The sequence below is a fragment of the Rhodococcus sp. 4CII genome (assembly GCF_014256275.1).
GTDB classification, from domain to species: Bacteria; Actinomycetota; Actinomycetes; order Mycobacteriales; family Mycobacteriaceae; genus Rhodococcus_F; species Rhodococcus_F wratislaviensis_A.
Window position 1 is genome coordinate 115,344 of sequence record NZ_JACCFE010000005.1, and the last position, 50,788, is coordinate 166,131.

A 50,788-nucleotide genomic window follows, 5' to 3' on the forward strand; every position below is an offset into this window, starting at 1 on the left:
AACCGGGCGGGCGCGAGGAATACTGGAACCTCAACCGCAGGTTCCACGAACAGGTCAAACGCGCGGCGCGGCAGTCCACGCTCACCAGGTTCGTCGACAGCCTGCTCTACCCGCTCGTCATGCAGCAGTACCGCGACGCGGACCGCGAGAAGCCGCGGACCGACTCCGTCAGGGAACACGAGGCCATCCTCGCCGCGATCGTCACCCACAACCCGGAGGCCGCCGCGGCGGCGATGCGACACCATCTGTCGTCGGCCCGCGGGCACTTCTGCTGAAGTTCACCCCGCTCACCGAGTGAAATTCCTCGGCCCGCCACTACCTGGACTGCCAACAACCCTCCGCGACCACAACCGAGACTACCGACGGTCGCCACGCTCCGTCGTGGACTCTTGGGTTTAGGTCGGGCGGAGTGCGAGTTCCCGGTCCGCTTTGTGTGATTTCCTCCAGTCGCCGGCACCGTGCCGTTGCGGAGGCGTCGTGTAACACCGGCAGTTCGGTGTGCGTCACGCCTCACCGGTCGCGTCAGTCTTGTTTCGCGCCGGTAAGGCTCGAGCGTGACGGTCGGGCACTCCAGGAGTCGACGATTGGCATGGTGTCGGCGCTGGCAGTAGCTCTCCGATGGCCCTCACGGTGTCTCGCTTGAAGAACGCCGGGCCCAGGTCTGGTCGTTGAGCCGGGCCGCCCGGGCATTTTCCTGGGCGACTATGGCTTCCTGCCATTCCTGGTCGGTCACCGCGGCATGGTCGGGTCCGGTGGGGGTGGGACGCCGAGCTGCGCGGCGATTTGAGCCCAAGACATGTCCGCCACGAGGGCCTCGGCCACAGCCCGGGTGAGGAGATCGTCGGCCTGATCGCCACCGGAGGCGGAGTCAGGGCTGTCGGAGTCCACCACAGGTCTGCCCGACCAGGCCCGTCCGCTGGGCGCGGATTGATTCCATCATCCACCCGACTGTATCGGCCGCACCCAAAATGGAGCACACGCCACCTTCCCCAGCCGCGCATCGACGTACCTTCCTCGTGGGCCGTGCACTCTTTGGAGGTGCTCCAGGGGTGTGAGCTGGTGGTGCGTGAAACACCGTTGTTGCGCTCTCTATGACTCTCTAGTGACCACGGGGTGCGCCCAACTTAGAATCCGCGGCGGTGGGCGTGGCGCCGGGACCTCTGCCGTCGACGTGGCTAGGGTCGGGCTGGTGAGCGGCAGCGAGCGGGTGGTGATGTTCGACATCGACGGCGGGCTGGCGGACCTGTCGGCATTCGCCCACCTCCTGACCGGGCGCGCGCTGCTGTGCCGCATCGGTCAGCCGGGCAAATTCTGCCATGGGGGCCGCGTAAGCGCCGGGTAGCTCACGTGGTCGTGGGAATGGTGATCTGCTCTCTGCCGTCGATGCCAGAGAGGAGATAGTGCGGGCAGGTGAGCACCTGTCGTGGCACGGGAATCGCCTGCCGGTCGGTGTCGAGGTAGAGGCGGTAGGTGAGCTGCCCGTCTCGGTGGCCGCCGGTGTCCGGGTCGACGGCGCCGAGGAAGTATCCGTGCGAGGCGTTCGCGGTCGAGAAGATCGCGCGCGCCCACTCGGCGGGCTCGGCGGGCGGGGAGATACCGTGGCCGACCAGTCTCGGCGTCGAGGGTGTGCACGAGGACCGTGACCACGTACCCGGCCACGGCCGGAAACCACTCCTCAGCCGCGAGATCGAACGTCGCGATGGAGGTGTGGATCCGCAGCTCGATGTCCGTTCCGGTGCGCGCCGCCACTGTGATGAGGTGCGGATCTGCTGAGATGTCGACGGTGGCCAGAGACGGCAGCGTTTGGTCGGCGCTGGGGTTTTCGGTGCTTGCGGACATGAGGGCACGGGTACGGGGCCGCGGCGCCCCGGCCGACAGGGCGACAGGAGTACGCACCGCCCACGTCCGGACCGGCTGGATATTCCGCTGAACAGCAGAAACGACTTGTCCCCCTGAAGGAAGTAGTGGCACGCGTGCCGCACCGCCAGCCTTCGTCTCGACGTCACCGGGCGGCACAGTCCGGAGCACCGCACACCCCAGGGCAGGATGAGACCGTGAGCAACCGAACCGCAGCAGACCTCGAGCGTGTACTCGCCATGCTCACCTACGTACGCGACCGCCTCCGGGCGTCGGAGGGCAACGACTTCCGCATCCCGACCATGGCCGTCGACCAGGTTCTCGATGAGCGCAACAGCCTCGAACGGTCGCCGTGGGATCGGAACTGATTTCTATCCGTGCAGAGTCCGGGCATCGGGCACGGATGTTTCGGGTGGCTCGTAACGGGGGCCGAGCTGCTGCCGCCCGCGACGGAGTTATCGACGGCGTGGCATGAATTCGCTTCCGGTGACAGCCGGTCTGCGCCACACCCCTTGACGAAGGAAAGGACTCGGCCCCGCCTCGGTCGCCGGCACACACCATGACTTCATCGACTCGCGGAGCGAACAGCCCGACCGACACGACGACGACGGTGGAGGTGACCGGCGCCCGGCAGGGAACGGCCGAGCTGTTCGCCTTTCAGCTCGGGGTTGATGTGAAGGTGCGGACGGATGCCGATTTGGTGTTCTCGACAACCCCACCGCTGCCATAACGCAGGTTCATAACCCGTAATGGGATCGTAGATCCGTTGGGAAAGTATGGTAAATAGGTGTTGCTTCCGCTTGGGCTCCTCGCGGCCGTGATGGCGGCTCGAACACTTTCCCACCGTTATTCTGTGCCGGGCTGCGTTTCCCGTCATGGGAAGTCCCGAGACTTCGGTGCATGCCCGAACGCTCCGCCGCGTTGACCGCTAATCGACGGACCGATTGCAGCGCAACCATATTCGAACTTGTTATTCACGCGATGAATCAGGAAATGCCAGGCCTGGTTGGCCACCATAGTCCTGCAGTCCTCGGCACCGTCGACAGACGGTGCTCTGTGTTTGTCCTGCCGGGCGAAAGCGTGACGGCGCAGGTCCTCGGAAATCAGTGCGGCCCGCGTGTGATTGGTCGCCGTTTCGATCCGCTGGCGGTGAGAGGGCCGAAAGGCCGCTACTGTGTGCGTTCGACGATTGCCCGGACGAATAAGCAGAACAATGACCAATAAGGAGAACAGTATGGCGGTATCACCGAGGGGTTCCGAAGAATCGGCGAAGAAGACGACCAAGGAGATTCGTGAGTGGGCGATCGGGGCGGGCTTTAAGGTGTCCTCCCGCGGCCGGATTTCGGCCGAGATCGAGCAAGCCTTTCATGACGCTCAGGCGAAGAAGGCTCAGGTCAAACCGGCGGCGGCAAAGAAGACGGCTGTGAAGAGAACAATCGCGGAGACGACGGCTGCGAAGAAGCGGCCCGCAAAAAAGGTAGTCGAGGAAAAGGCCCCCGCGAAGAGAGCGGCGAGCAAGGCCCCAGCGCAGAAAACGACCAAGGAGATTCGCGAGTGGGCGATCGGGGAGGGCTTGGAAGTGTCCTCCCGCGGGCGGATCCCGGCCGAGATCGAGCAAGCCTTCGACGACGCTCAGATGCAGAAGGCTCAGGTCAAACCGGCGCCGGTAAAGAAGACGGCAGCGAAGAAGCCAGCCGCCAAGAGGACCGCCGCGGCAGCTCCGGTCAAGAGGGCAGCGGCGAGCAAAGCTCCGGCGGAGAAAAAGATAGGCGCGACGAAGGCGGCTGCGGAGAAGCCGGCCGGGAAGAAGGCGGCCGTGAAGAAGCCGGTCGCGGCGAAGGTGCCGGTGAAGAGGGGAGTGGAGGGTAGGGCTCCGATAAAGACGACGAACAAGGAGATTCGTGCGTGGGCGATCGCGGATGGCCGCGAGGTGTCGTCCCGCGGCCGGATTTCGGCCGAGATCGAGCAAGCCTTCCACGACGCTCAGGCGAAGAGGGCGCAGGTCAAACCGGCGCCGGTAAAGAAGACGGCCGCAAAGACGACAGCTGCCAAGAAGACGGCCGCAAAGAAGACGGCTGCGGTGGCGGCTCCGGTCAAGAGGGTAGCGGCGGGCAAGGCTCCGGCGGAGAAGACGGCCGAGAAGACGGCCGCAACAAAGACGGCCGCGACGACGAAGGCCGGGAAGGAAGCAGTCGCGTCAAAGGTAACTTCGGAGAAGACGGCCGTGAAGAAGTTGGTCGCGGCGGAGGCGCCGGTGAAGAGGGAAGTGGTGAGTAGGGCTCCGGCGAAGAAGTCTTCGAGGGAGATTCGTGAGTGGGCGATCGGGGCGGGTCATGAGGTGTCCTCCCGCGGCCGGATTTCGGTCGAGATCGAGCGAGCATTCCATGATGCTCAGGCCGCGATGCCGGTCGCGTGACTTGCAACATGGCCCTGATGTACAGCGTGGCCATTCTGCCGCGAAGGCTACGAGCCTGTGGGGACCGTGACCTGGGCGGTCGGAGGTTGTCCGCCGTCGCGGCATTGCAGGGGATGGGTGCGAGGTATCTCGGTGGACCTGACGTGACGATTCCCGCGCGGCTTTGTGGATCGGGAAGGCCGCATATGTGCGTTGGGGAACCGCCGGTGGCCGCGGTTGCCGGTCTCTGAGCACCTTTCGGTGACACGATGGGCGGGTGGGGAGACAGAGCGGGATCTTCGCCGGTTGTGGTTTGGTCGTCGGGGTGGTGGCGGTGGTGGTGTTCGCCGCGTTTACGTCGCGGCCGTACATGGTGGCGACGTCGTTGCAGCCGGGGTTGACTGATCCATCGGTTGTGGCGGTGGTCGTCCTCGTCGGCGCCGCGATGGCCGGGGCCGGTTGCGGGATGGTGCTGTGGCTGTCCGGGTGGCGGGTGGTGCGGGACGCGGCGAGTGCGGACGAACGCCGCCGTCGGCGCACCTTTTTGCTCGGCCGGACCGTCGCCGCGGCCCTGGCTGGTATCACCGTGGGGTTGTCGCCGATGCTGGTGTTGCTATATGCCGTGTTCACGGCCACCGTGGGCATCGCCGTGGAGTGGGCTGTGGTGTTGGTGCTCTACGCCGGCAGCGCGGTGCTGGCGTACGGGTGCGCACTGCTGGGTGTGTGGTGGGTGTTGGCCGGGTCGGGTGATGATCGGCGCGCGGGAACGGTGCGGATGCTGGCGGTGTTGCTTCCGGTCGGTGCGCTGGCGGCGACGGCCGCCGGTGTGGGCGCCGCTGGGCTGTTCGGGTATTCCACTGTGCCTGCGACGTTCGTGTGCGTCATCACGGTGGTGGCCGCCGTCTTGACGGCAACGGTGGCCCTGGCTCGGATGCTGACCCGGGACCGGGCTCCGGCCGCAGGTACCGGCACTGGGTGACCGCGCCTGTCTCATCGCGTCCTCGACCGCCCGCGACGTCGTCTCCGCGGCGGCCGAGGAACGGCGAGCATCCTCGGAGTGACGGACCAGAGCGTGCCTGGCTCCCCTCGAGAGTTATTCGGTGAAGGTTGCGGTTCGGTCAGGAACGGCCGTACCTCGAGCCATTCGTGGATGGGTTTCCCGCCGGCCCCGGGGGGCGACCGGGTTGTCATCGAGATCTGCACCCAGGGGCACGACTTCGCGCGGACGCGGGGCGACGTCCGCGACCTCGCGCCGCGCGCGGTCGCGGAACTCACCGAACTCGCCGACCTGCGTGTGCGATCGTGGCGGCGCCGCCGGTGCCGACGGTTAGGGTGCGGCGGCGCGTTGGCAGTTGGGGCAGTGGGTTTCGTCGGTGTGGGTCACGGCGATGTGGCGGGGAACGAGTGCGGCGAGGAGCCGCGGGTGGATGCGGGGGTGTGTCAGGGGGAGGTCCAATAGTTGTCCGGTGCGGTCGCGTGCGGTGGTGATGGCGTTGTCGCAGTCCCAGAGGGCGAGGGCGTGGTCGTCGTTGTAGGCGGTGCGGTAGCGGATGCCGTCGACTTTCGTTGCGGCGGGTTGGTCTTCGTAGATCGCCCTCGCCCATTGTTGGGTGAGGCCGCGGTGTTCGTTGCCGGCGGCGAGGGCGGGGAGCGCTCCGATCGCCAGTGCTGCTCCGGGGGTGGTGAGGTCGTAGGTGACGATGTCGCGGACCGGCTGGGCCTGGGTGATCCGCCAGTGCGGGCACAGGGCGGCGACCCCGGCCTCACCGAAGACTTCGCAGGCGCTGGTGGCGAGGTCGACGGCCAGGTACAACACCGCACGCCCCGCCGGGTCCATCGCCGGTGGGGTGGGGGTGTGGTGGTCGAAGCGGGCGAGTGGCCCGAATCGACGGAAGGTGATCCCGTTCGGGGTGAACCGATCCTGGTGGTAGATCCGGAACCACGACGACGTGGTGGTGGGGGCGGTGGGTGTCCAGGTCCAGCGATGATCCGCCGAGGGCAAGGGTCGTACCGGGGCGGGGAGGGGCTTTACCATCCGGCGGCGGTCAGGCCGGTCGCGACGGTGATGACGTGGGCGCTGTCGCGGGCCATCTCTTGAGCGGGGGTGCGGCCGGCGAAGGTGGTGTTGGGGCGGCTCATCCACCGCGAGAGGCTGACTTCACCGCCGGGGAACGCGCGGGTGAGGCGGTCGAGGTCGGGCAGGACCGGGTCGGCCCGGTCCGGGGTGAACTGCCAGGTCGGGAACCGCCACTCCCGCCCGTCCTTGAGCCCGATGAGCCGCCCGTCGGCGGCCATGTCGGACACCGTCTGCCTAGAGACGCCGAGAATGTCCGCGACCTGGGTGCGGGTGAACGAGGCGGCGAGTTGCTCGCGCCGCTGATCGACCTGCAACTGCAGGTTCTCCTCCTCCAGTGTCGCGGTCTGCGCCGGGGTCGGTGCCGGACCCCAGTCGTCGTCGGGGACGCTTGCGAGGTGACGGCCGGGGGCGGGCACCGGCAAGGAACCGGTGGGGGTGTTCGGGGCGGACTGCTCTTCCCGCAGGATCTGCGCGGCGATCTCGAGTGCCTCCACCTTGGTCTGAACGATCCGTGCCGGTGTTCGCGGTGTCGGGGTGGTGATGGTGAGTTCGGTGACCCGCGACCACGCGAGGGCGCCGCCGTCCTCGGCGACGGTCACCTTCCAGCCGCCGGCGCGGTGGCGGCGACCGGCGAGATGTCGCGGTGCCCGCACATACGGGGTGGTGTGCGGTGTGTGTCGACGTGTCCCGGGCATGGTGTACCTCCTCGCCCCATTGTACGGCTAATGCGGGATACGCGGGAAGCGCGGCCTTGGGTACAGGGTGCGGTAACGCTAGGGCCTGGATGCCGATATGTGACGTGAGTCACACATTTGGAGTTTGATTATGTCGTCACCGCAGCCGTACCCGGGCCCTCCCCAGTCCTACGTTGTCTCACCTCCGGTAAGCGGCATCTCTGGTCACCTGGCGGCTCTGGTTGCGGCGGCCGCCTCGAGTGTGGGCATCGTCATCGGCAGTTTCGGGCCGTGGGCGAGTTTCCTCGGTTTCGGGACCAGCGGGATCGATGGGGACGGCATCTTCACCCTGATTCTCGGGTTGGTCGGGGCCGCGGCGATCTTCACGTTGTGGGGGTGGGGCCGGTCCCGGTACGGACTCCGGTGGGTCGCGCCGGTCGTCGGCGTGCTCTGTCTCGTGGTGGCGATCGTGGACATCTTCGCCGTGACCTCGATGCGCGGTGAGCTGTTCGGTGAGCCGATCGGTGCCCGGGTCGGATGGGGCTTGTGGATGGTGACCCTCGGGTCGCTGGCGCTCTGCGTCACCGCGGCAATCGCGGCGGTTCAGATCGGGCAGCGCACCGTTCGGGGGCCACAGCCGTCCCCGCAGCCGGCAATCCCGAGCCCCGGTGGCCCACCGGGGTGGATGTGGGTGTTGGTCGGCGTCTTGGCGATCGCGGTGCTGGGTCTGATCGGGTACATCGCGATTGGTCCTCGACTCGTGGAGGCCGATCGCGCTGAACGCTCGGCTAGTTCGACGGAAACCGCCCCGACCTCACTGCGGGTCACCCTGAATCCAGGGTTGCCAGAAGTGGAACCGGTCGAGGCGCTGCCGTCCAGTGCCCGGCCGTGCCCGCCGCTGTTCACCGCCGCCGAATTCACGTCCTCGGCTGTCGGTACCGCCGTCACCTCGTGTGGATTCGCCGAAGAGGTTCGGCGCCAGTACCTGAATCAACCGCAGCGTGGACGACCCGTGACGATCGAGGCCGATAGCCCGGTCACCGGACAGCGGTACCCGATGGGCTGCGGCGGAGTCCGGGTGGTGACCTGCAGCGGAGGCAACAACGCGGTCGTCTATGTGTATTGACGTTGGGTGTATTGGTGTCGGCCGACGATGTTGCCTGCGGGTGTGCCCACCTGCAGGTCCCCGAGTGCGGGAACCACGCGTCGCCGGGTCCACTCGACCCAAAACGGTTGCCCGGCATCGGCGGAACTTTCTCATGCACGGCTGAGCAGGCTGAGCTTGTTCCCACGGTGGTCCGGGGTCCGCGATCAGCCGGTGAACGTTCTGCTGGTCAATTGCACTCGGGGCCGGTGATATACCCCTGTTCGCACCCGTACTGCAGCTGGATCTCCCCACTGGTCGGGTCTTCCCCACAAGCGAGACCGCATCGTTCGTACCCGTTGACGACCCCATCACCATTGCGGTCCTGGGAGGGATCGTAGGGATAGCCGGACGCACCGCTACCCGGATCCACCGTGCTGGCACATGCCGGATCCGTCGTCGAGGAGGATCCGTCGGCGTAGACCGCCACGCCCCCGTAATCGCAGTACTGCAGGACCGGCTCGGCCGGAGGAACGTAGGTGTCACATTCCGCTTCGTAGCCCACGGTTCCGTCCGAGTACAGGGCGGTGCCGGATTGGTAGACGGAGAGGCCACCGCACTCGAAGGTGACCGGTGGCGGTGGCGGCACCGCCACCGGTTCACTCGCCGGCGAGGGCGGCGGTGGGGCCGGTGACGAGGCAAGAGACGACGGCGCCGGCTCAGGTGTCTGGGGTGCGGTGTCCTCGGTGCCGCACGCCGTCAGGGCAAGAGCGCTGATCGACACGGTCGCGAAAAAGAAGTGCCTGAGATTCATCGGTGTTCTCGTTCAGTTGATCATCGCACAATATGGGGGAGCCGCTGGCGCCCTGATACCGCTCTCGTCCTGTCTATCGCCCCTATCCCCGGCGACGTTGCAGGTTCGCTCCAACGGAGTACCCCCACCGGGCGCAGCACCACACGGGCCGAAAAGCCGAGAAGCGATGGCGACCGCCCGCCGGGGATGGTTCAGCAGGAGGCGCCCGAGGTCACCGTGGAGACGCGGGTGCCGATCCATTGAGCGATCTGGGTGAGCATCGCTGCCGCATCGTTGAAGGATCCCGAGGGCGCTTCCGCCGCGATGGCCACGGCGAGTTGCCCGCTGCCGGTGGAGATGATGCCGAACTGACGGACGAGGTAGCGGCCTTGTTCGTCGGGTCCCCAACCGCCTTTGAAGGAAGTGGTGGGCAGGGTGCCCAGACCCCACCGCTGGTCGGCTTCGACGTCGTCCATGTACCCGAGGACTTGTGCGGCTTCGGTGTGGCACGGCAGAAATGAGGCGAATTGTGTTTGCGCGGCCAGTGACCATCCTGTCTGCCCGAAGGCGCTGTACTCGGGACGGGTTTTGCGTGATTCGACGACGGTGGCCGGGTCCCCGAACTGCTGCAGCACCGCTTGCACCTGGGTGGCGGCGACCGGGGGATCGCCGAGCGAGTCCCAGAGCTGTTCGGCGGCGGCGTTGTCGGATGCGGTGATGGCCTGGGCCACGGAGGTGAGTTGTCCGCTTCCCCCGGGTGCGGTCAGTGCTGCGATGGCTAGTGGGACTTTGATCGTCGACCACGCGGGCCCGGATTGAAGGGTGCCGGCCACGATCGATTGGCCGCCTCCGACGGGGGCAAGGGCGATTCCGGAGTCGCCGCCGAGCTGGGCGGCGAGGGTGTCGAATCCGGCCAGTGGACCCTGGCCGGCCGCGGCTGGGGGCGCCGCCGGGACGAGGGGCGTGGTGCTCTCCGGCGGGACGACCACGATCTGGGTGATCGTCTTGCCGGGACCCGTTCCCGCGTCACCGGAGCGTGGTGGAATGGTGCACGCCGACAGCGCTGCGGCGGCGACCGCCGCCGCAGCCAGCGCAGACAAAACCCGGCTAGAACACATAGACCACCGCGTTGTTCCCGCCGGTGCAGGTCACCACCTTCGACCCTGAGCAGCTCATCGTGTAGGTCTGGCCGGTGACCGGGCTGGTCGCGTTGACCGTGACGGTGCCGCCGCGCTGCGGTTGACTGACGTACTCGAACCGAACCTCTTCGGAGAACTCGCAGGAGGTGACGTTGCTGCCGACCGCCGAACTCGGGAACTCCGTGCTGGGGAAGACGCTCGCGCAGCGGGTGGAGTACGACGGGACGACTTCACTGCCGCCGCCCTGTGCCGGTGCCGGACCGGGGACCTGCGGTGCGGGGGAGGTGATGACCACGGTGTGGGTTCCGTCGCCGGCCTGGTTCGCGGCGTCGTTGACGATCATCGGCCACACCCAGATGTAGCCGATGATCCCCAGCAGTCCGAGGGTGAGAGCAACCAGTAGCACCCACATCCACGCCAACGATCGGGGTGGCTGCGGCGGCGGGGGCAGGTACATCGGATGCGGAGTCACGTAGGTCGGCGGGGGAGGAACGTTGGGCGCCGGCGGCGCAGGGTGCTCGGGCTCGTACCCAGGCTGCGAGTAGATCGGCTGGGTGTGCTGCGGATCGGTATCCCACGGTCGCGGCGGCTGAGGGGAGCTCATCAGGTAATTCCTTGGGGTGCTGGGTGCCGTGAACGCGTAGGGCAGTCGTGGGCAGGGGTGGTACAAAACAGGCGAGGGAATACAGCTGGCGTCGACTGACGCCTACTTCTCCAGCGATTTGAACGGGCAATTCGTTACAGATTCGGCGACCACAGATGGTTCCGGGTCGCCGCTCCGCGAACGAGAACCCGGGGAAACTATTGCGGCTCTTGTCGTCTCATCACCGATGGTTCATATCACGATTGACCGGAATGCTCTGTCGGTCATTCGACTGTATCTTCGGGGTGCAGATATCTGGCATGCGGTCTCACGGTCGAATCGACTTCTGCGCAGCATTCGGTACGAGACCTCGTCATGCGGTGACGTCGACTCGTCGTCCTCTCCGACATCACGGCGGGTCCGGCGCTGGTCGGTGCAAGCGGCACGACCGTTTCGCTTCGGTACGCATACCTCGTAGTATCGGACCGGGCGGTATCAGCGATCTCTCAGCGAACCCTCGGGGTCACTACTTCCAGCAAAGGATTCGCACGTCATGACGCAGCCTCCGCCTCCTGGACCGCCTCAGCAGCCGTACGGCCAGCAACCGTATCCGCAGCAGCCGGGACAGCCGTACCCGAACCAGTACGGGTACCCGCCCGCTCAGCCGCCGAAGAAGCGGACGAAGTGGCCGTGGATCCTCCTCGCGATCGTGGTCGTGTTCATCGCCGGAGTCGCCGGATGCACCGCACTGGTCGGTGGGGCGATCAACAGCGTGGACGAGGAGTCGAAGAAAGAGGTCGCTGTCACGTACGAAGTGACCGGCGAGGGCCAGGGCGCGATCGTCACCTACACGTCGGCCGACATGAACATGGCGCAGGAATCCGGCATTGCGCTGCCGTGGACGAAGGAAGTAACCGTCACGGGAATCATCAAGACAGCCAGCCTGACCGCGTCAAACGGCTTTGAGGACAGTGGCACGATCACCTGCCGGATCCTGGTTGACGGTGCCGTCGTCACAGAGAACACCTCTTCCGGTGTGGGGGCGACAGCGTCGTGCATCCAGGGGGACCTCGGCGGCAACTAGCCGCCCGCCAGTTCTTCTGTGCAACCGCGTAATCCGGTCGACCTCACCCATTTTCAGGAACTGCAGCCGAACACCCCCAGCTCCAATTCTGACGCGTGGGCGTCGAAACACCTCCGGCGCAGTAAGCGGTCGAGTCGATGCTCGCCAGCCGGGTTCGCGCTAGGTCGGGCTCGGGAGGAATAGAACTCGCTCACCGCGGTCGCGCACGCGGCAAGTCCCGCGTTCCCAAGCGTGGCGCCATCACCGATGGCGTCACGCTTCGGCAAGGGAGCAAGCCTCGACCCACGCGCCGGCCGTGGACGATCGCGCATACTTGGTCGCTGGATCACCAACAATACGAATGCTCTGGCGTCGTCGCCGGCGGTGCGCAAAGGGGGAGTACGGCATGGTCGACAGATCGCGGGCCGGCGAGAGGTTCGGCCCCTACCAACTACAGGCGTTGATCGCCAGAGGTGGTATGGGCGAGGTCTATCGGGCATACGACACGATCAAGGGCCGCACCGTGGCCCTGAAGCTCCTGCCTGGGGAGTTCGCGAAGAATCCCGGCTATCCGGCACGTTCCCGCCGGGAAGCGCACGCGGCTGCACGGCTGCAGGAACCGCACGTCATCCCGATTCATGATTGGGGTGAGATCGACGGTCTGCTGTACATCGACATGCGGCTCGTCGAAGGATCCGATCTGCGTACCCTGCTGAGCAGGGGCGGTCCGCTGCCGCCGGCACGGGCGGTGCGGATCGTCCTACAGATCGGCGCGGCACTCGACGCCGCGCACGGCGCCGGACTGGTCCACCGCGACGTCAAACCGGAAAACATCCTGATCACCGGCGACCAGGACAACGAGTTCGCCTACCTGGTCGACTTCGGTATCGCCAGCGACGCCTTGGCCACCCAATTGACCACCGCCGGCAGCATCATCGGCACCTACGCCTACATGGCGCCCGAACGGTTCGACGACGCGCCGGTGACCGGCAAATCCGATATCTACTCGCTGGCGTGCGTGCTGTACGAGTCATTGACCGGCGCCAAACCCTACCAAGCCAGCACGATCAGCGGTCTGATCAAGGCTCACCTCACATCCCCCGCACCGCGCGTCAGCACCACCATGCGGACCATCCCGGTGGGGTTCGACGCAGTAATCGCGCGCGGCATGGCCAAGGATCCCGCGGACCGCTACGACTCCGCCGGACAGTTCGCGAGCGCCGCACAATCCGCACTCACCCACCACGACCGCCACACCGCCCACACGATCGCGGAGACCACGCTACGACCGGCCACCGCACCACCGATCATCGAGCCAACCACCTTCGGCCCGGCACCGCCGGACCGCGAACACGCGGTACCACAACACCCGTGGCCCCCGCACCAACCGAAACCCTCGCATCTCGTGCCGATACTGCTGACGCTGCTCATCGTCGGTCTGCTCGCCGTGGGCGGTGTCGTCGCCTGGCTGGCCGTGAACCAAGGCACCTCCAGCGAGGCATCGCCGGCCCCCGGCGCCAGCACCACAACCGCCGCCCTACCGGCGCCGGCACTCCCACCCGTCGAGAGCCGTCCAGCACCCACCGCTCCAAGCGCCGAAACCCCGGTACCCGCGCCCACCCCACCGTCACCGGTGGCGGCGCGCCCCGGCGACCTCGGCCTGTCGATCCCCATCGCCCAACCGCGCTGCGACGGCACCGGCATCGTCGTAGTGGGGTCGGCGATTACACCGGGCCAATACGCCGAGGACGTCCAACGGTTCCTCGTCGCACACCCGGGCTCCTCCTACCTACGCACAGATCAAGCGTGTCCCTCCCTGCGGCAAGCGACGGACGAGGGCAATCCGATCTACGCGGTGTACAAAGCAGCAGGAAAATCAACAGAGGCGGTGTGCACCCTTGTGCGAACGCTAGGTGAGGATGCGTACGGCAAGTGGCTCGACCTCAATACCGATCCCACTTTCATAATCCCGTGCCCGTAAGAGGAATGATTAATGATGCTGTACGGCAACAATAATGGGCGTATAGAGCTCATTACGAAGGCAACCCATCACGTGACTCGTTGACGTTGTCCGTCGCCCGGCGAGTGGGTTTCACCTCAGAACCGGGCGCCGCGCTCGAAGCCCGGCAGAGTCTTGTGGCCGACCGGGTGCGGTCCGATGCGCGGTCCGGCGAGCGAAGGCACGGTCATGTGGCTGGTGTCGAAACTCCGGAATCTATGTTGTTACACAACAATTTCGGACTACCGCAAAGGTCGAGAGATCGATCGGAGACTGACCGCTGCGGTTAGGTGAACGGTAACGGTTCAGGACGCGGCGGCGACATACCTGACATGCCACTCACCCTCCGCCTGGCGGGGGTCGCGTTCCTCTGCGCTGCGCTCGCCGGCTGCGCCCCCAACGAGGTCTCCGACTCACCGCAGCCGACCAGCCCGAACACCAGTACCGTCGCCAGCGCAACGACCGTCGAACCCCCGCCTCCGTTACCACTACAAGCGACACTCGCGCCCACACCCGCCCTCGAGACGGAATCGGTCGAAGCGCCAGTTGTCGAGGAGCCCTACATCCTCGACTGTCAGATCGGGCTCGGCCCCATCGAGACCTACTGGTCGGACGGCACTGTCACCGGATACTCCGACTACTGCCAATCCGTCCACGACGAAGTTCTGCAGAACGAAGTCGACGCGAATACGCCGGTGTGTGACGGGACTGTCTGCCGATACCCGTCCGGTGCCACCATTCCCGACCCGAACGCGGTACCCGACGATCGATGCACAAACCAGATCAACTATGCGGGCGATCCTCGTTCGAACGCAGAGATCAACTCGATCGGCGCGCAGACCGGGCAGTGCCCTGCGCCGATCTCCTGAGATCCCGCAGTGAGACGGGTCCAATCCTGCGAGGAGCCTGCGTAGCGCACTGGCCTGATCGTCCAAGAGCCATTCGGACGGACTTCCCACCGCAACGCGTGTCGGCTCGAGGACCTCTCCTGGCTGGGCGTGGATAACGTCGAGTATCGAGGTGGAGTTGAGCAGGGGGCGCTTTGCGACCGAGAAGCCCGTGCGGAGCCGCGGTCGCACAAACCACGACCGCCCACCGCCGCCACGAAGTTGCCGTCCCCCGCACCGTCCCGCGCCATGACAAGGACGGGTCGACTGTGATCGGAGAGTTCACGTACTCCTGACCCGCACACGCCCGTCCGGTAGGCGCATCCCGGAGGAAACTAGGTCCCGCCACCGATTTAACGGTGACAGGACCTAGTGTCCCGCGTCAGAAATTCGGGAGATATATTTGGCGAGGGAATCGAGGATCTCCCCGGCGGTCTTGTGCCAGACGAACGGCTTCGGGTCGTCGTTCCAGGTCTTGATCCAGTTGCGAACGTCTTTCTCCAGTGCTGCAACGCTTTTGTGTACACCACGGCGGAGCAGCTGATCGGTCAGGAATGCGAACCATCGCTCGACCTGATTGATCCAGGAGGACCCGGTTGGGGTGAAGTGGACGTGAAAACGTGGGTGCTTGGCCAACCAGTCGCCCACTGCCGGCGTCTTGTGGGTGGCCAGGTTGTCGCAGACGAGATGCACGTCCAACTCGTCGGGGACGGCCTTGTCGATCGCGGTGAGGAACTTCTTGAACTCCACGGCCCGGTGACGTCGATGAATCTCGGAGATCACTGTGCCGTCGGCGATGTTGAATGCCGCGACTCCCCCAAGGACTACGTCCAGGGAGGTACCCCCAGGCTGGTGACGCCGCTGCGGGCGTAGTCATGACTGCGCCGTTCCGGCATGCCGGGCATCATCGGCAGCACCGGCTGGGAACGGTTTAATGCCTGCATCTGGCTCTTCTCGTCCACACAGAGGATAACGGCATGCTCGGGCGGATTATGGTAAAGGCCAACAACATCGACGACCTTGTCCACGAACTGCGGATCCGTGGAAAGCTTGAAACCGTCGGTCAGATGCGGTTTGAGTTCGAACTTGCGCCAGATCCGGCCGATCGTCGACGGTGACAGGCCGGTGCGCTTGGCCATCGAGGTACGCGACCAGTGCGTCGCATTGGCCGGGGTGGTTTCCAGTGTCGCGGTGACCACGTCTTCGACCCGGTCCAGCAAGATTGAGGGCGGACGACCCGGTCGAGGTTCGTCGACCAAGCCGTCGAGGCGTCGGTCGACGAAGCGCCCGCGCCATTTGTTGACCGTGTTAGCGGATATCCCCAGGTCTGCCGCGACTTGCTTGTTGGTCATCCCCGGCTCCGCGCAGGCCAACACGATCCGCGACCTCAGTGCCAACGATTGTGGGGTTTTCGCTCGCCGCGACCATCGAACGACTTGTTCGCGTTCGTTATCGGTCAACATCAACTCAGCCTTCGGGCGTCCGGTTCGAGGCATGCCTCAGGATATCAAGTTAAAGCACGAATTTATGGCGTACGACACTAGCGCAGCGCACGCGCGGTCTGCTCGGGTGGACGTCAGTCCCTGCCGAACAGGGCCTCGCGGAATCGCTGCCAACGCGTGCGCGGCGCCATTGCTGCGGCGATCACGGCGGCTTCCCTCTCAGTCGCTTCGGCCTTCGCCACCGCTGCAGCCTGAGCGTCGCGACGGTGCTGAGCGATCGCCTCGGTTCGGTCGTTCACGCTCCCGCGGGTGTTCTTCACCACCTTCTCGGCGAGGTCGATCAAGTCCGGGCTGGTCCAGAACGTCTGCGCGATGCGATTGGTCATCACCAGCGGTGACTCCTCGTCCCAGTCCCCGGTATCCGGATCTCGTATCAGCACCCCATTGAACAGGACATCTTCGGTGGCGAAACTGAAGGCCCAGCGCTCGACATCCGTGGGTTGCTCATCCTGGTACGTGAGGCGGTGAAACCGATCGGCTTCGCGGTCCCCATCGAGCGAGCGCCTCGTGTGCTCGACGAGCCGCCACTCCGGGTGCTCCGGCGTGACTTCGCCAAGCGATCCTCCGAACTCCTCGATCGTCTCTCGAACCTCTGCCAGTGATCCGAAGTACCCACCGACCAGTGGGTGCATCACTTCGTTGTAGTAGATGTCTGCCATTTGCAGCTCCCCTCTTCCCCTGACCACTGTGCCACGAAACACCTGATTCACGAACGAAGCGAAAAGCGGCGTGGCAGAGAAGAAACAGGGATCGGCAGCCTCTGGGTTGCTGCGGCTTCGTCGGCGACCGAGAGTCGTCACCGCCGATCACGCCACTTGATCCGGGCCGGCCGTATAGATCACCTGACTGTATCTGCAGGTACCGCAAAGCGACGGAATGTGCTGTGGGGTAGACGCTTCGGCTTGGAAGGTGCCCCGCGCACCGGGCGGGCACCATTCTCATCCGGTGCAGGGGTTTCAGTATCCGACGCCGGCGCACAGTTTCGGGTCGGTGATGTAGCCGGCTTCGCAGCCGTTGCGGGTTTGGATCTCGCCTGAGGTGGGTTCTTCGCCGCATCGGGTGCCGCATCGGTCGGCGCCGATGACTGGGCTTCCGTCGGGCCAGTAGCACCCGCTGTCGTAGCAGGAGTATCCGCGATCAGAGGTCGTACCCACGGGTGCGCGGTCGACGGCGTTGGGGTCGGGGTAGGAGCCGCCGGTGTGGGGGTTGCGGCAGATCACGCCGTCGCATTCGAAGGTGTTGGCTTCGCGTTCTTGGCGGAGGTGTTCCTCGCCGCCGAGCTGGTCGAAGCACCATTGCGAGAAGGTGAGGGTGCCGTCGCGGAACCATGCCGGTCCGGGTGTGCCTTCGAGGCATTCGACGACGTACGGCTGATCGTTGACCGGCTCGACGGGTACGTCGGTGGTGACTGGCGCGGCGGCTGGGGTCTCCGGAGGCGGGGGCGGTGCATCGACTGTGGTGGAGGCCGGGGCCGCGGTGGTCGTGGCCGGCGGTGTCGTGGTGGAGGACGACCCCGTCTGAGTCTGGCTTGTCTGGTCGCCGCTTCCGCATCCGGTCAGCATCAGGGCGCCGGCGAACACCCAGACCGCGAGGTGTCGTGTCATGGGGGTTCCTTCCGATGGTGAGGGCATCTCGTGGTTCGTCCGGGTGCGATGGTCTCTCGGTTTCAGGCGGTCACATCGTCCGTGCGGGCCTGTGAGCGGCGGGGCGCTCGGTGCGGGCTATCGGCTCTGCACGTGTTCGGTCCAGTGGTGGCCGTCGTGCCAGCGGATCAACCGTGCATCAGCGGTGTCGGGGTACCAGCCCGGCGGGATCGGGTGAGCGGTCGCCGCTGTGCTGCGGGGCTTGACCATCCGCACGATAAGTACGATGACGCCGATGATGATCGCCAGCATCACGGCGAACGCGGCGCACACGATCAGCCAGTGCCACGGACTCATTGCTCCATAGGCGTGAGTATGGGCCCCGGAGCCGGTGACGGAACTCGACACGACAGAGGTGGACGGAAGTTCATTCACGCGAACGACAACGGCAGCGTCGCCCGGGCGGTGACACCAGAGCACTGTCGTACGCGGTCGGCGCCGGTGAACCCACCCGATGAACGAAAGAGCCAGGGCGGGCCTTGGGTGATTCGGTGGCAGAACGGAAGCGGCGGCGGGCATCGCGCGGCTCACCCCTCCCGGACCGAGAGCTGTGCCGGTATGCGGTTGGTCACCGATCGGACGAACGGCATGGCCTCGGTGTGCCACGAACAGTTGCCACATCGACTGCCTCGCCCGCCGCCTCCTTGTTGCTGGCGCCGCCCGCGACGAGTTCGGTCACTGCCCGTTGCCTCGGTGGGTGCGTGTCGGCTGCCGACGGCCGCAGGGCTTGGACTGCCCGGTTCACCGCATGGAAACGAGAGCGATGACGGCGGTCAGCACGCCGGCGACCAGTTCGATGGCCCCGAGGATCAGTGCGGCAACGGCGAGGCCGGAGCCGGTTTCGTGTTCGCGTCCGCCGGTTTCGACGTATCCGATCGCGCCGAATACCAAGGCCGGGAAGAACAATCCGGTCAGGGCACAGAACAGTGCCACGATCGCGCAGATGTTGGTGCGCTCGGGCGCCTCGATGCCGAGGTCGGTCTCGTCGAATGTCACCACGGGCAGATTCCTCTCGATCATCGGTGCACCGGGTGCGGTCGGGTCGGGCCAGTGAGGCTGTCGACGCACGTGGTCACTGTCATGCGCTGCACTTGGCGCCGGGTCCCAGGGGGAGGTGTTTCACCGTGCCGTGGTTGGTGTGTGTCGCCGGTGCGTCTCAGGGAGGAACTTCGCTGGTTGTGGCAGAAGGTCGCGGACTCGGGCCCTCGGCCCACCCATTCCCCCGGAATCCAACGTAGAGGTCCCGGTAACTGATCCCTTACCCGTCCAGTGCGGGAGTCACTGCGTCCGCTACGCGTGCGGCAGCCAGGGCACCCGCTGCCAGTAGTAGCGGGGCCACCTGGCGCATCCCTACTTGCTCCCGGTGACGTCGACGATGTTCGCGAAGAACTTCGGCACGGTGGTGTTGCCGCCGATTTGGGTGTCGTAGGAATAGGAGCCGACGACCTCGACGTACAGGGTGACCATGTCGTCCTCGACCACATTCGCGGCGGTGGTGGACAGCACACCGACCATGGAGTTCACGTCGTAGTCGTAGTAGTCGCCCGGGTTGGCGCCGGTCTCGGCGCGGAACGTCGTCTTCCCTGTCGCGGAGTCGAATTGGGTGACCACCCCGTAGATCACCAGCTTGCGGCCCTTGTGGGCGTCCGGGTCCTTCGCCAACAGGGCGAAGTCACGGTCGCCGATCTGCTCGTAGGTGCCCCGGTCCATCTTCGCGGCCAGGATTTCCGCCTGCCGCTGGCGTTCCGCTTCGGCTTCGGCGGCGCGGCGCAGCGGACCCGTTCCTCCTCGTGCTGCCGCTTGATCTCCTCCTGCTCGAGCCGCTTCGCCTCGGCCTGCTGAGCTGACAGGGTCGCGGCGGCGGCGCTGGTGCGGGAGGCCAGGGCGGTCTCGGAGGCCGTCGGGGTGTTCTCGTGCTGGTTGGCGGCGATGCCGAGGAAGAGGATCGCGGCGGCGAAGGAGCCGCCCACCACCCAGGGCCAGCGCTTCTTCGTGTCGCCGGTGGCCCACGGCTGCTTGGGAGGCTTCGGCGGCGTGGGGGCCTGGCCGGGGCTGGGCTGCCCGAGCTGGCCCGGTTTGGGCTGGTTCGGGTCCTGGGGAGGGAAAGGCGTGGCGTTCACTGGGTGTCTCTCTCGATAGTGGACGCCTACCGCGTCCTGTCCTGAACTGTCGGGGTGTCCCCGGCGTTTCTGCGGTGACGGAAGGTTCGTGATGCGCACCGTCGGGTGGGGTGCCGGGGAGTCCCACGGTTCGGACTCCGAGGTGTACCGGTCGAGGAGGTGGTCCTTCACCATGGCCAGGACGTCGTCCACGTGGACCGGTCGGCCTCGATGATCTTCCGGTGCTGCCGGTGCTGGGTCAGCTCCGGAGCTGGCTTGCCGTCGATCGGCCTCCACGCCTTGGTGATTCCCTGCTCACTCACGCCGGTGATGACGAATGTCGAGGTCAAGTCACGCTGTGTGGCCCTGTCAGCACCGTCCGCACGCTCGGGGTTGCGATCCCCGGACACGACCCTCAGATCTGGGGCCGTGTCGGGGTCTCAGGGCGTGCGGTCGTGCCCGTTGCGGATGCCGGGGAAGGGTGTGGGTCAGGCCTGGAACATGCACATCGGCGGCGGGGGCCCGAACAGCGACCCGAGCGAGCCTGAGCCTGCGTAGTCCTCGTCCCAGTACTCACCCTTGGAGACGATCGTTTCGTAGGTGCGCAGGTTGAAGGTGTGGCAGGAAACGTACAAACCGGCGGCCGGTGTGGGCTCGATGCCGAGCCAGTCGCCCTTGTTCACGATCTGGTCGGCCTCGACGACGCCCCGGCAGGTGTAGCCGTCGAACTTGGAGCCGTCTTCCTTCCAGATGACGTAGTTCATGCAGTTGGTGCCGGAGTAGTAGATCGACGAGCGAACCTTGTCCCCGTAGTAGGTGGTGGCCTGGGCCGTGCCGGCGCCTGCGGTGGCGATGGCGGCGGCAGCGACAGTGGTGGTGGCCACGGCCGTTGCGAGACGTGTCAGACGCATTGGGCGCCCTTCCTGTTCAGTGTGTGACCCTGATGGGAGTGGACGTGCTCCCCGGCCAGCCCTCGGGCCGGGGAACCAACCACCCACATTCCTGTTCTTGGGGGAGAGGTCTCCGCGGTGGGTCTTTTTTTTGGGTGTCCTCTTCCAGGCCGCTTGTTTCGAGGGTGGGGAGTCACTCGCACTGCGCCATGAAGGGCGCGCAAGCCCAGGTCGTGCGCCGTTCATGAGTGCGATAGTTGAAACTAATACCAGACGAACCGGGCGATAACACAATTCGGAACGATCACCCGCGTGGAGCACGCTGTCCGCGCAATGTGTTGCGCTTCAGGATATCCGAGTCAATAGATCATTCGACCGACAAGGGCGGTAGAGCAGGGACTTTGTCCTCTAGCGGCGACGGGAAACCGGTGGTGCGGGCTGTACAGCCGATCTGTCATTCACGTGACTGACGTGCGGCTGTCGGTATTCGAGGTTGCTAAGGTCGCACGTCCGCTTCGGTTGAGCCAGGAGCAATTTGATGAGTGATCGTGCTGTATACCTTGTTCGGCTTCTGGCGTCAGCTGCGATATGTGGCGCGATTGTCTCCGGCTGCTCGACGAACGCAGAAGGGTCCGATGCTGAGGGGTCGGCGGTGCCCACAGTGAGTGGGTCGGATGCCAGTGTGGTGGTGCAGGTGGACTGCGGCGACGATGGCGTTGCCAGCGTCAAGGTGTCGTATGGCGGGAACTCGTCCGATGGGGGTGGTGTCCTCGTAGGACGAAATCCGACAACGCAGGCCGCTGGTGGATTGACGACCTTTTCCCGGCAGTACGGCACCGAGGTGGGATTCGATGACGCGACGTTGTCAGTGACGACATCGCCGACCACGGGGACGTGCACTACGACGCTCACCGATTACAACAGCGGTGAGGTGCTCTCACAGCGCGAGACCGCAGGCAGAGCGGTGCTAGAAGCCGTCGTGAGCGCCGGGCAGTAACGAGCCTGATGTTCGTGGCGGCGACGGCCTACCGCCCGCAGCACCTCATCGGCATCAAGTGAGACACCGATAAGGATACGAAGCCGCGGTCCTCGCTGCCGGATCCCTTGCCCTCAGCGGCTGTTCGACGAACCCTCAGCGCCCACCAGCCGCTGAGACCGCGACCGCACAGGCCCCTGAGGTGGTCGCCAGGAACATCACTCCCGGCGACTGCACCTACCCGCCCGACACTCGCATCATCGATGGCCGAGGTCACGACGACGCGGGCCTCGGGGGTGCAAGAAGTCGAAGAACGTCCTCGATGTCCGCAACCCGGACGGCACCGTCGAGCAGGCGACGTCGACCGCGACACCTGGGACCGCATCAGCATCGGCGACAGCTCCCGCTGTAACCGCCGCACCAGCCCTGCCTGCCTGATCGCGCCGAGCCGGATTCGAGGCGGAGACGTACAGCCGCATTCCAGGCCCAGGCCCAGTCACATTCGATCGTGACGGAGGTTTCACCCTCGCGTGATCCCAAGGACCTGCGGGCGCCGCACGGACGCAACAACCAGTACACGAAATACCCGAGAGATAACTGAGAAGGACTGACACACAATGACGTACCCCCCACAGCCCGGACAGCCACAACAGCCCGGACAGCCGTACTACCCGCCGCAACCTCCGCAGCAGCCGGCCAAGAAGAAGCGGAAGTGGCCGTGGATCATCCTGGCCATCATCGCCGTGTTCGTGATCATCGCGGTCGCCGGTGGCGGCGGCGAGGACGGCAAGTCGCCCACCGAGGCCCTGACCGGCGAACCCGCAGGCCACGACGGCCCCTCCACCAGCATTCCGCCACTGGTTGCGGCCGCACCCTCCGGGGACAGTACCGAGATCACCTACGAGGTCATCTCCGACAGCGGTGAGCTCAACAACGTGACCTGGTTCGACGAGCTGAATGCCCTGCAGCAGGAGTCGAACGTGGCCGCACCGTGGTCGAAGGCGTTGAGCAACACCGCCACGTTCTCGATGGCCGGCGTGACCGCGCAGACCACCGGCACCTCGGTGACCTGCCGGGTCGTCGTCGACGGCGACATCAAGGAAGAGAAGACCTCGACCGGGCAGTACGCGGTCGTCAACTGCAGCTACGCCGGATTCTGAGCCACATCCGCGGGGGTCCGACGGTGTCGGACCCACCGTCTTCCCCAGAGAGAGGTGTTCGATGAAAGAGCAGGTTCCTGACCAGCAACCCGAGCAGCAGGACGAGGGGAACCCGACCAAAGGCACGTCGTGGCGCTGGCCGGCGGGCGTTGCCGTGGTCTGCCTGATCGTCGCCGCCGTACTGAGCATCCACGAGGAGGTGAAGAGGGACCGGGCAGCGGAGGCCTCAACCAGATCCGTTGCGGCGCCATCAGCGACCACGACGGTCGAGACCCGAAACGGCCGCCCGCTGATGTCCCCATACACACCGCCCACCACCACGACGACGACGTTCGTGGAGACGGCCGCAATCTACACACCCTCCCCTCGGCCCGCCGCTCCTCCGACGTCGGCGTACACCCGCCCGCCGGCACCGGTGACCACAATTCCCCCGCTGGCGGCGAAGCCGGTGACCAAGATCGGCAAGAGCGTTACCTACGAGGTCATCTCGGACTCGCCGGTCCTCAACAGCGTCACCTGGTTCGACGGCATGAACGAGCTGCAGCAGGAGTACCCCGCGTCGGCCCCCTGGTCGCTGAATGTGGTCAACACCGCCACCTACCCGATGATCGGGCTCGGCGCGCAGACCGAGGGGCAATCGGTGACCTGCCGGATCATCGTCGACGGCCGGGTCATGGACGAACAGACCGCCGTCGGCCAGTACGCCGTTGTGAACTGCAACGCCTGACGCCCACACGAAGAACAGGACACCTGCACATGACGATCACCCCGGAGCCGTTCAACGAGGACCACCCCGACTGGGGCAAGCCCGCGCCCCAGCAGCCGTACCCCCACGGCCCGCAGTATGGTGCCCCGGCACCGGATACCCGCCGCCGTATCAGCCTCCGGCGCAGGCGTGGGACCACAATGGGCAGGCGAACGCGTGGGCCGGGATGACCCCGGAGCAGGCGTGGGCGGCATACCACCAGCAGCAGTTCCCGCCGCCGCAGTACTGGCAGCAACCGCCGCCGGTGAACGTGGCGCAGGCGGTGACGGTGAACAACAACGGTGGCTCGCGGTGCCCACACCTGCTGCACTTCATCCTGACCCTGATCACCTGCGGCGTATGGCTGCCGATCTGGATCATCCACGCGATCATCGACGCATTCCGGTGACATTCAAGCCCCAAAGCGTCAGAACCCGACCATGATGTGGCTGCGGCACCGTACGGTGCCCTCGAGAAGTCTGCCTCCCGAACACCCACCGATTCCTTGACGGGGGAGGTTGACCTCCGTGCGGCACTGGAAAATACATTCACACGACCGATACCGAGGCTTCGGCTCCACTGGTTTGATTGGCCGGTGAAGTATGCCATGGCCGTGGCCACCGTCCTCGGTGTGATATCCCTGTCCGCGTGCGGATCCGACGAGTCCGCAGCACCGGAGTCGACTCCGACACCGGCTACCGCCGCTCCCACGACAACGAAGACGTTGACCGGTGACGACCTCTTCGTCCAGAAGTTGCGCGACGGCGGAATCTTCCCGACGGCCAACCAGGTGCCGCTGTTGACCCCGCTCGCGCGACAGAACTGCAGCGCCCTGGCCAGCACGACGCTGCCCGATAGTCAGAAGTTCGACAAGATGGTGGAACTGTCGATGATCCTGGGCGAAGGCAAGAACATCTTCGACAACCAGGTGACCGCCGAGGCGTACATGAAGGCCTCGATCGCGGCGTACTGCCCGCAGTACCTGGCGCTGATCCCCGCGTGACGACACCGACCCCGTCGCCGGGCTGGCATCCCGACCCCGAGGGGACACCGCAGCTGCGGTGGTGGGACGGCACCCAGTGGACCTCGGCGACGAGGCCGCGAGCACTGCAGGAGGGCCCGAAAACACCACCGCCGCCGGTCGATCCGGTGATACGGAGGCGGAACAACTTCATCGCCGTCGGCCTGATCGGCATCGTCGTTCTCGGGCTCGGCGCCTGGCAGATCCTCAACACCCAGGGTGGTGGAAACGCACCGGCCGCATCGAGCCCGTCGGCCACACCCCGCACCACGGCACCCACCACCTCTGCGGCGCTCCCGACGTCGCCGGCCGACTCCACCACGGACGAGGTGATGCGCGCCTTCTGGCTCCGAGTCGATCGCGAGGGATACCTCACGATCAACGTCAACGGCACCTACACCGACCAGGAACTCGAGTCCGCCTTCCTCGAAGTACGCCGGATTTACACCTCCACCAAGAAGACCGGCGGCTGGCACGTCTTCGTCGACTGCGGCAACGGCCAACAGGCGGTGGGCGGGGCGCGCCAGGCGAACGGCAAGTTCGCCCTCGACTCCCTCGGTGCCGCGCGCACGGGGCTGGCAGTCGGCCAGTACGAGTTCAAGCCGTTGCCCGACCGGAAAGCATGCCCCCCGGATCTGCCGACGATCGCCGACGGGACGGTGACCGCCCACGACGTGATCGACGCGTTCGTCGCGGCTGGTCTACCCGCCACCAACCGTCAGGACCGCACCATCACAGCGGGCTGTGACGATCTGAAATGCGCTCAGATGATCGCCGTCGACGAGGTCTCGGTGTACCTGTTCTCCAACGTCGCTCAGGCGGCACACTACGCCGAGGCCTTCGGAGCGGACAAGGTGTACCAGAACGGCCTGCTCGCCATCCGCTACAAACGCGACGGCAAGCACCCCATCGACGAGGCATTAATCCCGCAGTACAACGCCGCCCTCGACGCGGTTGGCAGCGTCAGGTAGCGACGCCAACCGCATATCTGGTGAAAGACGACTATTGCGTGAGTGATTGGTGACCGAAGCGAAGACGACTCGCATATATGTGCGCGCGTCGCGATCTATCGACGTCGTTGCGGACGAAAGGGTGTTGCTGATGTAGGTGGCGTCGGCGGTTGTCCCTGCGCGGGGTGCCCGGGAGTGGCCCAGTATTGTTCGGCCGGTGTCCTTGACGTCTCAGATCGAGTGGGTCGGATCGCCGTTCATGCGGTTCGCGCAGAAGTCGATTCCCAATGCTGCCGCGGTGACTGCGGTTCACGATGGTGTCCGTAAGCAGGCGCTGCGGACCAAGTCCAGTCATACCGGGAAGCGGCCGGACTGGGGTCTGATCGGAACATCGATCGATTTCCGCTTGAGACTGTCGTTTACCACGGCCGATCCCGTTCCGGTGTCGGCGCGCAGGGGCCACGCGGCGCTGACCAGGGACCATCCCGAAGCAGCACCTCTGTTGGGGGAGTTGACGGCCGCGATCGCTGGCGTGTTCGCCGAGGTCCCGCCGCAGCCTGCTGACCGTATCGAGTTGCCCGAATCGATGGAGAACGACCTGCTCCGCCTCTGCGTGGTTGCCGGCCAGCTGGACCAGCTCTACCGTTCGTACCCGCATGTCATCGACAAGACACCGCTATTGGAGGGCGGGAGGGTGGTCACGTTCGATCAGGCGTGTAAACAGGTACCGTGGTTCGTCATCGACCAACTCCACGACCAGGTCTGCCTCGCGAACACCGGACTCGGGCAGCTGCGTGCCGATGCGAGGATCGCGCGCTCGGGGCTGAGCTTTTCCGGGTCCGACGCCGTCGAGGGCGCCGACGCGGATCTTCTGGTCGACGGGTTGCTCCTCGACTTCAAATCCACTCACGCCGCGACGACGATCACCAAGTCCGATGTCTATCAGCTCGCCGGGTATGCACTTCTGGACTTCGACGACGAACACCACATCGATCACGTCGGGATCTACTGGACCCGGCACGGGATCAAGCGCACCTTCTCACTTGCCGGCTTCTTCGAACTGCTCGGTGCCACCGAGTCGGTCCCGGAACTCCGGGCCGGGTTGCGGGCCGAACTGACGGCATACCACGACCAGCGCCGCCGTGCCCGCGACGCGGCGAGACTCGCCGCCGGACACCGAGAGGCTGCCGGTGTCGTGGCTACGCAGGAGAGCCGCGAGGAGATACCGGTTCGCCGCATCCATCGGGCGCGTCGATGGCTGAGCCGTGTCGCGCAGCGCTGAGACCTGAATATGGGCGGGGGGTGTGTCAGCTGCCGAAGAACGGCATCCCAGGACGTTCGGGCTCGGGTTCTGGTTGCGGTTTGGTGCTCCCGTCGACGGTGAGGGTGAACTTGTCGCTGCCGGCGGCGGAGTTCACATCGCCTTGAAGCCAGCAGTACGCCTCGACGGTGTAATCCCCGGGGTGGGGCACGGTGATCAGGAATTGCTTGGTCTCGCCGATGGCTGCGCCGAAGCCGGGGACGCTGGCTTGGGGCAGGGTCGGCCACATCCAGGGCATGTCGCCGCCGAGGTTCTGGTGGTCGGTCAGTTGCGGGAAGCATTCGATTCCCGGGTAGGTCAGCGGCCCGGGGTTCGGGTTGGTGACGGTGGCGTGGACGACGAGCCCGTCCGCGTCGGCGGTGATGGTCGGCGCCAGAACCGGTTCCGCGGCACTGGCGGGACCAGCACCGAGGAGCAGCATCCCGGTCAGGGCGGTGAGGACGCCGGCGGCACGGGCAAGGCGTGTCGGGGTGTGCGGGTGCATGGTCAGTACTTTCCTGTGGGGGTGGGGCAGCGGCCGGTGTACTTGGTGAGTCCGATCCCGCGGTTCGCTTTCTTGCTGCGGCCGACGGGCCCGCCCTGGGGTTCGCGGACCCAGGTGCCGGTGGTGTCGAGTCCGGGCATGTGTTCGCTGCCGGGGTGGCTGTAGCGGGTTTCACCGTCGACGGTGAGAATGCCGTCTTGGACGTCGATGTGGGCGATGGTGGCCCAGTAGGAGTCTTGTCCATTGCCGACGAAGACGAGGATTTCGTCGGCGTCGTCGCCGGGGAGCCCGCCGGGTGCGGCGCGCCCGTATCGGATGGCGACGCGGGGCCGGCCGAAGGCGTCGATCGCCCCGGTGCCGTTGTCGACGCTTTGGTAGACGTTGACCAATAGGTCTCCGTTCTCGGTGGGCAGGACGCGGACCTGTTCGACCGCGGCCCGGCCCCTGTTGCCGGGGCCTGTGCTGTCGCCGTAGTGGTGGATGAACGGCCACTTGTCGAGGCTGCCGCGGTGGCGGGGTTCGCCGCTGATGACGACGAACTTGTTGGTGACCTCGTCGCGGCAGAAGAAGTACACGTCGAGGTCCCCGGTCCCGTAGCGGGTGACCCGGCCATAGGTGTCGTAGTGGGCGCCGCGGCCGTCCCATTCGAGTCCGACGGTCAACACCCAGTCGGGGTCGCCCTGGTTCTTGCGGAGGTCGATGCGCGCGGTCTTGGTGGCCGAGTCCTTCGACAGGGTGACCTTGACCTTCTCGAAACTGATCGGCGACACCGCCGGCGGCGACAATGGTGGGGTATGCGGGGGAGCGGGAGGGGTGGATGCCGGTGCGGCCACGACCGGTGGGTGCACGGGCGTGTGCCGGTGCGGCGCCGTCGGCGGAGGTGGTGCCGCCGGTGCGGGCGGTGTCGGTGTCGCCGGTGGCGGGGCGGGTTGGTCGGAGACGCCGACACCGTGGTGAGTGACCAGGGCTGCCAGCCCGGTGTTCCAGCCCGCGGAGACATTGCGGGCCTTCCAGGTGCTCTGGCGGCGGTAGACCTCGAGTAGGACGGCGGCTCGTTCGGTGGTCAGGCCGAGCGCCCGTGCGGTAACCCGCATCCCGGTGGGTTGTTCGACGACGACCCCGAGGTTGCCGGTGTGGGCGAGGCTCCCGGCGACCTGGTCGTCGAGTGCCACGGCGATGGACAGTTTCTCGATTCCGGCCGGAACAGCGCGGAGGTCGATCGTGATGCGATCGGCGGCGACCAGCCGGACCGCACCCTCGGGGGAGGTGGGTTGGTTGAAGAAGACGAAGTCGGCATCGGAGCGGACCCGTTGATCACTGCCGAGTTGGAAGGCCATCAGGTCGATGGTGCCCTGGCTGACGCCGGAAACGGCCACGGTGAGCGTGCCGTCGTCGATGGGGGTGTTCTGGCCGCGGGCGAGATCGGTCATGAGGTGCGGCCGGAGCCGGTCCTTTCCAGGTGCTGGTGAGGTCAGACATGGGTGTCGCGTGTACCGCCCGCAGGGGGAGGTGGCCGGCCTATGCGACCGTCGACGGACGAGGCAAACGCTCAGCCACCGGACGCCCCGCCGGACATGGTCGCACCGGGCGGCGCCTCGACCCTCGTCCTCGATCTCCGGTGTGTGCTGTCTGGCAACCGATCACGCGCTGATAGTACGGGCACGACCCGGATTCACCCTGCAATGGCGTGTCCGAAACATCACGTTCTAAGGTGGGTAGCCTGAGCGTCGAATGGGGTGGGCAAACAGTGCGCATCCACACGCTGTGGGCGGAAGGATCTTCATGGGCGTCACCCTGGCCAAAGGCGGCAACGTTTCCCTCGACAAGCAGGCACCGAACCTGACCGCGGTCGCCGTAGGTTTGGGATGGGACGCACGCTCGACCACCGGTCACGACTTCGACCTCGACGCGAGCGCATTGGTGACCGGCGAGAGCAAGCGGGTCCTGTCGGACCAGCACTTCGTGTTCTACAACAACCTGCGCTCACCCGACGGGTCCATCGAGCACACCGGCGACAACCTCACCGGCGACGGTGACGGCGACGACGAGGTCATCAACGTCGACCTCAAAGCGGTGCCGCCGAACGTCACCAACATTTTCTTCCCGGTCTCCATCCACGATGCGCAGGCGCGGGGGCAGAGCTTCGGGCAGGTCACCAACGCATTCATCCGCGTGGTAGACCGCAGCACCGGCAACGAACTGGTGCGCTACGACCTGACCGAGGACGCTTCCATCGAGACGGCAATGGTGTTCGGTGAGCTGTATCGGCATGGCGGCGAGTGGAAGTTCCGCGCGATCGGTCAGGGCTACGCCTCCGGCCTGGCGGGCATCGCCCGCGACTACGGAGTCAACATCTAGTCCATCGCCGGAGGTCGATGTCGCGTCCTGCGGCGCCGCCTCCCGTCATGTACGGCAGTGGTGAGGCAGCCCGGACTCCGGTTGGATACGCTGTATAGCAGTGTCATTCACCCGATCGACACGGAGCGCGGGCCCTCGACCACCACTCGGGCGAGCTCGTTCGCTTCGGGCACCGCGGGCTTGTGCTATTCGGCACGAATCGCTGCAGCGTCACCGCTGTGGGCTGTTGGCTGTCCCGGACCGTTGGTGGGACATCCTGGTAGAAGCGCCCCACCAGCACGAGGTTTCGGTGGTTCGTTCGCGCTCATCGAACGGCCCATCGAATAGCTCTCGTGCGAAATTCAATTCACTCTCCATTGACCGACTACTGCGCAACCATGAACGGAGCCCCGCATGCCTGACTCAGGCTCCCCCGGGTGGTATCCCAACCCATCGGGAGCACCCAACTCGGTCCGCTACTGGGACGGCCAGACTTGGACGGAGACGCGACAGCTCGATGCACCTGCCGCCCGGCTGCACCCACGGGCACATCTGCGTCGGCCCCACCACCCAAGCACAACCGCAAGGCCGTGTGGATTGCAGCAGGTGCCCTGGTCATCGTTGCGGTCATCGTCGGATTCACTGTGTTCGGCGACAGCACCGAGGATGACGCCATCGACCGATGCGCAAGCGCCGTGGCCGATCGGATGAAGTCACCGAGCACGGCCGAGTTCAGCGACGTGACCGCGTTCGAGACCGACAGCCTCAAGACCATCGACGAGGACTACTCGCAGATGGACAGGTACAGCAAATACACCACACTGAGCCGCTGGGTGGTCACCGGCGATGTAGACGCCAGCAACTCATTCGGTGCCACCGTCCGCAGCGAGTTCAACTGCAGCGCCATCGTCGGTGACGGGACCATCGCGGGAGTTGAGATCGGCTACATCGAGTAGTTTCCGGACCCAGAAATTGGCCGCCAACGTCACGATCGACCGTCAACACTGCACATCGGCTGTAGCGCGTCTGGCTGTCACATCGTGCTCGCCTTCGGTCAGCGAAGCCTGAGTACCTGTTATGTCCGGTCCGTCTGGTATCTCTTTTCACGGGATTTGTAACGAACATGATGGTGCGGGGCGGCTCCCATTTCGCCCCCAGTCCACACTCCTGACAGGCCACCAGCAGACATGCGAATCAGAAGGACCCTTTCGTGCGTAACGCACATCGGCGTGCTCGCGCTGTACCTCACAGCGTGCGGCGACGACTTGGCCGCAACCGCAGGCCATGCGTTGCCGGCCAGCTCGACGGTGGAAGCCGAGCCCGCAATCACGCGGATCACCGCACCTCCCGCAGCGGCAGCGTCACCATCGTCGACGAGAAGCCTGAACGCGAGTGCGCCTAACCCGACGTCAGTGACTGTGTCCGCGAGTGATGTCTTCGCTGAGACGTGCAACGAAATGGGCCCAATATTCGAGGCTCGCGCTGAATTGCAAGCCTCACAGGCAGATCAGAATGAGTTCGCGGAGGCGATGCTGCAGGAACTGCGACAGTCTCCGGAGTGGGATGCGCAGAGCCGTGTCGACCAGGCCGCAGTGACGAAAGCTGTCCGCGCTGCGGCGAACGGTGACTGCTGAGCGATTCGCCTCTGATGGCGGCGCTGCAGGGCCGCGGTCCCCTACGAATACTCCACACGCACACCAGGTCCGAGCAACCGACCCGTCCGACCTCACCGTCTTGGTTGCCAGGACTGACTGCTCGTCGCTGAAGCCGTCGCGGTGTGTCTTTCATCTGAATGACACACGCACTAGCGGCTTCTCGCAGGTCAGGCGCGTTGCACGGCTCTGCTGCTTTCCTGAGCGCGCGCGTATCGGGGCATCAGTGTGGGCCGAGGCGGAGCCAATTTCGTTCCCGGTTCGCGGACGAGCTGGGTGCTGAGAAGGAACGGGCCGCGTCGCGACGACTCCTCGATGCGCGATGGCCCCTGTGCGCGCCCATCCGGTGATGCTTAACGCGCTGGCCGTCTGGAGGGAGGTATGGGTGATCTGGATGTGGCCTGGGGGGTGGGGCGGGTGCGGCGGTCGGCGTAGTGGAATGGGGGTGGCTCCGGTGTCTCGAAGGTGAAAATCCTGCGTGTATTGCCGCTTCTTATTGTCGCTCTGAGTGTGTCAGGGTTCGGTGGCGATTCTTCCCGTCCTGTGACGTCGACATCGTCTGCCGTGTCGACGCTGCCGCGGCTGTGGTTGCCTGGCGGAGACCCCACCAGCAGCGCGTCACGGTTCAGCCGATGGGCATCTATGCGGTCAGCCGTCGATTGGTTCGCAGATCGCGACAGGTCCGGGGCAACCCGGGGTGGCGCATTCGTACAGATCGGTCTCGATGAGCACACCGCCGAGGCTGGCGTAGATGTAGTGCCGGAACGCGGCGTTGCCACACGTCACGCAGTCCTGATCGATCTGGATCCACTCGCCTCCCATAGCCGGACCCTAGTTGGACAGAGTTCGGCGGCGGCCGGCAGGTGGCAGCGCGCTGACGACCCGGTAGAAACGCATCAGGATTTGAATCGGCCGTGGTGCGTGGGGCCGCAGAATCGCGTGTTTGCGCACGTATCGCGGGATATGCCATTGCGCCCAGGTGTGTGCCGGGAAGACTGCTGCGTCACCAGCTCGAAGCGTGCGAGGAGCCTGATCCGCCGAGGAGACGGTCACCTCACCCTCGAGGATCTGGACCGTCTCTTCGAGCGCGAAGTACCAGTTGAAGGTTCCTGCTGTGCAGTCCCACACCCAGTGGGTGGTGGTGCCGTCGAGGCTCTGCGTCCATCGCCCGTCACGAGCCACGGGCATGCCGTCGAGGATCCAGGTTGGATCGATGGGGCTGGGCTCGAGTGCGACGTCGTCGAGGCGCACCGCTGCGATGACCGATGGCGTGCGGCCGGCTACCTTCTGCGTCATGCGGTCATCAAACCAGACGAACCGGACGTAACGGATATCCATCTGGTTGGTAACCTTCCATTTGCTGCCCTTGCCATTGGGTGGTACCGGGCCCCACCAGTCGCGTCAGTCGTGTTTCGTGCTGGTGGGGTTCCTTCGTTCTTGCTCGCGCACTGGCGGTAAACCCGAAGGTAACCACTACGGTCGGAGGGTCCTGAAGAGTCACGTCCCCGTTCGAGTCGGTGACGGGAATCGGCGTAGTGGTGTTCGTCAGGCACGTACAGGCTTTGCGCCTCGGATTGTCTCCCGAGCAGGATCCGCCAGTCGACGAACAGGTCACCCACCTCGTCGGCGACGTCCCGGTACATACGGGTTCGAACCCCGCATCCCACTGGGCGTCGGTGTACTCAGGGGAGTCGACGTCGGGGTGAGGCATGGAGGTGAGCCAGAACTGACGCGTCGGAGTTGTTGGCGTCGCGGCAGAAGTTGATCATGTCGCGGCAGTTCTGCAGCCCGGTCTCGATCGAAATGTCCTGGACGAGGCCGTTGCCGCCGAACCCGATGCGCAGCAGGTCGTCAGGGTAGGCGAGGAGCCGCTCGTGCAGCCAGTAGGCGTCGTCCGGGTCGGTGAGGATCGACTTCCACTAGTTGGACTGCCACCCGGAACGGGCCGAGGTTGATGGTCTCAATACCCACTCCCCAGCCGAGGCGTACGGCACTACCGAGCAAGGCGCCACGGGTCGTCGCCGTCGCCGATCGTGTGCAGTGTCATTTGAGTGAATGACATTGAGGTGCAGGCTGACTGACACCCCACCGTGGTCGGGGGTGTCTGGGCCGCGGTGTCGGACCGGTCGGTGATACTTGCTCTTCTGGATGGGTGGGAAGGGGGCGGTCATGTCCACGAGTGATGTTGATCCGGTCGGTGTGCTGGATTGGTCGGAGTCGGTGGCGCTGGCGGCGATGCAGGTGTCGTTGATGCGCTCGGACATCGACGCGACGAAGCCCGACAAGACTGTGGCCGTCAAGGCGGCGGTGCTGGGCGATGCCGTCGCAGGTTTCCGTCAGGTGGCGGCCGAGGATCGGCCGGACCGCCCGGACTGGCTGACACCACTGCTGGTGGACATCGGCACCCAGATGGACGCTGCGGCGGATGCCATTGCGGCCCAGGGCCGGCGCCTGCCGCGGTGCTTCGGCTCGCGGGAGCGGTCGTTGCTGGTGCTGGTCGACCTCATTCTGTTCGACCCGTGGCCGGCGAAAGCCTCCTGGCACGGCGCCACCCGCCGCACGAACCTCGAGGCGTTGGTGGACGAGTTCCCGCACCTCGACCGAACCGACCTGGACCGCATGCGGGACGAGCACACGCTTCTGCTCCGGCGGCTGCGGCGTAAGAGTGTGCACTGGGGGAAGGTGGCCGTCATCGGTGCGGCCGGGCTGGCGGCCGGGGTTGCCACCGGTGGGTGGGCGGCACCGGCGATCGGCGCCGCGATCGGCAGCGCCGCGGGTTTGACCGGGGCGGCGGCGACCTCGGCCGGTTTGGCCACTCTCGGTGGCGGCGCGATCGCGGCCGGCGGGTTCGGCATCGCCGGCGGCACCGCCCTGGTTACCGGGCTCGGGGGCATCGCCGGAGCGGGCGTCGCCGCGGCCGGCGCACGCTGGACACCGTGGACGACCGGTCAGGTGGTGGCCGATGCGATGCGCCTGGACCTGATCGCACGATGTGTGCTGATCGAGGCACAGAACCGGGACGAGAAGCAACGCCGCGTCGTGCAAAGTCTGCAGGAGCGGCTCGAGAATGTCGTCGCCGACGGGGAGCGACTCCTGGACCGGATCCGGGAACTCTCGCGTGAGAACGCGCGGCTAACCGTAGAGAACAAGGAACTGCGGGAGGAACTGCGCAGGCAGCACGCGGACGCCAAACGGGCGGAAGGGGCACTCGAGGTCATCCTGGAGCGTCTCCCGGAACCCGCCGCGCAATGAGCAGCATGGACGACACGGTCGACCGGAACCTCGACACCCTCAGCCGCCGGCTCGCCGAGCTGGAATCGGCCACCGAGACCGCCCTGGCCGGTGGGGTCCCGGACCGGCTGCCGGACAACGACACCGCCGCCCTCACTTCGTATGCGGAGTTGACCGCGGCCAATGACCGGCTCCGCACCCAGCGCGGGTGGACCGACATCGACCTCGACGCCGCCCTGACCCCCGAACAGCGGGCTGGTTTCGATCGGTGGCGGGCCCGGCAACGCATCCCGTGGGACCGCGACGATGTCCTCGCCGTCGGGTTCGCGGCCGTGCTGGGGGTGGCAGCGGTCTGGTACGACACCGCCATCGACGGAGCCGTCGCCGACGGGCTCGGTGCGACGAGGAAGGCCGGGTGGATGCGGGCGTGGGAGCGGGCCGGCAAGAGGTTGCCGATAGACTACACCGGTCCCGGGTTCGGTGGCCGCGCCCACCGGGTCCGCTCCCCGGGGCATGATCTGGGCCGACCGTTCGAGGCGCTGCGGCAGATCCGTGCGGGCGAGTTCCGCGGCGTCCGATGGGACTACGGCGACAAATACGACGTCACCGTGGGTGGCCGGTTTCGGGAGGTCGATTCGCTCGCCGAGGCCCTCGTCCTCTGGGCCCAGCATTTGGCGGCGGATGTGGTGACCCCGATGAGCCTGCCGATGCCCTGCTCCTCCTGGCTGTATGAACTCGACAACCGGGCACTCCGGAAGTTTGCGCACGAGGTGTACCTGGGCACGGCGGGCAATGGTCTGAACGTGCGATCCGGGCTCCTCACCCCGTCGCTGAGCGTGATCACCACCGAGGTCATCCTCCGGACCCATGTGCATGCCCGGGCGTATGCGGCCACGGGAAGCGCCCGTCTGGACGTGCGGGAGCAGGCCCGGCGTAACGAGTTGCTCCTCGCGGCCCATTCGCTGGTCGGGCTCGCGTCGGCGGGGAAGACGCTGGCGCGGATGATCGTCCTCGATGGCCGGAAGGGGATGGCGCTGCGGCACGTGAATGTTCCGGTGCTCCTCCGCATGGGATGCCTAGCGGTCCAGGTCGCGCACGATCGGCGGACACGAAATCGCGCCGCGGCTCGGGACTGGGACGAGTTGGCTAAAGACCTGCTGTGGTAAATCGCGCCCGGGTACCTGACCGTGGGCATCGACACTGTTTAAGGATGGGTACAGACCGATGACGCAGACCTTCAGCTATCGAGACTTTCGGCAAGCCTGCCGTGCATTCAAGCCAAGTGAGTTCATCCCGTACCTCGCGGCGATTGGAGCGGACCTCGGACAGCCGCCGTACCCCGATTCGGTGAGGATGCGTACCCCTCCGTGGGGTTTGGCCGCGGCAGCACGCGAGTCGCTGCTCTACGGGAACGAATATCGCAGCCGAGAGTTGAGTCTCCGGGAGATCGACCGGTTGATGTATTACTTCAATGAATCGGCCGATATACCAACGAAACACGACGAAGATGACGGATTTCCGTTGGCATTGCTGACTGCTATCACCTACGAGCAGTTTCCATGGCAAGAATCCATGTTAGAAGAGCTGTCCCGCTCACATGCATGGCTGGTTGAAGGCCTGTCGCAAGTGAAAACGAAGGTCGTCAACGACGACTCGCTCGCCGAGATGATGGGCGGCATGCCTCTCCGTGATGCGATTGGAGCTACATTCTTCTTGCAGGTAGGTGCCTACAAAAACGGGGGAGTATTCGATCCGCGTTGGCTCGACCAACCGAACTTCGCTGAGGTGCTTGATGTGTATCCTCGGGCAAACATTCTGACGACTATTAGGCGGCTCACTTCGACTCGTGATGAATACAAGATCGAATGGGACAGGCACTCGACTGGAATCGACCATCTTGCCCGGTTCGATTACAACCCGCTGGTGAGTACCCCGTTCATTCAGTTGAAAAACGAGCGGCGCCTGTTCGCCCCCGCGCCCAGCTTGGTGCTGCGAACGGTGACGCCGGGTGGGCTGTACTACAGGGGCATAGCGGCGCACGGGCAGAGCTTCGCCAACGATCTCGGAATCTTGTTCGAGCACTACATTGGCCGTCAACTGCGAGCGATTGACGGTGCAGACGTATATCCAGAGATAGCCTATGGAAAGGGTGGAGGGTCGAAGAGCGTAGATTGGTTTGTCATCATGCCGAACCTAGTCCTCTTGGTCGAGGTGAAGTCGAAGCGTCTTGGTCCCGCAGCGCGCGCTGGTGCCACCACGCTGGTCCGGACGCTAAGGGATTCAATACACAAGGCGCGCAATCAACTAGGTCGGACCATCGACGAGATGACAGGTGGCAATCCCGCCTTCCAGCACATCCCGACGGACAGGCCGATAGTAGGTCTGATCGTTACGGCAGAGCCCTTCTACACTGCGCCAGCAGACCTGTTTGACCGTGGGTTGGCCATGATCAGAACGTCTGATCGGATCGAGGATGTACCTGTAGCGGTGGCGAGTGCGCGCGACATTGAACACCTGGTCACCCACCGCGCGGACGTCGGCCGAGTGCTTCTCGATCAGCTCGATACCAGGGGTGGAGGTGTCCTGTCGATCAGGGTGGATGCGAGAGGTAGAAACCCCATTCTTGAAGACGCCTGGCACTCCTACCCCTGGCCAGGGCGTCACGGTCGCTCAGTGAATGATCCACTGGCTCTCTAGGACGGTAGTCGAAGCGCGCCCGATTGGCTCGCACGAGCAACAGTGAGTGCACATCCTTCGTGCCCAGCAATGGTGGCGCGACACCTCGATCTGCGAACTATCTGCGCTGCCGATTTCGACGATCTGTGACATGTCCACTTTCCAAACGGAGCAGTGAGCAGTGTGGGGCGGACTGGTGTCCACGGAATCCGATCCACCACAGAGCGTCCAGTCGGGCCGCGGATATCTACAACGAGCCCTTCATCGCTCGAAAACCGCCAGCGTGAGAGAGTTGCATACGTGTTGAGACGCGATATCGTGCGGGGAAATGTGGCGGTCGGCGGATGCGAACGGCGAGGACACTTCGAAGATCCCGGAGTGCCGGATATCTGTTACTGGAAGTTCGGCGAACGCGAGCGAGACGTAGACGACGACTGGCAGGTCAAGGTCCACGTCGACGACTTGGTCAATGTACAAGCGACCGATCTGCGAACCACGATGCGCCGCGCACGCACAGCGCTCGACGACAATGTCCCTGACATCGTCGTGGCACACGTAGGCTACGACGCAAACGAGAGCTTCGACGAGTGGACGACATCCTCTGGGGTGTCCTTCACGTTGGATTCCACCACCGGTGAATTCATGATGGAACTTCGTGTCTACATAGATGAGATACCGGACGACTTCACAACTGGGTTCAGCACACGTGACCGGATCGCCCCACTTCTGTCGCGCAATCGCATGTGGCTAGTGGGCGCTGATGAACACGACGCGGGCCGAATATGGGAAATCGTCCTCAACCTCGGATTCCATACGCGCGGTAGGACGATGGGGTCACTCGTACAGATCGGCTTGGACGCGGTCGCGCTTCTGCAGGCGACCGCAGGGCAGATGACGCGACAGAACGTGCTCGACTTGCTGCGGGGCGGGAATATGAACGCGCTGATCGGACAGCCCGAAGGGCAGTGGCTCGACGCCAAGCGCCAGCACTACGACCTTAAATCACCAAACGACAAGATTGAGCTTGCGCGCGCCGTAGCCCAATTTGCCAACGCCGCCGACGGTGGGGTGCTGGTCATCGGGCTCGCCACCACAAAGCGTGATGGCATCGACGTCATCAACGCCGTGACGCCGAGCCGCCATGAGGCCAAACAGCGCCCGGTCGTTCGGCGTAGATACGTCCAGGCACTGCAACAAACAATCTTCCCGGTGCCGATCGGGCTGCAGGTCGACCTGGCAAAGGTCGACCGCGGCGACCTACTGTTTATCGACATTCCACCGCAGCCTGAGGAGCTCAAGCCCATTCTGGTCCGAGGTGTCGTCATCGATGGCGAGGTCCACAACTGGTTCATCTCCATCGTCGACCGTCACGAAGACGAAGGCCTTCCCGCCACGGTGGAAACGATCCATTCAATGCTCGCCGCCGGCCGGGCTCTGTTACGCCATGGCCGCTTGCCTTCGTCCCATCAATGAACCAGGGCGCGGACAGGACCCCTCGTGCGTGGCGAAAGCGCGGTTGTTCTCACGGTTCTCCAGTGGTTGCGCACGGAGATGTCTCTTGTCGCGGCCTCGGTGTTTTGCGCTGGCGTGATGGCTGCGAGAGCCCATACTCCAGCTTGCGACTGCGGCGGCCACGGCGACGGTCGTGTTCTGGTTCAGGTGGGGGAGAGGATGGCGCTGTGGTCGGCGATGATGCGGGCGGCGAGGTCGCGGCCGGGGCGCTGCTGTCAGTGAAAGATGTCGCGAGCCAGTGCCTGTCGTGGGTACTTCGTTTCATCGTGAGATATGACGACTGACCTTCGCGAAACTCGAAGATCGTAGGTGCACGAATTTTGGCTTCTGCCGATTCCCTTAGAGTGGCTTTGTCTTGGCGACTTCTAACTGAATATCATTCTGGGACTGAGTAATCGGTTAAAGAACTTGTCGACGGTTGCTTTACCTCTTGTCCAGCCCCGGCACCTACGAGTTCTACGACCAGCGAGCATCGCCGGTGACAGACCGACACCGCCAAGCCCTACGCGCCGTCGGTAACCGCCTCGTCGGCATCCTCCACCGATGCAGACGAAGCCGCATCCGCTACGACGAACACCTCGCCTGGGACCACTGTCGCTCCCAGCGAGCTGCTTGGCGTATTCCGACCCTGGGATGTCTACATGGGCGGTATCGGCGGCGAGTACGTCGGGGTTTGTCCAAACTGTTCGCATTTGTCTGACGCGATCAGATGCGATTATCTCTATGCGACTCCAGCTGTCAACCCACAGGGTTGTCCACAATTTATCCACAGTTGGTGTCGGAGGGGTGTGGTATAAGGCCGTAACCAGCGCGGATCGTCTGCCCAACACGGAAACCGGGTCTCATTTCGCTTGTGCGTGCACGAGCTGGCTTCTCCTACGTGTTAACCCTCAAGGTTTCCACTTCGGGACCCTGTGTGCGTTCTAGGGCCCCAATTGGCATACCGTCTGGACGGTGCAGTGAATAACATCAGTGTAATTGGTGACGAAAATCACATTCGGTGGCTGAGGTGCGGTTATAGGGGAAAAACCGGGCAAACCGAGCCCTCGCCCACTAGAACCTCTTGCTAGAGGTCGGGAGCCAGGCAACACTGAGTGGGTCAGAACTCTGGCATCTGAAATGAGAAGAGGCCCAACCAGTACGTGACCGGCTAGACCTCAATCCCAACAATTTGCGGTTGTACGGGCGAGGTTACATACAGGGTCTCTAATTGCGCAAGCACCCTGTGGCTATTCACATGCTGGGACAGCTCTTCTCCCGTGTCCCGAAGGGGAAGCCTATGAAGAAGAACGACCGCATCGTCGCTAAGAACCCAAACGGCGGTTGGGACGTCAAAGGTGGTGGCGGCAAGCGTTCCGGCGCTCACGCGCCAACGCAGAAGCAAGCCATTGACCGCGGCCGCCAGATCGTTGGCAATCTCGGTGGGGGCGATCTCAGTATTCAGGGCCGTGACGGGAAGATCCGGGCGAAGGACACCATTGCGCCCGGGAATGATCCCCGCAAGTCGAAGGGCTGAGCGCATGGCCACGAAGCGCATCACTATCAAGCCGGGCCAGCGTAAGACCATCCAGGTTCCTGGTCCTATCCGCAAGATCACCATCCAGCCCAAGCCCCGGTAGTTCTACATTGCTCGATGAAGCCCCCGCCCTTGTGGCGGGGACTTCATCGAACTCGCATTCGCTGAGCTTCTTGAGCGCCGCCCGCCCAGGCCGTCCAACACATAAGATGATGCCAGCCAATTCACCAGTGGTCGCACGGCAGGCCGCGGTTGTGCGACAGCTCGCACCATCAAGATCTGCTGACGATGCGGATGTCTGTCGACGCAGAAGTATCCTCGAATGCCAAATTCTGATTCAACACATAGTTGTTCGCAGAAGTCTCGCTACTCAGGCAAAGGTCGAGTGCGCGCTCCCGCCTACGTGTCCGAAAACATAGGAACCTCGCGATGCCCAAGACCTCCGACCCGAAGCGATCCGACTCCGCAGTCAGCCCTGGGCGGATTCCGGCGGTCGACCGCAAGGGCAAGCGCGTGAACGTGGGCGACCTTGACGCAAGGCGGGTGTGGGTCGCTGCCGGCGGGCGATGCACCTTCTGCAAGGAGTTCCTCGCCGAGGACGAGACCACCGGCCAGTCTGTGTTCACGGGTCAGTTGGCCCACATCGTCGGCGCCACCGAGGAGAAGGGATCGCCGCGCGGCAAGAGTTCCAAGACGCTCGAGCAGCGCGCACTGCCCGAGAACCTCATGCTTTTGTGCGCTGGCGAGCACAAAGTCATCGACACCTTCGAGCACTGGTCCACCTACGGCGAGGCGCAGCTCCTCGCCTTCAAGCAGCAACACGAGCGGGACGTCCGGGAGTTGACTGGGTTGTTGCGCAAGCCCAAGAGCACCGTGATCCGCGTGTCGGGGGACGTCCGGGGTCACGCAGTCGATTTCAGCAAGCAGGCCGTTGTCCGGGCTCTCCTGGGAGAGCAGCGGTTCCCCGACTTCAGTCTTCACGACGACAGCCAAAACTGCGAGGTCGACCTGCGCCCCCATGACGGTGAGGACGAGAGTGACGGCACTTACTGGAAGTCGACCGCCCTCACGCTGAGGAAACGCCTTCGGCCGTTGAACAATCACCTGAAGACCAAGGAAATCGACCACATCTCGGTCTTCGCGCTCGCACGCATTCCCATCCTCGTCCAGCTTGGCGTTCTGCTCGACGACGTCACCAACGTCACCGTCCACAATCGTCGCCGTGGAAGCGGGGAAGGGTGGGGCTGGTACGCGGAGGGTCGGAGTAAGAACCTCACGTTCGGCGTCACCGAGGTGCCCGGGCAGGGCGATCCGGTCGTCACATTCAGTGTCAGCGGACCTGTAGATCTCGATGCGCTCCCGGCGGAGTTGCAAGGCAAGCCTCGCTACGACATCCGCGCCGAAGGCGTGAAGCTCAACCCCAAGATTCTGCAGAGCTCCGAGGACCTGGAGGCTCTCATCGACAAGTGGCGGGAAGTTCTCGCGACCCTCGAAACGGACCACCGTAACCAGCCAATCAGCCTCGTCCTGGCAGTGTCCGCCGCCGCCGCGGTCGAGATTGGCCGCGCCCACATGACAGGAGCTCACGCTCAGCTTCGGGTGTTCGACCGCATCAACAACGCCTACGCCCTGGCTCTCGAAACAAGTTGAAGACCCCGCAAGCGTCCAGCGCCGCCGAGCCGACCGAAAGTAGCCGCACATGACCATCCTCGCCGACAGCAAGGAAATGCAGATCTCGCAGCTTCTCGGGACCACCATCGAGCAACTCGACATCACCGACGCTGCATTCAAGGCTGCCGAAAGCTGTTACCTGGACCTAGGTGACCACCTCTCCCAGGCAAGCGCACAGGTTTACGTCCAGGGAAGTTTCATGCTCGGAACCGTCGTGCGCCCGCACCACGGCGACGGCGAGTACGACCTGGACCTCGTGTCCCAACTCGACGTCGCAAAGACCTCTACCACGCAGCAGGAACTCAAAAACAGGGTAGGCGCACTGCTTGACGACTACCGCAAGGATCATGACGGTGAGGCCTGCGAGAGCCCCGGCAAAGTCTCCGAAGGCCGACGCTCCTGGTGCCTGCACTACGACAACTTCCACATGGACGTGCTTCCCGCCATTCCGGATGCCGATTCCCCATCGGCGACCGCGATCGAGCTCACGGACCGCAACCTACGGAACTGGCAGAAATCCAACCCGCTGGCCTACGTCGAGTGGTTCCGCACCCAGTGCGCCAAGCAGTTCGAGGAAGAACGCGCCATACTGGCCAGTTCGTACGGCTCGGTCGACGCGGTGCCCAATCACCGCGTACGCACCCCACTCCACCGCGTCGTACAAATCCTCAAGCGACACAGAGACATCTACTTCGCCAACGACCTCGACGACCGCCCCCCGTCCAGCCTCATCACGACCCTCGCCGGCAAGGGATACGAGGGCGAAACGGACCTCGTCGACGCGACCATGAGCGCAGTACAGCGAATGCCCGAGCACATCGAAAAGCGCAGCGGGCGGTACTGGGTGGAAAACCCCGCCTGTGACGGTGAAAACTTCGCCGACAAGTGGAACGAGTACGAGACTCGACGCCTGAAGTTCGAAGACTGGCGAGCGGCTGTCGAGCGCGATCTCAACGAATTCCTCCTGGAGACCAAGGGAGTCGTCGCGCTCCACCAGCGGATCGCGAAGGCTTTCGGCAACGCCCCGGTCGAAGAGGCCCTGAAAACGCTCGGCGCACGGACCAACACCGCCCGGGAAAACGGGAACGTCCACTTCTCAACCGGGGGGCTCCTCACGACAGCATCGACGGCAACCGCCGTCCCGGCACATAGGTTCTTTGGTGGCGAAACCGCACGGTAGGCAGCTGAGCATCACTCAACAAGCTGTTCGTCTACGGCAGCAGTTTCCCGACGAGCCTGCACCTGCCGTGAAGTCCGGGACTCTGGTCTGGTCAGTCACTCTGCAACCAACGCCGATGAGCGTGCACTACACAATAGGGATTCGGTACAAGCATCGGCAGCGCCCGAGGGTGAAGGTCTTGTCCCCATCTCTCGAAACACGCCCGCGTGAACCGTTGCCCCACGTCTACCCGGGCAACGAGCTCTGTCTGTACTACCAGGACGAGTTTGTTGGCTCCGAAAACTTCATCGCCGACACCATCGTCCCGTGGGCAAGCGAGTGGCTGTACTTCTACGAACACTGGATGTCCACTGGTTCATGGCTTGGAACCGAAGCGCCGCATGAGCCCGGCATTGCGAAGCGGTAGTTCGGTCGCCCGTGATCCCGCAGGCGTCCGCGCACGGCGGTGGCCTCATGGGGCGGGCACTGCGAACAAATGGAGCCCGCTGACCTGCAACGCTGCACTTTTGGAAGTCGTCCCATTCCATGGGAAGGTCGACGCCCACCACCTTGAGACGGCATCGACCGTCAGGACGTCTTGACGGTGCGGAAATGTTGTTGAACGCGTTGGCTGTCACTCCGACAACCAAAGTGCTAATCGCCTGGGAGGCCAACTATGTCGAGTTTCTTCGCCGGCATCCGGGTGTCTACGACACGCCAGCCGACAACCGGCAGGCCGGTCCCTGAACACGTTGCTCCGGTCGGTAGACCTCGATGCCCTCGAACGTCGATGACACACCGGGGACGGTGCGGTTTGGTGCGCAGGTCGTCGCGGTATCGATCAGCAATGCGCACTGCCCACAGCTCGTCACAGCCGGCGTCGGAAGGATGGGAGTCTAGGAGGTTCACGCGTGGGACGGGTGCCGTCCCTCCTGCCTATAGGTTGCGCGCCTGGCCAGCAGCGTGTCTATCTCGCGCCGCTCGACCTCCTCCACCGTCACCCCATCCAACTCTGCGATTCGCGGAATACGGGAAGCCGCGTTGACGCATTTCGTACACCAAGGAAGAAGACACACCCGTGTAGCGACCATCGCGTTCATGAACATGATCTCCTCATCTCGCTGCCGCGACACGACGAATCGCAGATTTCCGTCCGTGGCCTGACACGCATTGATGTGACCCCAATGTTTTCGCTGTCCCGTTCCTTGTGCAGCCTCGACAACCGAACAATCGGGCAGCTGAACGCAATAGCGCGTCGGGACACCGTAGACATTCGGCGCTACACAATGATTATGGAGACCGCGAAGACCGCAACGTTGACAACCGACTTGCGTGAGCCTTTCCTCGAGTTCGAGAACGCGCTGGAGATCGGTGTGGCTGGGGCGAGCGTCCGGTTCGCCATCCGGCTCCTCGAACCGGGCGCTGTCGCCTGTCGCGCGGAGCCAGCGGTTCTTGTTGCGACCCCACAACAGTCGACACCCGGTTCGGGGTTCGTTGACAACAACTGTCCCCCACTCGCTGAGCCGTTCGAACTTGTCGCTTTCCATGTGCCGACTGTACGACGCACTCGTATCGAAATCAATTGGTGCGCAATGTATCTACCATTGCGTGCAACAGTCGAGTGCATGAACGTGCATCTTTCGGATCGGCAACTGCGGGCATGCGCTCGATTGGATGTCGGGAGTATTCGATCATCTATCGAGCTGTCGTACGCTCGGAATCGGGATCATCCGATGCGGTCCCCGATAGAGTGGTCATTACTGCGAAGGTTGCGCTCACGGGAACGTCGCCGGCTCGTTCCGGTAGCGATTGAAGGCTCCGCGCGGCGAGATCGTTTGGGCTACTCGTTGTGATCGAACATTCTGGACCGGAGGAATTGCCGTGATTGCGGCGGGGACGGAATTGGAGGGCTCACGGGTTGGTGGCGGGCAGAACCTCGATGGTCCGGCGATGCGCCCGGGTGCACGCAACATAGATCTTGCGGTGCATGTCCTCAGCCTGCGACAGGCCAGCGGCGAGTGCTGCCCGCTCGGTGTCACGCAGCCGGACCCCGACGACATCCCACTCCGCTCCCTTTGCCTGATGCGTAGTCAGGCCAGGGACCAGACGACCGGGAAAGGCTAGTCGTTCCTGCAGAAGAGCCAAACGGCGCGTGTGAGCTGTGCGCGGCTTACGCAGTTCTCGGGCCGACACGGTTTTGATGACGTCGACGAGCCGCAGGTAGGCCGCCTTTACGGCGTCCTTTCCCCCTGGCTTCAAAAGCTGCACCACATCTTGGAGTCCGGGTTCGAGTTGCCTTAGGCTGTCGCGGTCCTGCACGTTAAGCGCGGTGAGCGCATCGTTGAGAAAGGTAGCTTCGAGTTCGAAGATGTTGCGGGTGACGTGGTTCAGCAGCAGGGTGGCTGCAGCTTCCTCGTACCCGCCCTTGAAGGAGCCGAAGGCAAGGGGCAGGACGCCACCGCCGGTGTCCCACAGTTCCTCCCACCACAAGGCGAGAACCACGTCGAGATCACCCGGGTAGGTATGGAGGGTCACCCCGTCTCCATTGCGCAACCTTGTGGCGAGCATACGTTGCTCGCTATCGCGCCAACGAAATGACTGTGTGAGGGGCAACGTCGGCACGTTGGCGCGCTTGAGCATCTGAGGTATGACCTGTGGTCGGGCGCCGCGGAAAAGGTAGAGCGCTTGCCAAGGGTCACCCACCAGGGTTACAGCTACACCGGCGGCGATGGCTGACTCGATTATTGTGATGTCGAGGTCGTTGGCGTCGAAGACCTCGTCGACGATGAGTGCCCTCATCGTCTCGCCGAGTCGCTGACGCACTCGGCCGGCGGATTCAGGGTCCGCCAGCGCGAGCGCGAGTACGTCGCGCACGTCCTGGTGGGTGCAAGTTCCTTGCTCCATGAGAGTCACCACGTTGGCGGCTGGCACTCGCTTTTTCCAGGTCGGGGCAAGGATCTCCTGAAGTTGGACATGCCGCCCAGCCAGACTTAGCGTGTACACCGATCTCGTACTCTCTGTGCCGCCACAGGATGACCAACTGTCACACACATCCAGAAGGACCTGGCCGTCGGGCCACAATACATCCGCATTGGGCCACACAACCAACTTCAGGCGCAGCAGGTCGTGCAGCAAGTCAGACATGATCGTGTCGAGCGTGACGATTCGGTGTGGCCATGTCATTGCGCCTGGACCCCACAGCCTCTGCACTCGGCGACGCAGAGTGTAGGTTGCGGCGCGGGTAAAGCTGACAGCGACCACAGCCCGTCGGTCATGGCGATGTTCCGCAGCGAACCGATGCACGCCGAATCGCTGCGCAGACACTGTGGTCTTGCCGGTGCCGGGCCCTGCCTCGATGAAGACGTTCCTCCTCGAAGTCCCCGCCGCCAAACGCTGCTCAACCGTGAGGGTGTCGATCGCGCCGGCATGGGCGAGGCCGCCGGTCATGATGCGCTGGCAGGGACGGGAGCGGAAGCCTCACCCTCATCCGGGAGGGGAGAAGGCTTTGGCATCAGGTAGAGGAACTCGAAAATGCGCTCGTGCGGCCCCGGAACTTGGACCTGGACATAGGATTCTCCAAGAAGTCGCTTCTGGCGTGCATCTCGAAGCCGACCTGCAAGCGCCTGCGCGAACTCGCCTTTGCGACTGGCAGCTTTGCCAGCTGGCATGACCACGTCCCCCTCCTTGTGCTTGCTCCGGAATAGATCCCGAATCGCCTGCGGTGTAATGGGGTCGGGAACGGTGACACCGATGTCAGTGAGCGCATCTCTGATCAATTCCTGATTGCCTTCTGTGAGCTGCGGCTCAAGCGTAGGGTGGCTGTGCTCGACAAGCACGACCGAGCTGTCATGTTCGGCAGCCCAATCGGGAGCCGTGGGTGTGTCTCCGAAGTCAAGGTCGCTGTCGCGCAAGACCGCGAGTCGGCTACACAACTCGTGCCCTTGAGTCGCGAGCAGTCGCACCGCCCATGGTCCGACCTTGGTGCCCATGGGAACGATGCTCAACGCGTCGATGAAGGCCTGCTTGTCGTCGTCGCCGCCAGCCCAAGCCCAGCCCAACTCTCGAAGCACAGCCGCCTCGGTGACACCTTCGACAAGCAGGAGGCGATCGGCAAACAGCGACGCAGAACGGCTGGCATCGAGGTGCAGCCGAGTCTTACGCAGCACTTCGTCACGCGATGTCATCGGGATGTTTGCCACAGCCCGACATACACGCTGACCCGTCGCGTCCCGTCGGGCAATAACGACCTCTGTTGGATCACATGAAGTAACGATGTCGGTGGCATGGCTGGACAGGATGACCTGCAATTCCGGGCGTAGGTGCACCTGCCGGCGCAGGTAGCGGACGAGCGAGTGCTGGAGTTGAGGGTGCAGGTGTGCCTCGGGTTCTTCGATGACGAGGGTGACGTGGAAGGCGCCGTCGGGGAAGAACGAGTCTTCGGCGCTCTCGCTCTCTGCGCGTGCCTGGCGCAGGACCCGCTCAGCCTCTTCCAGTTCCTCATTCGGGGCCGCGTCCTGGGGCGGTTGAGCGTCGGCTTGTCCGGACCCAGCGTTCGCGTCGACGCCGGCAGCGGTCGCGATTTGTGTTGCGTCCGGGATGGCTGCCAGGGTGACGGCGATGTGGAGTAGGTTCACGTAGCCTAGGCCCACGACCTCGAGCGGAAGTGCTCCAGCGCGCCCCTCGGTGGTGGCTAGCATCAGCTCGAGGACCCGTGCGAGGTACCGGTCGTCGACCACTTGCCCACGGATATAAGGCCAGTTTCGGGAGACGCCAGCGGAGAGCGCCCGGAGCTGTTCTCCGACTCGCTCTTCCAGTCCAGCGAGGAGACCGTCGGTGGCAAGAGCATCGAGGAGGCCCGACGCGCGGCCGCGAAGGTGGGACAGGTCTCGCCCGCGGCCGCGGTTCTGCTGCTGGGCTCGAAGCAGCTCCACGAGGATTCGCGTCTCACGGCGCGCGAGTTCGTCCAGTGGGTTACGCCAAGCGGGCAGGTGTACGAGCAGAGTTTGCGACTCGACGTCGCAGACAACGCCCAACGGCTTGGTGGAGATCGCCCCAAGGTTGCGATGCATGGTCCGTGCCCACTCCGCGGCAATGGTTCCCGGCGAGCATCGTCCTGCCTGATCTTGGAGCTGCCGCCCGAGAGGCCCCTCGCGGGTCGAGTCGGAGTCGAAGCGGTATTCCACCTCGATGTCACGGTCGCCGCTTCCGAGTGCAGCGGCTGAGTATCTTGGCAGGTGGGGAAACCGTTTGGAGTGCGCAAGGTAGATCGCATCGGCGAGGGTGGTCTTGCCCCCGCCGTTGGCGCCGGCGATCACCGCAAAGCGGCCGGGTATGTGGATCTCTAGGGGGCTATCCGCAGCTCCCCGAAGGCCGCGAACGCGTATACGGCTCATGTGCATTACTGTTTCCCCATTTTCCGCTGAGTCGATCTGTTCGATGTCCGCACCTCGGGGCGAATAGTATCGAGAGTGACCCCAACCGTCGCCGCTTGGGAGAGCCTGACGGCCGATGAGATCGCCCGGTTCGTGGCCCGGGTTGCGTATCCCACCGAAACCGGTGGTGCTGGTGGACGAGGAGCCCGCCCCGGCGCGGGCCTATGGTGATTGGTGGGGTGCGATGGGTCTGCCGGATCTGGCGGAGAAGGCGCGCACGCTGCCGGAGACAGCCGTCGACCGACACGGCCCCTGATTCCGGGCGCGTAGCGACCACCAGGCTCGGTTCCCGGCCGCCGGCGCCTGAGGGGTGAGAGGGTGCGGGGTATGACATTCCGGCTGCCCACCACCCTCGCGACCGACTCGGACGCTGCGGCGATCACGTCGCTGAACCGGTACTACGGCCGCCCATACCTGGGCGACGACGCCTATGTCGGTGCGCACTTCGACTCCTGGTCGAGCACCGGCGACCGGGCCGGGGAGGCGGACCGGTTCACCGCGGATGACCTGGTCGCTGCGGGTGTTCTTGTCCGTGCAGATTCCGCCCACGGCGGCGCGGGCGATCCTGCACACCCAGGCCGAGGCGCTGAACGCCCTTCTGACGGCGATAGGGCCGGATCGGGACCTGGTCGACGAACCGAAGACGCTGAGCGCCGGATGGCCCGCCTGGGACTTGGAAACCGCCCTCCGTGGCCTGTACGAAGGCAACCAAGCTGATCGCCCGCAAACGCCCCTGGCTGTATCCGATCTGGGACTCGGTCGTCAGCCAGGTCCTGGGCACCGGGCGAGCACATCTGAACCCGGTCCGGGAGGCGCTCCGGGCCGATGACGGCGCGTTGCACCACCGGCTGCTGAATATCCGCGACACCGCGGGTATGCCCGAGGAGATCTCCGCACTGCGCGTGTTCGATGTGATCGCCTGGATGGACGGCATGAGCCGCGGCCTTGGGGAGCGCTCTGGCCTGGACAGATGACACGTCCCGGGGCCCTTGCGTGAGTCGGGGTTATGGTGCCGTTCATGCATGAGCTGTTTGTGGTGACGCATCCGCATTGAAAGACCATCTGAACTGGTCTTATGACACGTCCCGGATGATTCGTCGTAGGCGATTGAACCTGTTATTCGGGTTGTTCGGTGTTGAGGGCGTCGGTGATGTGGTCGTGGATCCAGGTTTCGAGGTTCTGGCCGGCGGTGTGGGCGGCGGCGTGGGCGCGGGTGTATTCGTCGTTGCTGAGTCGGATGGGGATGCGGTGGGCGGGGCCTGGGGTGGGCTGTTGGGGGAGTTCGCGTCTGAGGTGCTCACGCATCTCGCTGATGGGCAGGGATGCGAGGTCGGTGAGGATGTGAGCGCCGGTGGAGGCGGGGTCGTCGAGCAGGGCCAGGAGGAGGTGGTCGGTGCCGATCTCCTCGTGGCCGAGCAGGGCGGTCTGGCGCAGGCTGGCTTCGAGGATCTTCTTCGTCTTCGGGGTGAATGGGATGTGCCCGGCGGCCGGGGGTGGATCCCGCCGGTGCGCTGACACCCCCGAGCTTACTCTCGAGTGCCGGCGCGGTGACGCCCCATGAGGTCAGCGCTGCCGCTCCGGGGCCGCCGGCGTCGAGGATTCCGACGAGCAGGTGTTCGGTGCCGACGGAGTTCTGGTGGTGGGTGCGGGCGGCGCCGGCGGCGAGGACGACCACCTGTCGGGCTTGATCGGAGAATCTCTCGAACACCATGACGCGCTCCCTCCCAGGCGTCGCCGCGAGCGACGCGATCCGCTGCTGCCCATTCTGGGCGGTGCGTAGGTGGTTATGGGTGGGATCGATGCGACATCGGCACCCGTGGGCGTAATGGTGCTGTGACCTGGTGTGATGACATGTCCCCGGTTTGTGATGTGGGGGTGCCGGCGGGGTGTGTCGGGGGAGTGCCGGCACCGGGGTGTCGGCGGGCGCGCGGGGTGTCTGTTTCGTCCGGTTTGAGCCGTTTTGAAAAGTGTTTATTTGCAACATGGTTGGGTAATCAATTGGTGAGTAAGTTTTTACATGTGTTGTGCACAAATTTCAGGTTGTAAGGTTTGTAATTTGTTGTTGATAAACAGTTTTGGGTGTTTCTCGATTTTCGACTGTTTTGAGTTGCGTGGGGTGGGTGGTATGCTGTGGGTATGACATGGAGAGGCACGGGAAGGCGAGTGGGCGCCGGGTCAGGCACACCCCCACGCCTCCCCAGCTTCGTTGGGGTGTGGGGGACCGGATCGAACGTTCCATTTAAAAGCGCAGGTAAGAACC

At 64.7% G+C, this 50,788-nt stretch carries 51 protein-coding genes and 5 pseudogenes (1 of these 56 running past the window's edge); 33 read left to right on the top strand and 23 right to left on the bottom strand.

The features are described 5' to 3' along the window. Both H0B43_RS40110 and H0B43_RS40120 read left to right on the top strand, forming a co-directional pair. On the top strand, positions 1–275 hold the final stretch of the coding sequence (locus H0B43_RS40110; protein ID WP_185730562.1) for a GntR family transcriptional regulator. 388 nt of this gene lie to the left of the window's left edge; 275 of the gene's 663 nt are visible here — the last part of the coding sequence; the start codon falls outside the window, past its left edge; its stop codon occupies positions 273–275. A 914-nt stretch (positions 276–1,189) separates the two neighbouring features. Beyond that, positions 1,190–1,342: a hypothetical protein gene (locus tag H0B43_RS40120; RefSeq protein ID WP_185730622.1), complete on the top strand. Its 153-nt coding sequence runs from the start codon at positions 1,190–1,192 to the stop codon at positions 1,340–1,342. 1 nt (position 1,343) lies between these two features. On the opposite strand, the pseudogene H0B43_RS42355 reads toward H0B43_RS40120, so the two are convergent. Continuing rightward, positions 1,344–1,839: pseudogene (locus H0B43_RS42355) on the bottom strand (N-formylglutamate amidohydrolase). Positions 1,840–2,054: 215 nt separating this feature from the next. Between H0B43_RS42355 and H0B43_RS40130 the strand changes: the two are divergent. From H0B43_RS40130 to H0B43_RS40150, 4 genes are all read left to right on the top strand, one after another. Next, the gene (locus H0B43_RS40130; protein WP_185730564.1) at positions 2,055–2,225 is read left to right on the top strand and encodes a hypothetical protein; all 171 of its coding nucleotides are present in this window, start codon (positions 2,055–2,057) and stop codon (positions 2,223–2,225) included. Positions 2,226–2,757: 532 nt separating this feature from the next. Then, positions 2,758–3,081: a hypothetical protein gene (locus H0B43_RS40140; protein ID WP_185730565.1), complete on the top strand. Its 324-nt coding sequence runs from the start codon at positions 2,758–2,760 to the stop codon at positions 3,079–3,081. Positions 3,082–3,091: 10 nt separating this feature from the next. Continuing rightward, a complete protein-coding gene (locus H0B43_RS40145; protein WP_252190989.1) occupies positions 3,092–4,273 on the top strand; it encodes a histone-like nucleoid-structuring protein Lsr2 in 1,182 nt (393 codons plus the stop codon). 256 nt (positions 4,274–4,529) lie between these two features. Continuing rightward, a complete protein-coding gene (locus H0B43_RS40150) occupies positions 4,530–5,231 on the top strand; it encodes a hypothetical protein (RefSeq protein WP_185730567.1) in 702 nt (233 codons plus the stop codon). 348 nt (positions 5,232–5,579) lie between these two features. On the opposite strand, the gene H0B43_RS40155 is transcribed toward H0B43_RS40150, so the two are convergent. Beyond that, the gene (locus tag H0B43_RS40155) at positions 5,580–6,287 is read right to left on the bottom strand and encodes an RES family NAD+ phosphorylase (protein ID WP_252190389.1); all 708 of its coding nucleotides are present in this window, start codon (positions 6,285–6,287) and stop codon (positions 5,580–5,582) included. Beyond that, the gene (locus H0B43_RS40160; RefSeq protein ID WP_185730568.1) at positions 6,281–7,024 is read right to left on the bottom strand and encodes a helix-turn-helix domain-containing protein; all 744 of its coding nucleotides are present in this window, start codon (positions 7,022–7,024) and stop codon (positions 6,281–6,283) included. The genes H0B43_RS40155 and H0B43_RS40160 overlap by 7 nt, the downstream gene beginning before the upstream one ends. Before the next feature lie 130 nt (positions 7,025–7,154). Between H0B43_RS40160 and H0B43_RS42360 the strand changes: the two genes are divergently transcribed. Next, a complete protein-coding gene (locus H0B43_RS42360; RefSeq protein ID WP_252190390.1) occupies positions 7,155–8,129 on the top strand; it encodes a hypothetical protein in 975 nt (324 codons plus the stop codon). Between the two features lie 208 nt (positions 8,130–8,337). Here H0B43_RS42360 and H0B43_RS42365 read toward each other — a convergent pair whose 3' ends face one another. The 3 genes from H0B43_RS42365 to H0B43_RS40180 all read right to left on the bottom strand — a co-directional run bounded on the left by H0B43_RS42365 (position 8,338) and on the right by H0B43_RS40180 (position 10,623). Beyond that, positions 8,338–8,901 carry a hypothetical protein gene (locus H0B43_RS42365; RefSeq protein ID WP_252190391.1) on the bottom strand — a complete coding sequence of 188 codons (564 nt, stop codon included), beginning with the start codon at positions 8,899–8,901 and terminating at the stop codon, positions 8,338–8,340. Positions 8,902–9,092: 191 nt separating this feature from the next. Next, positions 9,093–9,980 carry a class A beta-lactamase-related serine hydrolase gene (locus tag H0B43_RS40175; protein ID WP_252190392.1) on the bottom strand — a complete coding sequence of 296 codons (888 nt, stop codon included), beginning with the start codon at positions 9,978–9,980 and terminating at the stop codon, positions 9,093–9,095. Between the two features lie 7 nt (positions 9,981–9,987). After that, on the bottom strand, positions 9,988–10,623 hold the full coding sequence (locus tag H0B43_RS40180; RefSeq protein ID WP_235214975.1) for a serine/threonine protein kinase: 636 nt from the start codon (positions 10,621–10,623) through the stop codon (positions 9,988–9,990). A gap of 532 nt (positions 10,624–11,155) precedes the next feature. Here H0B43_RS40180 and H0B43_RS40185 point away from each other — a divergent pair. The 3 genes from H0B43_RS40185 to H0B43_RS40195 all read left to right on the top strand — a co-directional run bounded on the left by H0B43_RS40185 (position 11,156) and on the right by H0B43_RS40195 (position 14,533). Next, the gene (locus H0B43_RS40185) at positions 11,156–11,686 is read left to right on the top strand and encodes an MmpS family transport accessory protein (protein ID WP_185730569.1); all 531 of its coding nucleotides are present in this window, start codon (positions 11,156–11,158) and stop codon (positions 11,684–11,686) included. A gap of 385 nt (positions 11,687–12,071) precedes the next feature. Beyond that, a complete protein-coding gene (locus H0B43_RS40190) occupies positions 12,072–13,646 on the top strand; it encodes a serine/threonine-protein kinase (protein WP_185730570.1) in 1,575 nt (524 codons plus the stop codon). 350 nt (positions 13,647–13,996) lie between these two features. Beyond that, the gene (locus H0B43_RS40195) at positions 13,997–14,533 is read left to right on the top strand and encodes a hypothetical protein (protein ID WP_185730623.1); all 537 of its coding nucleotides are present in this window, start codon (positions 13,997–13,999) and stop codon (positions 14,531–14,533) included. A gap of 387 nt (positions 14,534–14,920) precedes the next feature. Here the strand turns inward: H0B43_RS40195 and H0B43_RS40200 are convergent. From H0B43_RS40200 to H0B43_RS40240, 9 genes and pseudogenes are all read right to left on the bottom strand, one after another. After that, positions 14,921–16,047: pseudogene (locus H0B43_RS40200) on the bottom strand (IS630 family transposase). An 80-nt stretch (positions 16,048–16,127) separates the two neighbouring features. Beyond that, on the bottom strand, positions 16,128–16,712 hold the full coding sequence (locus H0B43_RS40205; protein WP_037235860.1) for a hypothetical protein: 585 nt from the start codon (positions 16,710–16,712) through the stop codon (positions 16,128–16,130). Between the two features lie 297 nt (positions 16,713–17,009). Then, positions 17,010–17,657 carry a hypothetical protein gene (locus H0B43_RS40210; RefSeq protein WP_185730571.1) on the bottom strand — a complete coding sequence of 216 codons (648 nt, stop codon included), beginning with the start codon at positions 17,655–17,657 and terminating at the stop codon, positions 17,010–17,012. Between the two features lie 117 nt (positions 17,658–17,774). Continuing rightward, positions 17,775–17,993: a DUF2510 domain-containing protein gene (locus H0B43_RS40215; protein ID WP_185730572.1), complete on the bottom strand. Its 219-nt coding sequence runs from the start codon at positions 17,991–17,993 to the stop codon at positions 17,775–17,777. A 444-nt stretch (positions 17,994–18,437) separates the two neighbouring features. Next, on the bottom strand, positions 18,438–18,716 hold the full coding sequence (locus H0B43_RS40220) for a DUF4190 domain-containing protein (RefSeq protein WP_213016605.1): 279 nt from the start codon (positions 18,714–18,716) through the stop codon (positions 18,438–18,440). A 330-nt stretch (positions 18,717–19,046) separates the two neighbouring features. Further along, positions 19,047–19,358 carry a hypothetical protein gene (locus H0B43_RS40225; RefSeq protein ID WP_185730573.1) on the bottom strand — a complete coding sequence of 104 codons (312 nt, stop codon included), beginning with the start codon at positions 19,356–19,358 and terminating at the stop codon, positions 19,047–19,049. Further along, positions 19,316–19,816: a hypothetical protein gene (locus H0B43_RS40230; RefSeq protein ID WP_185730574.1), complete on the bottom strand. Its 501-nt coding sequence runs from the start codon at positions 19,814–19,816 to the stop codon at positions 19,316–19,318. Before H0B43_RS40230 ends, H0B43_RS40225 begins: the two co-directional genes overlap by 43 nt. A 167-nt stretch (positions 19,817–19,983) precedes the next feature. Continuing rightward, on the bottom strand, positions 19,984–20,145 hold the full coding sequence (locus H0B43_RS40235) for a hypothetical protein (protein ID WP_185730575.1): 162 nt from the start codon (positions 20,143–20,145) through the stop codon (positions 19,984–19,986). Positions 20,146–20,283: 138 nt separating this feature from the next. Further along, positions 20,284–20,706, bottom strand: a complete 423-nt coding sequence (locus tag H0B43_RS40240; RefSeq protein WP_185730576.1) for a hypothetical protein — start codon at positions 20,704–20,706, stop codon at positions 20,284–20,286. A 517-nt stretch (positions 20,707–21,223) separates the two neighbouring features. Between H0B43_RS40240 and H0B43_RS40245 the strand changes: the two genes are divergently transcribed. The 7 genes from H0B43_RS40245 to H0B43_RS40275 all read left to right on the top strand — a co-directional run bounded on the left by H0B43_RS40245 (position 21,224) and on the right by H0B43_RS40275 (position 26,819). After that, a complete protein-coding gene (locus H0B43_RS40245) occupies positions 21,224–21,682 on the top strand; it encodes a hypothetical protein (RefSeq protein ID WP_185730577.1) in 459 nt (152 codons plus the stop codon). A gap of 596 nt (positions 21,683–22,278) precedes the next feature. After that, the gene (locus H0B43_RS40250) at positions 22,279–22,821 is read left to right on the top strand and encodes an MmpS family transport accessory protein (RefSeq protein ID WP_185730578.1); all 543 of its coding nucleotides are present in this window, start codon (positions 22,279–22,281) and stop codon (positions 22,819–22,821) included. A 61-nt stretch (positions 22,822–22,882) separates the two neighbouring features. Continuing rightward, positions 22,883–23,548 carry an MmpS family transport accessory protein gene (locus tag H0B43_RS40255; protein WP_185730579.1) on the top strand — a complete coding sequence of 222 codons (666 nt, stop codon included), beginning with the start codon at positions 22,883–22,885 and terminating at the stop codon, positions 23,546–23,548. A 205-nt stretch (positions 23,549–23,753) separates the two neighbouring features. After that, positions 23,754–23,975: a hypothetical protein gene (locus H0B43_RS40260; RefSeq protein WP_185730580.1), complete on the top strand. Its 222-nt coding sequence runs from the start codon at positions 23,754–23,756 to the stop codon at positions 23,973–23,975. A 186-nt stretch (positions 23,976–24,161) separates the two neighbouring features. Continuing rightward, on the top strand, positions 24,162–24,569 hold the full coding sequence (locus H0B43_RS40265) for a DUF732 domain-containing protein (protein ID WP_185730581.1): 408 nt from the start codon (positions 24,162–24,164) through the stop codon (positions 24,567–24,569). After that, positions 24,566–25,558 (top strand): DUF2510 domain-containing protein, encoded by a 993-nt coding sequence (locus tag H0B43_RS40270; protein ID WP_185730582.1) that lies wholly within the window; start codon positions 24,566–24,568, stop codon positions 25,556–25,558. The genes H0B43_RS40265 and H0B43_RS40270 overlap by 4 nt, the downstream gene beginning before the upstream one ends. 196 nt (positions 25,559–25,754) lie before the next feature. Beyond that, positions 25,755–26,819, top strand: a complete 1,065-nt coding sequence (locus H0B43_RS40275; RefSeq protein WP_185730583.1) for a hypothetical protein — start codon at positions 25,755–25,757, stop codon at positions 26,817–26,819. Positions 26,820–26,844: 25 nt separating this feature from the next. On the opposite strand, the gene H0B43_RS40280 is transcribed toward H0B43_RS40275, so the two are convergent. Together H0B43_RS40280 and H0B43_RS40285 are read right to left on the bottom strand one after the other, a co-directional pair. Then, positions 26,845–27,342, bottom strand: a complete 498-nt coding sequence (locus tag H0B43_RS40280) for a hypothetical protein (protein WP_185730584.1) — start codon at positions 27,340–27,342, stop codon at positions 26,845–26,847. 2 nt (positions 27,343–27,344) lie between these two features. Next, a complete protein-coding gene (locus tag H0B43_RS40285; RefSeq protein WP_185730585.1) occupies positions 27,345–28,772 on the bottom strand; it encodes a TerD family protein in 1,428 nt (475 codons plus the stop codon). 352 nt (positions 28,773–29,124) lie between these two features. Here H0B43_RS40285 and H0B43_RS40290 point away from each other — a divergent pair, with 352 nt between their 5' ends. From H0B43_RS40290 to H0B43_RS40300, 3 genes are all read left to right on the top strand, one after another. Next, positions 29,125–29,700 (top strand): TerD family protein, encoded by a 576-nt coding sequence (locus H0B43_RS40290; RefSeq protein ID WP_185730586.1) that lies wholly within the window; start codon positions 29,125–29,127, stop codon positions 29,698–29,700. Positions 29,701–30,093: 393 nt separating this feature from the next. Beyond that, positions 30,094–30,390, top strand: coding sequence for a DUF2510 domain-containing protein (locus tag H0B43_RS43420; protein WP_185730587.1), 297 nt, complete (start codon positions 30,094–30,096; stop codon positions 30,388–30,390). Next, positions 30,387–30,635, top strand: coding sequence for a hypothetical protein (locus tag H0B43_RS40300; RefSeq protein ID WP_185730588.1), 249 nt, complete (start codon positions 30,387–30,389; stop codon positions 30,633–30,635). The genes H0B43_RS43420 and H0B43_RS40300 overlap by 4 nt, the downstream gene beginning before the upstream one ends. A 1,344-nt stretch (positions 30,636–31,979) precedes the next feature. Here the strand turns inward: H0B43_RS40300 and H0B43_RS40305 are convergent. Continuing rightward, on the bottom strand, positions 31,980–32,153 hold the full coding sequence (locus H0B43_RS40305; protein WP_185730589.1) for a hypothetical protein: 174 nt from the start codon (positions 32,151–32,153) through the stop codon (positions 31,980–31,982). A gap of 9 nt (positions 32,154–32,162) precedes the next feature. After that, on the bottom strand, positions 32,163–32,627 hold the full coding sequence (locus tag H0B43_RS40310) for a cupin domain-containing protein (RefSeq protein ID WP_185730590.1): 465 nt from the start codon (positions 32,625–32,627) through the stop codon (positions 32,163–32,165). A gap of 873 nt (positions 32,628–33,500) precedes the next feature. Here H0B43_RS40310 and H0B43_RS40315 point away from each other — a divergent pair. The 9 genes and pseudogenes from H0B43_RS40315 (at position 33,501) to H0B43_RS40350 (ending at position 43,523) form a co-directional block, all read left to right on the top strand. Further along, positions 33,501–34,583, top strand: coding sequence for a hypothetical protein (locus H0B43_RS40315; protein WP_185730591.1), 1,083 nt, complete (start codon positions 33,501–33,503; stop codon positions 34,581–34,583). 5 nt (positions 34,584–34,588) lie between these two features. Next, on the top strand, positions 34,589–35,728 hold the full coding sequence (locus H0B43_RS40320) for a hypothetical protein (protein ID WP_185730592.1): 1,140 nt from the start codon (positions 34,589–34,591) through the stop codon (positions 35,726–35,728). A gap of 58 nt (positions 35,729–35,786) precedes the next feature. Further along, the gene (locus H0B43_RS40325) at positions 35,787–37,259 is read left to right on the top strand and encodes an NERD domain-containing protein (protein ID WP_185730593.1); all 1,473 of its coding nucleotides are present in this window, start codon (positions 35,787–35,789) and stop codon (positions 37,257–37,259) included. 279 nt (positions 37,260–37,538) lie between these two features. Then, positions 37,539–38,711, top strand: a complete 1,173-nt coding sequence (locus H0B43_RS40330) for a helix-turn-helix domain-containing protein (RefSeq protein WP_185730594.1) — start codon at positions 37,539–37,541, stop codon at positions 38,709–38,711. A gap of 466 nt (positions 38,712–39,177) precedes the next feature. Further along, positions 39,178–39,342 (top strand): annotated as a pseudogene (locus H0B43_RS42370) (IS110 family transposase); the annotation flags it as partial. Between the two features lie 687 nt (positions 39,343–40,029). Next, positions 40,030–40,266, top strand: coding sequence for a DUF2188 domain-containing protein (locus tag H0B43_RS40335; RefSeq protein ID WP_185730595.1), 237 nt, complete (start codon positions 40,030–40,032; stop codon positions 40,264–40,266). Between the two features lie 429 nt (positions 40,267–40,695). Beyond that, positions 40,696–41,916, top strand: coding sequence for an SAVED domain-containing protein (locus tag H0B43_RS40340; RefSeq protein WP_185730596.1), 1,221 nt, complete (start codon positions 40,696–40,698; stop codon positions 41,914–41,916). A gap of 49 nt (positions 41,917–41,965) precedes the next feature. Next, on the top strand, positions 41,966–43,117 hold the full coding sequence (locus H0B43_RS40345; RefSeq protein ID WP_185730597.1) for a nucleotidyltransferase: 1,152 nt from the start codon (positions 41,966–41,968) through the stop codon (positions 43,115–43,117). Positions 43,118–43,232: 115 nt separating this feature from the next. Beyond that, complete coding sequence (locus H0B43_RS40350) at positions 43,233–43,523, top strand: hypothetical protein (RefSeq protein WP_185730598.1); 291 nt, start codon at positions 43,233–43,235, stop codon at positions 43,521–43,523. A 478-nt stretch (positions 43,524–44,001) separates the two neighbouring features. Here the strand turns inward: H0B43_RS40350 and H0B43_RS40355 are convergent, their stop codons facing one another. From H0B43_RS40355 to H0B43_RS40365, 3 genes are all read right to left on the bottom strand, one after another. Next, positions 44,002–44,643, bottom strand: a complete 642-nt coding sequence (locus H0B43_RS40355) for a hypothetical protein (RefSeq protein WP_185730599.1) — start codon at positions 44,641–44,643, stop codon at positions 44,002–44,004. Between the two features lie 364 nt (positions 44,644–45,007). After that, positions 45,008–46,543: a UvrD-helicase domain-containing protein gene (locus H0B43_RS40360; RefSeq protein WP_185730600.1), complete on the bottom strand. Its 1,536-nt coding sequence runs from the start codon at positions 46,541–46,543 to the stop codon at positions 45,008–45,010. Then, positions 46,540–48,489: an ATP-dependent endonuclease gene (locus H0B43_RS40365; protein WP_185730601.1), complete on the bottom strand. Its 1,950-nt coding sequence runs from the start codon at positions 48,487–48,489 to the stop codon at positions 46,540–46,542. The genes H0B43_RS40360 and H0B43_RS40365 overlap by 4 nt, the downstream gene beginning before the upstream one ends. A gap of 115 nt (positions 48,490–48,604) precedes the next feature. On the opposite strand from H0B43_RS40365, the gene H0B43_RS40370 reads away from it, so the two are divergent. The 3 genes and pseudogenes from H0B43_RS40370 to H0B43_RS40375 all read left to right on the top strand — a co-directional run bounded on the left by H0B43_RS40370 (position 48,605) and on the right by H0B43_RS40375 (position 49,502). Next, positions 48,605–48,784 (top strand): hypothetical protein, encoded by a 180-nt coding sequence (locus H0B43_RS40370; RefSeq protein WP_252190394.1) that lies wholly within the window; start codon positions 48,605–48,607, stop codon positions 48,782–48,784. A 71-nt stretch (positions 48,785–48,855) separates the two neighbouring features. Further along, positions 48,856–48,990 (top strand): annotated as a pseudogene (locus H0B43_RS42375) (hypothetical protein); the annotation flags it as partial. 40 nt (positions 48,991–49,030) lie between these two features. Continuing rightward, positions 49,031–49,502 (top strand): annotated as a pseudogene (locus tag H0B43_RS40375) (DUF6308 family protein). A gap of 142 nt (positions 49,503–49,644) precedes the next feature. Here the strand turns inward: H0B43_RS40375 and H0B43_RS43025 are convergent. Further along, positions 49,645–50,046 (bottom strand): Clp protease N-terminal domain-containing protein, encoded by a 402-nt coding sequence (locus tag H0B43_RS43025; protein ID WP_312037662.1) that lies wholly within the window; start codon positions 50,044–50,046, stop codon positions 49,645–49,647. Between the two features lie 94 nt (positions 50,047–50,140). Here H0B43_RS43025 and H0B43_RS43030 point away from each other — a divergent pair, with 94 nt between their 5' ends. Then, positions 50,141–50,308 carry a hypothetical protein gene (locus H0B43_RS43030; RefSeq protein ID WP_185950127.1) on the top strand — a complete coding sequence of 56 codons (168 nt, stop codon included), beginning with the start codon at positions 50,141–50,143 and terminating at the stop codon, positions 50,306–50,308. Positions 50,309–50,788 lie beyond the last annotated feature (480 nt).

Bases quoted from the DNA above. Each gene is read 5' to 3' on its own strand.
- H0B43_RS40140 (WP_185730565.1), top strand. From the start codon at position 2,758: ATGCCCGAACGCTCCGCCGCGTTGACCGCTAATCGACGGACCGATTGC.
- H0B43_RS40145 (WP_252190989.1), top strand. From the start codon at position 3,092: ATGGCGGTATCACCGAGGGGTTCCGAAGAATCGGCGAAGAAGACGACC.
- H0B43_RS40155 (WP_252190389.1), bottom strand. From the start codon at position 6,287: ATGGTAAAGCCCCTCCCCGCCCCGGTACGACCCTTGCCCTCGGCGGAT.
- H0B43_RS40160 (WP_185730568.1), bottom strand. From the start codon at position 7,024: ATGCCCGGGACACGTCGACACACACCGCACACCACCCCGTATGTGCGG.
- H0B43_RS42360 (WP_252190390.1), top strand. From the start codon at position 7,155: ATGTCGTCACCGCAGCCGTACCCGGGCCCTCCCCAGTCCTACGTTGTC.
- H0B43_RS42365 (WP_252190391.1), bottom strand. From the start codon at position 8,901: ATGAATCTCAGGCACTTCTTTTTCGCGACCGTGTCGATCAGCGCTCTT.
- H0B43_RS40180 (WP_235214975.1), bottom strand. From the start codon at position 10,623: ATGAGCTCCCCTCAGCCGCCGCGACCGTGGGATACCGATCCGCAGCAC.
- H0B43_RS40185 (WP_185730569.1), top strand. From the start codon at position 11,156: ATGACGCAGCCTCCGCCTCCTGGACCGCCTCAGCAGCCGTACGGCCAG.
- H0B43_RS40190 (WP_185730570.1), top strand. From the start codon at position 12,072: ATGGTCGACAGATCGCGGGCCGGCGAGAGGTTCGGCCCCTACCAACTA.
- H0B43_RS40195 (WP_185730623.1), top strand. From the start codon at position 13,997: ATGCCACTCACCCTCCGCCTGGCGGGGGTCGCGTTCCTCTGCGCTGCG.
- H0B43_RS40205 (WP_037235860.1), bottom strand. From the start codon at position 16,712: ATGGCAGACATCTACTACAACGAAGTGATGCACCCACTGGTCGGTGGG.
- H0B43_RS40210 (WP_185730571.1), bottom strand. From the start codon at position 17,657: ATGACACGACACCTCGCGGTCTGGGTGTTCGCCGGCGCCCTGATGCTG.
- H0B43_RS40215 (WP_185730572.1), bottom strand. From the start codon at position 17,993: ATGAGTCCGTGGCACTGGCTGATCGTGTGCGCCGCGTTCGCCGTGATG.
- H0B43_RS40220 (WP_213016605.1), bottom strand. From the start codon at position 18,716: ATGATCGAGAGGAATCTGCCCGTGGTGACATTCGACGAGACCGACCTC.
- H0B43_RS40240 (WP_185730576.1), bottom strand. From the start codon at position 20,706: ATGCGTCTGACACGTCTCGCAACGGCCGTGGCCACCACCACTGTCGCT.
- H0B43_RS40245 (WP_185730577.1), top strand. From the start codon at position 21,224: ATGAGTGATCGTGCTGTATACCTTGTTCGGCTTCTGGCGTCAGCTGCG.
- H0B43_RS40250 (WP_185730578.1), top strand. From the start codon at position 22,279: ATGACGTACCCCCCACAGCCCGGACAGCCACAACAGCCCGGACAGCCG.
- H0B43_RS40255 (WP_185730579.1), top strand. From the start codon at position 22,883: ATGAAAGAGCAGGTTCCTGACCAGCAACCCGAGCAGCAGGACGAGGGG.
- H0B43_RS40260 (WP_185730580.1), top strand. From the start codon at position 23,754: ATGACCCCGGAGCAGGCGTGGGCGGCATACCACCAGCAGCAGTTCCCG.
- H0B43_RS40280 (WP_185730584.1), bottom strand. From the start codon at position 27,342: ATGCACCCGCACACCCCGACACGCCTTGCCCGTGCCGCCGGCGTCCTC.
- H0B43_RS40285 (WP_185730585.1), bottom strand. From the start codon at position 28,772: ATGACCGATCTCGCCCGCGGCCAGAACACCCCCATCGACGACGGCACG.
- H0B43_RS40290 (WP_185730586.1), top strand. From the start codon at position 29,125: ATGGGCGTCACCCTGGCCAAAGGCGGCAACGTTTCCCTCGACAAGCAG.
- H0B43_RS43420 (WP_185730587.1), top strand. From the start codon at position 30,094: ATGCCTGACTCAGGCTCCCCCGGGTGGTATCCCAACCCATCGGGAGCA.
- H0B43_RS40300 (WP_185730588.1), top strand. From the start codon at position 30,387: ATGAAGTCACCGAGCACGGCCGAGTTCAGCGACGTGACCGCGTTCGAG.
- H0B43_RS40305 (WP_185730589.1), bottom strand. From the start codon at position 32,153: ATGGGAGGCGAGTGGATCCAGATCGATCAGGACTGCGTGACGTGTGGC.
- H0B43_RS40310 (WP_185730590.1), bottom strand. From the start codon at position 32,627: ATGACGCAGAAGGTAGCCGGCCGCACGCCATCGGTCATCGCAGCGGTG.
- H0B43_RS40315 (WP_185730591.1), top strand. From the start codon at position 33,501: ATGTCCACGAGTGATGTTGATCCGGTCGGTGTGCTGGATTGGTCGGAG.
- H0B43_RS40320 (WP_185730592.1), top strand. From the start codon at position 34,589: ATGGACGACACGGTCGACCGGAACCTCGACACCCTCAGCCGCCGGCTC.
- H0B43_RS40325 (WP_185730593.1), top strand. From the start codon at position 35,787: ATGACGCAGACCTTCAGCTATCGAGACTTTCGGCAAGCCTGCCGTGCA.
- H0B43_RS40335 (WP_185730595.1), top strand. From the start codon at position 40,030: ATGAAGAAGAACGACCGCATCGTCGCTAAGAACCCAAACGGCGGTTGG.
- H0B43_RS40340 (WP_185730596.1), top strand. From the start codon at position 40,696: ATGCCCAAGACCTCCGACCCGAAGCGATCCGACTCCGCAGTCAGCCCT.
- H0B43_RS40345 (WP_185730597.1), top strand. From the start codon at position 41,966: ATGACCATCCTCGCCGACAGCAAGGAAATGCAGATCTCGCAGCTTCTC.
- H0B43_RS40350 (WP_185730598.1), top strand. From the start codon at position 43,233: ATGAGCGTGCACTACACAATAGGGATTCGGTACAAGCATCGGCAGCGC.
- H0B43_RS40355 (WP_185730599.1), bottom strand. From the start codon at position 44,643: ATGGAAAGCGACAAGTTCGAACGGCTCAGCGAGTGGGGGACAGTTGTT.
- H0B43_RS40360 (WP_185730600.1), bottom strand. From the start codon at position 46,543: ATGACCGGCGGCCTCGCCCATGCCGGCGCGATCGACACCCTCACGGTT.
- H0B43_RS40365 (WP_185730601.1), bottom strand. From the start codon at position 48,489: ATGAGCCGTATACGCGTTCGCGGCCTTCGGGGAGCTGCGGATAGCCCC.
- H0B43_RS40370 (WP_252190394.1), top strand. From the start codon at position 48,605: ATGAGATCGCCCGGTTCGTGGCCCGGGTTGCGTATCCCACCGAAACCG.